The 57,671-nt window shown below is 58.5% G+C and carries 49 protein-coding genes (2 of these 49 running past the window's edge); 30 read left to right on the forward strand and 19 right to left on the reverse strand.

Features of this window, described 5'->3' with window-relative positions:
- A protein-coding gene (gene carB, locus NE637_RS02155; RefSeq protein WP_215647868.1) for a carbamoyl-phosphate synthase large subunit crosses the window boundary here: on the reverse strand, positions 1–690 show its start. The gene continues 2,553 nt to the left of window position 1, outside the view; 690 of the gene's 3,243 nt are visible here — the first part of the coding sequence; the start codon lies at positions 688–690; the stop codon falls past the left edge of the window.
- 278 nt (positions 691–968) lie between these two features.
- Here carB and NE637_RS02160 point away from each other — a divergent pair, with 278 nt between their 5' ends.
- The 6 genes from NE637_RS02160 to NE637_RS02185 all read left to right on the forward strand — a co-directional run bounded on the left by NE637_RS02160 (position 969) and on the right by NE637_RS02185 (position 8,124).
- On the forward strand, positions 969–2,174 hold the full coding sequence (locus tag NE637_RS02160) for an argininosuccinate synthase (RefSeq protein WP_192111948.1): 1,206 nt from the start codon (positions 969–971) through the stop codon (positions 2,172–2,174).
- Positions 2,175–2,392: 218 nt separating this feature from the next.
- On the forward strand, positions 2,393–3,793 hold the full coding sequence (argH, locus tag NE637_RS02165; RefSeq protein ID WP_215647867.1) for an argininosuccinate lyase: 1,401 nt from the start codon (positions 2,393–2,395) through the stop codon (positions 3,791–3,793).
- A gap of 17 nt (positions 3,794–3,810) precedes the next feature.
- Complete coding sequence (locus NE637_RS02170; protein WP_192111950.1) at positions 3,811–4,683, forward strand: hypothetical protein; 873 nt, start codon at positions 3,811–3,813, stop codon at positions 4,681–4,683.
- A 189-nt stretch (positions 4,684–4,872) separates the two neighbouring features.
- Positions 4,873–6,912, forward strand: coding sequence for an elongation factor G (fusA, locus tag NE637_RS02175; RefSeq protein ID WP_227117929.1), 2,040 nt, complete (start codon positions 4,873–4,875; stop codon positions 6,910–6,912).
- Positions 6,913–6,918: 6 nt separating this feature from the next.
- Positions 6,919–7,740 (forward strand): 16S rRNA (adenine(1518)-N(6)/adenine(1519)-N(6))-dimethyltransferase RsmA, encoded by an 822-nt coding sequence (gene rsmA / locus NE637_RS02180; protein ID WP_227117930.1) that lies wholly within the window; start codon positions 6,919–6,921, stop codon positions 7,738–7,740.
- A gap of 111 nt (positions 7,741–7,851) precedes the next feature.
- Positions 7,852–8,124 carry an HU family DNA-binding protein gene (locus NE637_RS02185; RefSeq protein WP_022659306.1) on the forward strand — a complete coding sequence of 91 codons (273 nt, stop codon included), beginning with the start codon at positions 7,852–7,854 and terminating at the stop codon, positions 8,122–8,124.
- 10 nt (positions 8,125–8,134) lie between these two features.
- On the opposite strand, the gene NE637_RS02190 is transcribed toward NE637_RS02185, so the two are convergent.
- Complete coding sequence (locus NE637_RS02190; protein WP_227117931.1) at positions 8,135–8,338, reverse strand: hypothetical protein; 204 nt, start codon at positions 8,336–8,338, stop codon at positions 8,135–8,137.
- 100 nt (positions 8,339–8,438) lie between these two features.
- On the opposite strand from NE637_RS02190, the gene rpsU reads away from it, so the two are divergent.
- The 8 genes from rpsU to NE637_RS02230 all read left to right on the forward strand — a co-directional run bounded on the left by rpsU (position 8,439) and on the right by NE637_RS02230 (position 17,591).
- Positions 8,439–8,642, forward strand: coding sequence for a 30S ribosomal protein S21 (gene rpsU / locus NE637_RS02195; RefSeq protein ID WP_183718206.1), 204 nt, complete (start codon positions 8,439–8,441; stop codon positions 8,640–8,642).
- Positions 8,643–8,798: 156 nt separating this feature from the next.
- On the forward strand, positions 8,799–9,266 hold the full coding sequence (locus tag NE637_RS02200) for a GatB/YqeY domain-containing protein (protein WP_192112096.1): 468 nt from the start codon (positions 8,799–8,801) through the stop codon (positions 9,264–9,266).
- A gap of 283 nt (positions 9,267–9,549) precedes the next feature.
- Positions 9,550–11,949, forward strand: a complete 2,400-nt coding sequence (locus tag NE637_RS02205; protein ID WP_227117932.1) for an endonuclease MutS2 — start codon at positions 9,550–9,552, stop codon at positions 11,947–11,949.
- A gap of 17 nt (positions 11,950–11,966) precedes the next feature.
- Positions 11,967–13,700, forward strand: a complete 1,734-nt coding sequence (dnaG, locus tag NE637_RS02210) for a DNA primase (protein WP_227117933.1) — start codon at positions 11,967–11,969, stop codon at positions 13,698–13,700.
- Complete coding sequence (gene rpoD, locus NE637_RS02215) at positions 13,687–15,456, forward strand: RNA polymerase sigma factor RpoD (protein ID WP_192111956.1); 1,770 nt, start codon at positions 13,687–13,689, stop codon at positions 15,454–15,456. The genes dnaG and rpoD overlap by 14 nt, the downstream gene beginning before the upstream one ends.
- Before the next feature lie 112 nt (positions 15,457–15,568).
- The gene (locus tag NE637_RS02220; protein WP_227117934.1) at positions 15,569–16,291 is read left to right on the forward strand and encodes a thermonuclease family protein; all 723 of its coding nucleotides are present in this window, start codon (positions 15,569–15,571) and stop codon (positions 16,289–16,291) included.
- Complete coding sequence (gene queC, locus NE637_RS02225) at positions 16,288–17,046, forward strand: 7-cyano-7-deazaguanine synthase QueC (RefSeq protein ID WP_215647860.1); 759 nt, start codon at positions 16,288–16,290, stop codon at positions 17,044–17,046. The genes NE637_RS02220 and queC overlap by 4 nt, the downstream gene beginning before the upstream one ends.
- Positions 17,046–17,591 (forward strand): serine/threonine protein kinase, encoded by a 546-nt coding sequence (locus NE637_RS02230; RefSeq protein ID WP_192111959.1) that lies wholly within the window; start codon positions 17,046–17,048, stop codon positions 17,589–17,591. Before queC ends, NE637_RS02230 begins: the two co-directional genes overlap by 1 nt.
- Before the next feature lie 150 nt (positions 17,592–17,741).
- Here NE637_RS02230 and dxs read toward each other — a convergent pair whose 3' ends face one another.
- The 7 genes from dxs to ispG all read right to left on the reverse strand — a co-directional run bounded on the left by dxs (position 17,742) and on the right by ispG (position 26,231).
- Positions 17,742–19,640 carry a 1-deoxy-D-xylulose-5-phosphate synthase gene (gene dxs, locus NE637_RS02235; protein WP_215647859.1) on the reverse strand — a complete coding sequence of 633 codons (1,899 nt, stop codon included), beginning with the start codon at positions 19,638–19,640 and terminating at the stop codon, positions 17,742–17,744.
- A complete protein-coding gene (locus NE637_RS02240; RefSeq protein ID WP_227117935.1) occupies positions 19,641–20,534 on the reverse strand; it encodes a polyprenyl synthetase family protein in 894 nt (297 codons plus the stop codon).
- Positions 20,535–20,537: 3 nt separating this feature from the next.
- The gene (xseB, locus tag NE637_RS02245; RefSeq protein ID WP_192111962.1) at positions 20,538–20,798 is read right to left on the reverse strand and encodes an exodeoxyribonuclease VII small subunit; all 261 of its coding nucleotides are present in this window, start codon (positions 20,796–20,798) and stop codon (positions 20,538–20,540) included.
- Positions 20,795–21,727: a M23 family metallopeptidase gene (locus NE637_RS02250; RefSeq protein ID WP_227117936.1), complete on the reverse strand. Its 933-nt coding sequence runs from the start codon at positions 21,725–21,727 to the stop codon at positions 20,795–20,797. The genes xseB and NE637_RS02250 overlap by 4 nt, the downstream gene beginning before the upstream one ends.
- Positions 21,727–23,256: an exodeoxyribonuclease VII large subunit gene (gene xseA, locus NE637_RS02255; protein WP_227117937.1), complete on the reverse strand. Its 1,530-nt coding sequence runs from the start codon at positions 23,254–23,256 to the stop codon at positions 21,727–21,729. The genes NE637_RS02250 and xseA overlap by 1 nt, the downstream gene beginning before the upstream one ends.
- A 171-nt stretch (positions 23,257–23,427) precedes the next feature.
- Positions 23,428–25,158, reverse strand: coding sequence for a proline--tRNA ligase (locus NE637_RS02260; protein ID WP_192111964.1), 1,731 nt, complete (start codon positions 25,156–25,158; stop codon positions 23,428–23,430).
- The gene (gene ispG / locus NE637_RS02265; protein ID WP_192111965.1) at positions 25,158–26,231 is read right to left on the reverse strand and encodes a flavodoxin-dependent (E)-4-hydroxy-3-methylbut-2-enyl-diphosphate synthase; all 1,074 of its coding nucleotides are present in this window, start codon (positions 26,229–26,231) and stop codon (positions 25,158–25,160) included. The genes NE637_RS02260 and ispG overlap by 1 nt, the downstream gene beginning before the upstream one ends.
- A gap of 440 nt (positions 26,232–26,671) precedes the next feature.
- On the opposite strand from ispG, the gene NE637_RS02270 reads away from it, so the two are divergent.
- The 4 genes from NE637_RS02270 (at position 26,672) to ychF (ending at position 29,647) form a co-directional block, all read left to right on the forward strand.
- On the forward strand, positions 26,672–27,331 hold the full coding sequence (locus tag NE637_RS02270; protein ID WP_227117938.1) for a FlgO family outer membrane protein: 660 nt from the start codon (positions 26,672–26,674) through the stop codon (positions 27,329–27,331).
- A 13-nt stretch (positions 27,332–27,344) separates the two neighbouring features.
- On the forward strand, positions 27,345–27,698 hold the full coding sequence (locus NE637_RS02275) for a hypothetical protein (RefSeq protein WP_227117939.1): 354 nt from the start codon (positions 27,345–27,347) through the stop codon (positions 27,696–27,698).
- Positions 27,699–27,706: 8 nt separating this feature from the next.
- Positions 27,707–28,315: a FlgO family outer membrane protein gene (locus tag NE637_RS02280; protein ID WP_215647853.1), complete on the forward strand. Its 609-nt coding sequence runs from the start codon at positions 27,707–27,709 to the stop codon at positions 28,313–28,315.
- Between the two features lie 231 nt (positions 28,316–28,546).
- A complete protein-coding gene (gene ychF, locus NE637_RS02285) occupies positions 28,547–29,647 on the forward strand; it encodes a redox-regulated ATPase YchF (protein WP_215647852.1) in 1,101 nt (366 codons plus the stop codon).
- A gap of 388 nt (positions 29,648–30,035) precedes the next feature.
- On the opposite strand, the gene NE637_RS02290 is transcribed toward ychF, so the two are convergent.
- On the reverse strand, positions 30,036–31,370 hold the full coding sequence (locus NE637_RS02290; RefSeq protein WP_192111970.1) for a UDP-glucose dehydrogenase family protein: 1,335 nt from the start codon (positions 31,368–31,370) through the stop codon (positions 30,036–30,038).
- Between the two features lie 164 nt (positions 31,371–31,534).
- On the opposite strand from NE637_RS02290, the gene NE637_RS02295 reads away from it, so the two are divergent.
- The 4 genes from NE637_RS02295 (at position 31,535) to NE637_RS02310 (ending at position 35,340) form a co-directional block, all read left to right on the forward strand.
- The gene (locus NE637_RS02295; protein ID WP_192111971.1) at positions 31,535–31,906 is read left to right on the forward strand and encodes a holo-[acyl-carrier-protein] synthase; all 372 of its coding nucleotides are present in this window, start codon (positions 31,535–31,537) and stop codon (positions 31,904–31,906) included.
- A 2-nt stretch (positions 31,907–31,908) separates the two neighbouring features.
- Positions 31,909–33,576 carry an NAD(P)H-hydrate dehydratase gene (locus tag NE637_RS02300; RefSeq protein WP_227117941.1) on the forward strand — a complete coding sequence of 556 codons (1,668 nt, stop codon included), beginning with the start codon at positions 31,909–31,911 and terminating at the stop codon, positions 33,574–33,576.
- Positions 33,564–34,055: a tRNA (adenosine(37)-N6)-threonylcarbamoyltransferase complex ATPase subunit type 1 TsaE gene (locus tag NE637_RS02305; protein WP_227117942.1), complete on the forward strand. Its 492-nt coding sequence runs from the start codon at positions 33,564–33,566 to the stop codon at positions 34,053–34,055. The genes NE637_RS02300 and NE637_RS02305 overlap by 13 nt, the downstream gene beginning before the upstream one ends.
- 61 nt (positions 34,056–34,116) lie before the next feature.
- The gene (locus tag NE637_RS02310) at positions 34,117–35,340 is read left to right on the forward strand and encodes an aspartate kinase (protein WP_027180909.1); all 1,224 of its coding nucleotides are present in this window, start codon (positions 34,117–34,119) and stop codon (positions 35,338–35,340) included.
- Between the two features lie 99 nt (positions 35,341–35,439).
- On the opposite strand, the gene NE637_RS02315 is transcribed toward NE637_RS02310, so the two are convergent.
- Together NE637_RS02315 and NE637_RS02320 are read right to left on the reverse strand one after the other, a co-directional pair.
- A complete protein-coding gene (locus NE637_RS02315; protein WP_215647850.1) occupies positions 35,440–36,084 on the reverse strand; it encodes an HAD-IA family hydrolase in 645 nt (214 codons plus the stop codon).
- A gap of 36 nt (positions 36,085–36,120) precedes the next feature.
- The gene (locus NE637_RS02320; protein ID WP_215647849.1) at positions 36,121–37,179 is read right to left on the reverse strand and encodes a polysaccharide deacetylase family protein; all 1,059 of its coding nucleotides are present in this window, start codon (positions 37,177–37,179) and stop codon (positions 36,121–36,123) included.
- Positions 37,180–37,516: 337 nt separating this feature from the next.
- Here NE637_RS02320 and NE637_RS02325 point away from each other — a divergent pair, with 337 nt between their 5' ends.
- Both NE637_RS02325 and NE637_RS02330 read left to right on the forward strand, forming a co-directional pair.
- Positions 37,517–38,668, forward strand: coding sequence for an HD-GYP domain-containing protein (locus NE637_RS02325; protein WP_192111975.1), 1,152 nt, complete (start codon positions 37,517–37,519; stop codon positions 38,666–38,668).
- Between the two features lie 248 nt (positions 38,669–38,916).
- A complete protein-coding gene (locus NE637_RS02330) occupies positions 38,917–39,138 on the forward strand; it encodes a hypothetical protein (protein WP_022659278.1) in 222 nt (73 codons plus the stop codon).
- Between the two features lie 139 nt (positions 39,139–39,277).
- On the opposite strand, the gene NE637_RS02335 is transcribed toward NE637_RS02330, so the two are convergent.
- The 3 genes from NE637_RS02335 to NE637_RS02345 form a co-directional block, all read right to left on the reverse strand.
- The gene (locus tag NE637_RS02335; RefSeq protein WP_192111976.1) at positions 39,278–41,818 is read right to left on the reverse strand and encodes a glycosyltransferase; all 2,541 of its coding nucleotides are present in this window, start codon (positions 41,816–41,818) and stop codon (positions 39,278–39,280) included.
- A 434-nt stretch (positions 41,819–42,252) separates the two neighbouring features.
- The gene (locus NE637_RS02340) at positions 42,253–43,470 is read right to left on the reverse strand and encodes an MFS transporter (protein ID WP_256267563.1); all 1,218 of its coding nucleotides are present in this window, start codon (positions 43,468–43,470) and stop codon (positions 42,253–42,255) included.
- Between the two features lie 81 nt (positions 43,471–43,551).
- Positions 43,552–44,301, reverse strand: coding sequence for an SDR family oxidoreductase (locus tag NE637_RS02345; RefSeq protein WP_227117944.1), 750 nt, complete (start codon positions 44,299–44,301; stop codon positions 43,552–43,554).
- Positions 44,302–44,399: 98 nt separating this feature from the next.
- Between NE637_RS02345 and NE637_RS02350 the strand changes: the two genes are divergently transcribed.
- A complete protein-coding gene (locus tag NE637_RS02350) occupies positions 44,400–45,359 on the forward strand; it encodes a LysR family transcriptional regulator (RefSeq protein WP_227117945.1) in 960 nt (319 codons plus the stop codon).
- 159 nt (positions 45,360–45,518) lie between these two features.
- Here the strand turns inward: NE637_RS02350 and NE637_RS02355 are convergent, their stop codons facing one another.
- From NE637_RS02355 to upp, 3 genes are all read right to left on the reverse strand, one after another.
- Positions 45,519–46,781 (reverse strand): sensor domain-containing diguanylate cyclase, encoded by a 1,263-nt coding sequence (locus NE637_RS02355; protein WP_227117946.1) that lies wholly within the window; start codon positions 46,779–46,781, stop codon positions 45,519–45,521.
- Between the two features lie 673 nt (positions 46,782–47,454).
- The gene (locus NE637_RS02360) at positions 47,455–48,714 is read right to left on the reverse strand and encodes a uracil-xanthine permease family protein (RefSeq protein WP_192111980.1); all 1,260 of its coding nucleotides are present in this window, start codon (positions 48,712–48,714) and stop codon (positions 47,455–47,457) included.
- Positions 48,715–48,724: 10 nt separating this feature from the next.
- Positions 48,725–49,351: a uracil phosphoribosyltransferase gene (gene upp / locus NE637_RS02365; RefSeq protein ID WP_192111981.1), complete on the reverse strand. Its 627-nt coding sequence runs from the start codon at positions 49,349–49,351 to the stop codon at positions 48,725–48,727.
- A 215-nt stretch (positions 49,352–49,566) separates the two neighbouring features.
- Here upp and NE637_RS02370 point away from each other — a divergent pair, with 215 nt between their 5' ends.
- The 4 genes from NE637_RS02370 to NE637_RS02385 all read left to right on the forward strand — a co-directional run bounded on the left by NE637_RS02370 (position 49,567) and on the right by NE637_RS02385 (position 54,470).
- On the forward strand, positions 49,567–50,649 hold the full coding sequence (locus NE637_RS02370) for a DUF362 domain-containing protein (protein ID WP_227117947.1): 1,083 nt from the start codon (positions 49,567–49,569) through the stop codon (positions 50,647–50,649).
- A 755-nt stretch (positions 50,650–51,404) separates the two neighbouring features.
- Positions 51,405–52,409 (forward strand): TRAP transporter substrate-binding protein, encoded by a 1,005-nt coding sequence (locus NE637_RS02375; protein ID WP_192111983.1) that lies wholly within the window; start codon positions 51,405–51,407, stop codon positions 52,407–52,409.
- 201 nt (positions 52,410–52,610) lie between these two features.
- A complete protein-coding gene (locus NE637_RS02380; protein WP_227117948.1) occupies positions 52,611–53,171 on the forward strand; it encodes a TRAP transporter small permease in 561 nt (186 codons plus the stop codon).
- 9 nt (positions 53,172–53,180) lie between these two features.
- Positions 53,181–54,470, forward strand: coding sequence for a TRAP transporter large permease (locus NE637_RS02385; protein WP_192111985.1), 1,290 nt, complete (start codon positions 53,181–53,183; stop codon positions 54,468–54,470).
- A gap of 115 nt (positions 54,471–54,585) precedes the next feature.
- Here the strand turns inward: NE637_RS02385 and NE637_RS02390 are convergent, their stop codons facing one another.
- The gene (locus NE637_RS02390) at positions 54,586–55,641 is read right to left on the reverse strand and encodes an NAD(P)-dependent alcohol dehydrogenase (RefSeq protein WP_192111986.1); all 1,056 of its coding nucleotides are present in this window, start codon (positions 55,639–55,641) and stop codon (positions 54,586–54,588) included.
- A 509-nt stretch (positions 55,642–56,150) separates the two neighbouring features.
- On the opposite strand from NE637_RS02390, the gene NE637_RS02395 reads away from it, so the two are divergent.
- On the forward strand, positions 56,151–57,671 hold the 5' portion of the coding sequence (locus tag NE637_RS02395) for a methyl-accepting chemotaxis protein (protein WP_192111987.1). 288 nt of this gene lie beyond the right edge of the window; only the first 1,521 of its 1,809 coding nucleotides appear in the window; it begins with the start codon at positions 56,151–56,153; the stop codon falls past the right edge of the window.

Below are 57,671 nucleotides of genomic sequence, written 5' to 3' on the forward strand. Positions count from 1 at the left end.
GATGACACAGTTGTCCTTGGTGTCGCGCATCACTTCCATTTCGATTTCTTTCCAGCCAAGCACGCTCTGTTCAATCATGACTTCAGAGGTGGGGCTGGCCGAAAGGCCGCTGGCGGCAATGGCTTCCAGGTCTTCCATGTTGTAGGCCACACCGCCGCCGGTGCCGCCGAGCGTAAAGGCCGGGCGGATGATCAGCGGGAAGGGCAGCACGTTGCCGAGCTGGCGCGCTTCATCGATGGTGCGGGCAATGCCGCTGGCGGGCATTTTGAGGCCAATCTTTTCCATGGCTTCGCGGAAAAGCTCGCGGCTTTCTGCCTTTTCAATCACGTCGGCGCGCGCGCCGATGAGCTCAACGCCGCATTCCGCCAAAACGCCGCTCTTGGCAAGCCCAAGAGCGGCGTTCAAAGCCGTCTGACCGCCAAGCGTAGGCAAGAGCGCATCGGGGCGTTCTTTTCGGATGATTGCGGCAAGGGTCTCCTGCTCGATGGGTTCCACATAGGTGGCGTCAGCCATATGTGGATCGGTCATGATGGTAGCCGGATTGGAATTGACCAGTACCACCTCATACCCTTCTTCCTTGAGGGCCTTCACGGCCTGGGAACCGGAGTAGTCAAACTCGCAGCCCTGGCCGATGATGATGGGGCCCGCGCCGATGACAAGAATTTTGTGTAAATCCGAACGCTTGGGCATTGAACTTTCCTGCGGATTTTGAGATCAGAGGTAATGACGCGGCACAGGCGCGCCGATTTGCATAAAACGATTGTTTTTATTCCACAGCTGGTATAAAAGTCAAGTTTTTCCTTCGGCCAAATGAATACACACCCTTGCAGGGCTGCCGCCGCGCGCCCGCCAGGCCAGTATCAGAGGGTTTTACCCTGTCCGTGCGGCATGCCGGAGGCACAAAGCCCTTGCCTCGCAGTTTTTTTTGCGCAATAATTTTTCCCTTGAATCCACAAGGGGAGCACCACATGCAGAATGTAAAAAAAGTCGTCCTCGCCTATTCGGGCGGGCTTGATACTTCCGTTATCCTTAAATGGCTCATTGAGACCTACAAGTGTGAAGTCATTGCCGTTACCGCCGATCTGGGCCAGCCCGAAGACCTCACTGGCGTGGAAGAAAAAGCGCTCAAGACTGGCGCTTCCAAGGCATACGTGCTTGATCTGCGCGAAGAAATGGCCAAGGACTTTGTATTCCCCATGATGCGCGGCGCTGCCCGCTATGAAAACCGCTATCTGCTGGGCACCTCCATCGCCCGCCCGCTCATCGCCAAGGCCCTTGTGGACATCGCCCGCAAGGAAGGCGCGGACGCCGTGGCCCACGGCGCAACCGGCAAGGGCAACGATCAGGTGCGTTTTGAATTTGCCGTCAGCGCCCTTGCGCCCGATCTCAAGGTCATCGCCCCCTGGCGCGAATGGGATCTCATGTCGCGCACGGCCCTCACGGCCTTTGCCGCAAAGCACGGCATCCATATCTCCAGCGAAGCCAAGCGCTACAGCATGGACGCCAACATGATGCACACGAGCTTTGAAGGCAGCGAGCTGGAAAATCCCGGCAGCGCGCCCGATGCCTCGTGCCATCAGCGCTGCGTGCCCGTGGAAGAAGCGCCCGACACCCCCGAGATCATCAGTGTGGATTTCGAGCAGGGCAACCCTGTGGCCGTCAACGGTCAGCGCCTCTCCCCCGCCGCCATCATCAAGACCCTCAGCGAAATGGCCGGACGTAACGGCATTGGCCGCGACGACATGGTCGAAAACCGCTTTGTGGGCATGAAGTGCCGCGGCGTGTACGAAAACCCCGCCGGTACCCTGCTGTTTGCCCTGCATCGCGACCTTGAAGGCATCTGCATGGATCGCGAACTGCTCGGCATCCGCGACATGCTGGCCGTGCGCTACTCCCAGTGCGTGTACAATGGCTTCTGGTATTCGCCCGAGCGCGAAACCATGCAGGCTTTTATGGACAAGTCGCAGGAATGCGTCACCGGCACCGTGCGCGCCAAACTCTACAAGGGCGGCGTGTGGCCCCTGGCCCGCACCTCCCCCAATTCGCTCTTCTCCGAAGATCTGGCCACCTTTGAAGGCGGCAACTACGATCACAAGGATGCCGCTGGCTTTATCCGCCTCAACAGCCTGCGCCTGCGCCTGCACGCCGCTGTGCAGAGCAAGCTCGGCAAGTAGACTGAAACGCCCCGCATGCCGCCTTATTCGTGAAGCGGCATGAGGGGTTGTGGAATATCGGGCGCTTTCTCCGGAGCCTGCGCCATCCCGGGCTCGGCCTTTGGCGGCATTGCCGCATGTTTTGCAGAGATTTGACGGGACAGGTTCCGGGGGAAGCGGCGTTAGCCACGAGCAACGCGGCTTCCCCCGATTCATTTTTTACAGAAAACGGACAGACCATGAAGACCAACCAGAGCTGGGGCGGCCGCTTTGCCGAAGGCCCCAAGGAAGCCGTGGCCCAGTATACGGATTCGCAATCCTACGACAGGGCGCTCTACGCCCAGGATATCCGCGCGTCACAGGCGCATGCCCGCATGCTGGGCCGTCAGGGCGTCATCAGCCAGAACGAGGCGCGGATTCTGGTCAACGGTCTGGACCGTGTGCGCGAAGAAATCGAAGCTGGCAACTTTGTGTGGAAGCCCGAGCTGGAAGACGTGCACATGAATATTGAAGCGCGCCTCACCGAGCTTGTGGGCGATGTGGGCAAAAAACTGCACACTGGCCGCAGCCGCAACGATCAGGTGGGCCTGACCTTCCGCCTCTTTGTGGCCGACCGCCTAGAAACCTGGCGTCAGCGCGCGGCCCTGCTGTGCTCTGTGCTGGCCGACAAGGCCGCGGAGCACAAGACGGACATCCTGCCCGGCTGCACCCATCTGCAACCGGCCCAGCCCGTGAGCCTTGCCCACCACCTGCTGGCCTATGCCTGGATGTTCCGCCGCGATGCCATGCGGCTTGAAGACACCCTTGAGCGCGTGCGCATTTCGCCCTTGGGCGCTGCCGCCCTTGCCGGAACTACCTACCCTCTCGACCCCCAGAGCGTTGCGGACGAGGTGGGTTTTGCAGAAATTTACGGCAACTCCATGGACGCCGTTTCTGACCGCGATTTTGTGCTTGAAGCCCTTTTTGACGGCTCGACCATCATGATGCACCTCTCGCGCCTGTGCGAAGAAATCATCCTCTGGGCCAACCCAGCCTTTGGCTTTGTGCGCCTTTCTGACGGCTATTCCACTGGCTCGTCCATCATGCCGCAAAAGAAAAACCCAGACGTGGCCGAACTCATGCGCGGCAAGACCGGGCGCGTCTATGGCGCGCTCACGGGCCTGCTCACGGTCATGAAGGGTCTGCCCCTTGCCTATAACCGCGACATGCAGGAAGACAAGGAAGGCTTTCTTGACGCCGACCGCACTGTTGAAGCATCGCTGCGCCTCATGGCGGGCATGCTGGAAGAACTGACCTTCCGCACCGACCGCATGCGCGAGGCCTGCAAGGCTGGCTTCCTCAACGCCACCGAGCTGGCGGACTACCTCGTGGGCAAGGGTATTCCCTTCCGCGAGGCGCACCACATCACAGGTCAGGCCGTGGCCATGGCCGAAAAGGCTGGCAAAGGCCTTGAAGACCTCACTCTTGGCGAACTCCAGAGCCTTGAACCACGCATTGACGACTCGGTTTTTGCCATTCTGGAGTATGCCGCAGCCGTGAGCCGCCGCGAAACCCCTGGCGGTACCGGGCCCCGCTCTGTGGAAACACAGCTTGAACAGATCCACCAGTGGCTTGGGCAGAATCTTGGCGAGGAAAACTGAGCACGGAGCCGAACGCCATGTCCATTTTTGATATAGACAACCGGCAGGATGTGGAGGCGGAAGCCCCCTCCGCCGTGAGCTGGCCCCAGTGGGCCGAAGACGCGCGGCTTGACGACGACCTCGCCGCAGAGGCCTATGAGGCCACGCCTGCTCCCCTGCGCGCCGCAGTCAAAACAGGGCTGGCTCTGGCCCACATGCACTTTGGCGAGTCCACCACCAGCCAGCGCAACGAGGTGCGCAACGCGCATCTGGGCTTCTGGCGGCGTTCCATCGCGCACCCCGCGCCCTGGGCGGTCATTGCCTTTACGCCCGCATACGCCGCGGCGGCCCGCCTTGCGGCGGCCTGCATGCCCGCCCTGCTTGGCGGCGTGCCCCTTGTGGGGGCAGTGTGCGTGGGCGGCGCACCCAGCAGGAATGCTCTGGTCACGCTGGAGCTGGCTGGCGTGGAAGACATCTTTGTTATGGACAGCGCAAGCCTCTGCACCCTGCTGGAAGAAACCCAGCCAGGGCCGGGGCGGCTGGTGCTGCTGCACAGGGGCGAACTGGACGGCGTGGCCGGAGCAGCACGGGCGCTGGAGCTGCCCTGTTACGAGGAGCGGCGTTCGCCCATCCTGTGCCTGCCCAAGCCCGAAGCCTTTGACCTTGAAGCGCTGGCCTTTGCGCAGGCCGAGGCTCTGGAAACAGCGCTCGACACATCCTTGCGCCTCACTCCTGACGCCACCTATCTTGCGCCCGTGGCCGCCCTTGGGCATTGCCGCGAGCGCCGCACCGGGCCATTCCCCTATAGTGGCGCGCCCGCGTTCACGCCGGGCTGCGAGGGCTTCTGGCTGCACCCCGGCCTCACGCCCGACTTCTTCCGCGTGCAGCGGCAGGCATTCGGGCTGCTGTAACCCGCGCAAATTCACGCCAGGCACTGCGCAAAGCCATCGGGCGTTCTTAATTGAATCTTCGCCAAAGCTTCTTTGCACGCTGACTGCCCAGCCTCCCCGCACAGCATGGGGAAGCTACGGCGGCCAGCCTTGCCCTGCGCCTGAAAAAGCCGTAATCATTCAGAAACACCTCGCCTTGGGAGCAAAGCCATGCCCAGCATCAAGCATATCCGCAACATAGGCATTATTGCCCATATCGACGCGGGCAAAACCACGCTTTCCGAGCGCATGCTGTTCTACAGCCGCAAAATCCACCGCATGGGCGAAGTGCACAACGGCTCGGCCACCATGGACTACATGCCGGAGGAGCAGGAGCGCGGCATCACCATCATGTCGGCCTGCACCACCTGCCAGTGGGGCGAAAATACCATCAACCTCATCGACACGCCCGGCCATGTGGACTTTACCATTGAGGTGGAGCGCGCCCTGCGCGTGCTGGACGGTGCCGTGGGCGTGTTCTGCGCCGTGGGCGGGGTTGAGCCGCAGTCGGAAACCGTGTGGCGGCAGTCGGAAGATTTCAACGTTCCCAAGATCGCCTTTATCAACAAGATAGACCGTCTGGGCGCGGATTTTAAGGCAGTGCTCGAGGCCATGCGCCAGCGCCTGCAAACCAATGCCGTTGCCGTGACCATCCCCCTTGGGCAGGGCGAAGATTTCCGCGCCGTGCTTGACCTTGTGAACGAGCAAAGCCTGACCTTTGACCCGGCGGATCAGGGCCAGACCGTACACCGCGCGCCCTTTACGGAAGAAGAAGCCGCCATCGCCGCCCCCTGGCGCGAAATTCTGCTGGAAAAGCTTGGCGAGGCGGACGATGCTTTTGTGGAACCCTATCTGGAAGGCACCTTCACCCTGGCCGACATCAACGCCGCCCTGCGGCGCGCCACGCTGGCCCGCACGCTCACGCCTGTTTTCTGCGGCTCTGCCCTGCGCAACATGGGTGTGCAGCCCGTGCTTGATGCCGTGTGCGCCCTGCTGCCCTCGCCCGCCGATGTCCCCGCCCCGGTGGGGCATGATGCCGATGGTCGGGAAATCATTGTGGAAGCAACGCCCAATGCCCCCGCTGCGGCGCTGGTTTTTAAAGTGCTCATGGAAAATGGCCGCAAGCTGGCCTTTGTACGCATGTACGCGGGCCGCATCCGCGAGGGCGAAAGCCTGCGCAATACCGCCAGCGGCAAGGATGACCGCCTGGGCCGCATCTACCGCCCCCATGCCGACAGGCGGGAGCAGGTGGAATGCGCCGAGGCGGGCGAAATCGTGGTCGTGGTGGGCCTGCGCGGGCATACGGGCGAAACCTATACTGCCCGCGAGCGACAGCTTGCGCTGGAAAGCATAGATGCCTACGCGCCCGTCATCACCCTTGCGCTGGAACCCCGCAATGCGGACGAAGGCAAGATTCTGGACGAAGCGCTGGCGCGCTATACGGAAGAAGACCCCACCCTGCTGGCGCGGCTGGATGACGACACAGGCTCCCGCATGGTTTCCGGCATGGGCGAGCTGCATCTGGACGTTCTGCTGGAGCGCATGCAGCGCGAATACGGCATCAGCCCCCGCGCGGGCAATCCGCAGGTTGTGCTGCGCGAAACCGTGCGCAAGGAGGCCGAGGCAGCCGCTGTCTTTGACCGTGAAATGGGCAAGGAGCGCCATCAGGGCTCAGCGGCCCTGCGTGTTGCGCCGCGCGCCCGAGGCACTGGCAATGTGGTTGAAGTGGGCGACTTTTTGCCGCAGGATGCCGCCGAAGCCCGCAAAATTCTGCCCAGGGTATACCTGGACGCCGCCCTTGAAGGCGTGCGCGATGCCCTGCAATGCGGCGATCTGACAGGCTACCCCATTGAAGACGTGGCCGTAACCCTCACGGCTGTGGACAGGCAGGAAGGCCTGACAACGGTTCCCGGCTGTCGTATGGCCGCCGGACAAGCCCTGCGCGAGGCGCTGGCAGCGGCAACTCCCGTGGTGCTTGAGCCTGTGATGCGCGTGGAAATTACCGTGCCGGAAGACTTCCTCGGCGCGTCCATCACATTGTTCACCACCTGCGGCGGCAAGGTTGAGGATATGGAAGACCACGGCGGGCGCAAAACCCTGCGCGGCGCCGCCCCCCTGCGCCGCCTGTTCGGCTTTTCCACCTCCCTGCGCTCGGCCACACAGGGCCGCGCCGGGCTGGTAATGACCTTTGACCGCTTTGATCTGCCCTGAGGAACCATGCAGCACCAAGAATCCACACACGGCCAGCCCCGCGCAAAAAAAAGCCTCGGCCAGCACTTTTTGAAGCGCGAGGATATCTGCCGCCGCATCGCCATGCTGCTGCTGCCCAAGCCCGAAGACATGGTGCTTGAGATCGGCCCCGGCCCCGGCGCGCTCACCCGCGCCATCGAGGAGCAGCCCCACGCCCGCCTTTTGCTGCTTGAAAAAGACCGCCACTGGGCGGCTGAGCGCCAGCGCCTTGGCGAGGCCCGCACCCAGGCGGTGCTGACCGATGCCCTGCGTTTTGACTGGCGGCGCATCACGCCTGAAAAACCGTGGAAGATCATAGGCAACCTACCCTACAACGTAGCCTCGCCCCTCATATGGGACATTGTTTCGCGCGCAACGGGCTGGCAGCGCGCTGCCTTTATGGTGCAAAAAGAGGTGGGCCAGCGGCTGGCTGCCCAGCCCAACACCAACCACTACGGCGCGCTTTCTGTCTGGGTGCAAAGCTACGCCCGCCCGCGCATGGAATTTATTGTGGGGCCGGGGGCTTTCAGCCCGCCGCCCAAGGTGGATTCTGCAGTGCTTTCTTTTGATCCCCTGCCGCCGGAGCGCAGGCCGGCCCACCCCGAAGTGCTGGCGCGGCTCTTGCGCGTGTGCTTTCAGCAGCGCCGCAAACAGCTTGGCGGCGTTTTCAGGCGCAGCGGTCAGCCCGGGCTTGAGGCCGCGCTGGAAAAAACTGGCATCGACCCAAGCCTGCGGCCTGAAGCCCTTGCCAACAAAGATTTTCAGGCTCTAGCCGCTTTTTGGGCCGAGCAGCTTGACAATAATGCATAAAAAGTTTTGAGTTTACGCACTGTCTTTTAAAACGTAACGCTTGGCGGCATTTGCCGCCTGAGCTTGCTGGCAGAACAACTCAAGCCGGGGAATTTTCAGGAGGATGTGCTGATGACTAAAGCTGATCTGGTTGAAAAAATCGCCGCCAAGGCAAACCTGACCAAGGCTGCCGCCGAGCGTGCCCTCAATGCTTTTCTTGCTTCTGTGGAAGACGCTCTTGTAAAAGAGTCCAAACTGACCCTCACGGGTTTTGGCACCTTTGCGGTAGAAACCCGCAAGGCTCGCCAGGGGCGCAACCCGCGCACCGGCGATACGCTGACCATTCCCGCCTGCAAAATTCTCAAATTCCGTCCCGGCAAAATGCTTAAGGACTCCCTGAATTAAGCTTGAGCCGTTATGCCTCTGGCATAGCGGCTTTTTGATTTGCGTCAGCAGCCGCAAGGCTGTTGCCGAATGCTTTTGCCCAACGGCAAGGCAAAGAACCACCTCGCCAGCGATGCACCCGATGCACCCCTGCAAGATGCCCCTTTGCCTTGCCGCTGGGATCAGCAATTTGAAAAGCTGCCACCTTTTGCGGAAAATATTCATTTTCCCGCACTTGAGGCTTGCCTTTTTCTAAAGTGCGGGCTAAAAGAGCAGTTCATATTTTGCGGGCCATGGTCTAGAGCTGTGCCCCACCGCCGAAGGGGGTGATTTTCTTGCCCGGAGTTTTTCTTAACGACGACGACTATAACTTCGACATCGCACTGCGCCGCTTTAAGAAGCAGGTAGAAAAGGCGGGCGTTCTTTCTGAAATGAAGAAGCGCCAGCACTACGAAAAGCCCAGCGTTATGCGTAAAAAGAAGAAGGCCGCCGCCCGGAAGCGGCTGATGAAAAAGATCAGGAAGATGAACATGGCCTAGGCAGCAATGCCTTGCGCCGCTTTGCAGGGCATTGCCCGGCAGACGGCAGGCCGGGCGATGCAAAGCCATCGCTCCGTTCATTCGGCCAGTTATGCGGGAGGCCCCTCGGGCTTCCCGCGTTTTCTGCTTTTCTCCACCCTCCACCCCACCACCGCCATGACTGTCACCACCACGCTTTTTGAGCAGATCGACGTTGACTATATCAAAGCCTACAAAGCCAAGGACAGTGTGCGCCTTACCGTGCTGCGCCTTCTCAAGACGGCGGTGAAGAATCGCCTGGTGGAACTCAAGCGCCCCGGCGGCAGCCTTGCCGACGAAGAAATGCTTGATATCATCATCAAGGAAGGCAAGCAGCGGCAGGATTCCATCGACCAGTTCACGGCAGCAGGCCGCACCGATCTGGCCGACAAGGAAGCGGCGGAGCTTGTCATTCTCAAGGAATACCTGCCCAAGCCCCTCTCGGCAGAAGAACTTGCAGCCCTTATTGACGCCACCGTGGCCGAAGTGGGCGCAACTTCCCCCAAGGACATGGGCAAGGTCATTTCTGCCATCATGGCGGGCCACAAAGGCCGTGTAGACGGCAAGGCTCTTTCGGAAGCCGTCAAAAAACGCCTCCAGCCGTAGCTTCAGGCGCATTTCCACCTGGGGGAAAACCCCGTTTCAGTGTCCCGTTTTGAGTTGGCATGCAATCTTGCGGGAGTCGCCACGTTTTGGAGCAAAAAGCCTTGAGCAGCTCACTTTCGCCCCTTGGGCGACAGCCCGAAAGCGCCGCAGCTACAGCTGCGCTTGCCGGGTAGCTTTGCTGCTGCGCAAGGGCATGCTGCCCAACGGCTCACGATGTTTTTTCCGCACCACGGGCAAGCGCCGTTTTTTGCGCGCAAACCCAATGCTTTAAGGCAGTTCACGCATGATTCACGCCCGCACGCTCAACGCCCTAGAATTTCACCGCATTGCAGATCACCTTTCGGAATTGTGCCTTTCCGGCGTTGGCCGGGAACGCGCCAGGGCCATTGCCCCCCTTGACGATGCAGAGGCGGTAACGCTTGCCGCACGCATCTATGAGGAAGCCGCCGACTGGGCCAGCCGCCCTGCCGCAGGCGGCGCGGTTTTCTGCGTATGCTCCTTCCCCGATGTCAGCGGCATGCTGCGCGCTGCGGCCACCAGCCGCGCCCACACTTTTCAGCCCGATGTAGACGCCTTTTGGGCGCTGCGCGAGGTGCTGCGCCTTGCCAGAGACGCCCACGCATCCATTGCCCAGCCTGAGGCCGCCACCCGCTGGCCGCACCTGCTGGCCATGGCCGATGGCTCTCCCCTGCCAGTTCAGCTCACCGCGGCCCTCTTGCGCTGCATTTCCGACGATGGCCTGCTGCGCGATGAAAGCTCGCCCGAGTTGTACCGCCTGCGCGGCGAACTGCGCCGCCTGCACCAGAGCTGCATGCGCAAGGTCAAGGATTTTGCCCAGCAGTACAACATGCTGGCCTATCTGCAAGACGAGTTCATGACCCTCTCGTCCGACCGTTACGTGCTCCCCCTCAAGGCCAACTTCAAGGGCCGCATGCAGGGCATCATCCACGACTGGTCGCAAACGGGCGAGACCTGCTACTTTGAGCCCATGTTTCTGGTGGAGATCAACAACCGCCTTCAGGAACTGAAGCGCGAAGAACGCGAAGAAGAACGTAAGGTTCTGGTCTATCTGCGCAGCCTGCTTGAGGCGGAGCTGCCCGGCGCGCGCGCAGCCCTTGAGCTGCTGGCCCAGCTTGATGTTTTGCAGGCCAAGCGCAGGCTTGCCGCCCTTTTTGACGGCCGCCCGCTGCCCCTCACCCCTGTGGCGGAGGGCATTCAGCTTCTTGATGCCCGCCACCCCCTGCTCATGCTCAACCGCGTGGCCGAATCCGGCAAGGACGGCTCCAAGGCCGCCGCCGCTGCCCACAGCAAGGTGCGGCCTCTGGATATCGTGTTGCGCCCCGGCGAGCGCGCCCTGGTCATCACCGGCGGCAATGCGGGCGGCAAAACCGTATGCCTCAAGACGCTTGGCCTCATTGCGGCCATGACCCTGAGCGGCCTGCCCGTGCCTGTGGGCGCTGGTTCGCACATGCCCTGGTTCAGCAGGCTGGATGCCTTTATCGGCGACGAGCAGAGCCTTGCGGACAATGTTTCTACCTTCACCGCACAGATCGAGCACCTCGCCAAGGCCTGGAAGCACCTGGACGCCAGCAGCCTTGTGCTGCTTGACGAATTTGGCGCAGGCACCGACCCGGCCCAGGGCGCTGCCCTTGCTCAGGCCGTACTTGACGAATTGCTGGACAAACATACCTTTGTTCTGTCGGCAACGCATTTCCCCGCGCTCAAAAGCTATGCCCTCACGCGCGAAGGCGCACGGGCGGCCTCCATGCTCTTTGATCCCCAAAGCAAAAAGCCTTTGTTCCGGCTTGCTTACGATCAGGTCGGGGCCAGTCAGGCGCTGGATGTGGCGCGCGAGCACGGCCTTGCCGAAAGCATTGTACGCAGGGCGGAGCATTACCTTTTGCAGGACGGGCAGGACGCAACGGCCCTGCTTGGCAGGCTCAATGATCTGGCCGCAAAGCGGGAGGAAGAGCTGGCGGAACTCAAGCGCGAGCAGGATAAAACCCGCCGCCAGACGCAGGATCTGCGCGAAAAGCTTGAGAAGGAGCGCCTCCGCCTGCACGACGAGGTTCGCGCACAGGCTGGCGACCTCATGCGCGCCTGGAAGGAAGGCCGCGCCACCCACAAGCAGGCGCTCAAGGAAATGTCGCGTCTGCGGGCCTCGCTGGCTCCCGCGCAGGATGAAACTGCGGAAGGCGCGTCCGTGCTGCCCCAGCCCCAAACCTTTACGGCCGGGCAGGAAGTGCTGCACACCGTATTCAACAAACGCGGCGTCATCACCGATGTGGACGAACGGCGCGGGCGTGTGCGGCTGGAAATGAACGGCGTGAACCTCTGGGCAGAAATGAAGGCCCTGCGCGTGCCGGGCCAGACAGCGCCAAGCCCCTCCAAAAGCGCCCTCAGGGGCGTTGTGGGCCGCACATCCGCCAGTGACGAGGCAGCATCCCTGCGCCTTGATATGCGCGGTATGCGCGCGGATGTGGCGCTGGCCGAGCTGGAACGCTTTATGGACAAGGCCTTGCTGGCAGGATTTTCAGAGGTGGAAGTGGTACACGGCAGGGGTACGGGCGCGCTGCGCCGTCAGGTGCATGATTTTTTGCGGAGTTTTCCGGCTGTGGGGCAGTTTGCCCTTGCGCCGGAAGACCGGGGCGGCGATGGCATGACCATAGTAACCTTTCGCTAATTACGGGCGTGTGACCCATGCAGTCCAAGGACGCAATCCGCGTCATTAAAGAGCGCCTGAATATCGTTGACGTGGTGCGCCGCTATGTTGAGCTGAAGCGCAACGGGCCGCGCTGGGTAGCGCCCTGCCCATTCCATCAGGAAACCAAGCCGTCCTTTTCCGTCAACGAAGATCAGGGGCTTTTTTACTGTTTCGGCTGCCACGCCTCGGGCGATGTTTTTGATTTTTACAGCCGCATCAACGGGCTGGAGTTTAAGGAAACGCTTGAACAACTGGCGGCGGAAGCTGGCATTACCATTGACCGCGGCCCGCGTGATCCCCAGCGGGACGGGCAGGAACGCAAGCAGCGCTCGGCGCGGCAGCAGATGCTGCGCATGTACGAGCTTGCGGCAGGCCATTTTGCCTCGGCCCTGCAAAGCCCCGAGGCGGAAGAATGCAGGCGGTATATAGAAAAACGCGGTTTGAGCGATGAGATAGTACAGCGCTTTGGCCTTGGCTGGGCCAGACGCGAATGGCAGTCGCTGGCTGATGCCCTGCGCCGTGCGGGCTTTGACATGCGCATGGCCGCAGAAGCCGGCCTTGTAGGACAGGCAAGCAGCGGGCGGCCCTACGACAGGTTTCGCGGGCGGCTCATTTTTCCCATCAAGAGTCTTTCCAACCAGATAATCGCCTTTGGCGGGCGCATTATCGCCGATGAGGAAGAAGCCAAGTATATCAACAGCGCCGACACGCCCCTCTACAAGAAGGGCGAGCACCTTTACGGGCTGGCGCAGGCGCGGCGCGGCATTGTGACCAAGGGACGCGCCATGTTGACAGAAGGCTACATGGACGTGCTCACCCTGCACCAGTTCGGCTACGACAATGCCGTTGGCGTGCTGGGCACGGCCCTGACGCCTGAACAGATAAAACGCCTTTCGGGCTTTGCATCGCAAATGACCCTGCTGTTTGACGGCGACCGCGCCGGACGCAAGGCAGCTTTGCGCTCGTGCGAAATGCTGCTCACGCGCGGCCTTTCGTGCAGCGTGGTGATCATGCCCGAAGGTGAAGACATAGACAGTTTGCTGCGCGGCGCTGGCCCCGAGGCTTTTGAGGCCTTGCAGGCACAGGCCCCGGACGGTCTGCGCTTTTGCGTGGACGTGCTCAAGGCCCTGGCCCCGCGCGAAACAGTGGAATGGGCGCGCAATTTTTTGCGCCAGCTGGATATTCCAGAGCTGATCAGTCCCTACATTTCACGGCTGGCGGCTCATTTGCAGCTTTCGGAAGCCGACCTGCGCGAGGGCATTGCCGGGGCGCGGGGGCAACGCAAAGACGGCCAGCCACAGGGGGTCTCCGCCTCGCGGACGCGCCAGAACATACGCGACCGCGAAATAATGATGTTTGCCGTGCGGTATCCCCACCGCCTGCGCGATATGCAGGAAATGGGGGCTGACCTTGCCTTGAGGTCTGACATCGCCCGGCGGCTGTGGGACAAGATTGAAACCCACGGCCCGGAAGAAGTGTTCCATCAGCTTGATGAACGGGAAAAAAACTTCTGGTGTAAATGTCGCGGCCCGGAAGCCGCGCCATGCGACAGCGGCGAAAAAGAACTTGAATTATTGCGACAGTCGCTAGATCAATACTACGCCTCAGCTCAGGCCTCCTCCCTGTCCGCTGCCATGCGGGCCAATACAGGCATAGGTGACTTTGAAGCTGATTTGGATTATCTTCGCGCACTTAAGGAAACCTTGGAGAAAGGGCATGAGCAATCTTAAAGATATCCAGCAGATACAATCCCTTATTGCCAAAGGCAAGGGCGCGGGCTTTCTGACCTTTGAAGAGGTCAACAAGGCTCTGCCTGTTGAAATGAGCACGCCGGAGCAATTTGAGGAAATCATCGGCATCTTTGAACAGCTCGAAATCGTCATTGTGGACTCGGAAAAGGACGGGAAAAAGATTTCCGCCGCCGCCACCGAGACTGACGAAGACATTACCGAAGGTTCGCTGGATCTGTCCGAAGACGAAGACACTGCAGACTATTCCTCGCGCAGCACCGACCCCGTGCGCATGTACCTGCGCGAAATGGGCGCCGTGCCCCTGCTCGACCGCGATGGCGAAGTTGTCATCGCCAAAAAGATCGAGATGGGCGAGCAGGACGTGCTCTACGCCCTGGTTGAAGTGCCTGTGGCCGTTGAAGAACTCATCAATGTGGGCGAAGACCTGCGCCAGAACCGCGTCAAACTGAAGGACGTGGTCAAAACCATTGAAGAAGACGACCCCAGCGAAGACGAAATGAACCAGCGCACCCGCGTTATTCTGCTGCTGGACGAAATCAAGCAGACTTTCAAGAAGAAGCGCAAGATTTACAAAAAGCTGGACGCCTGCGCCTGCATGGACCGCCGCGTTACCGCAGTGCAGAAAGAAATCATCAGCTTCAAGGATGAGATCGTCACCCGCCTGCGCGACATCAAGCTGGAAAAAACGCTCATCGACCGCATCATTGAAACGGTCGAGGACTATGTGCGCCAGATGCACAACTGCCAGCGCGACCTCTCGGCCTACATCCTTTCCACCGGGCGCACCCAGGCGGAAATTCAGGCCATGTTTGATGGCCTTGAAAAACGCGAGGTCAACCCCAACGATGCGGCCCGCGACCTCAAGCTGAGCGTGGACGAGCTGTTTTCATTCAAGGAAATGATCATCGGCAAGATCGAAATTCTCAGCCGCCTCCAGGAAAAGTGCTGCCATAACGTCACTGATCTTGAAGAAGTGCTGTGGCGCATCAAGCGCGGCAACACCGCCGCCATGCGCGCCAAGCAGGAGCTGATCCGCTCCAACCTGCGTCTGGTTGTTTCCATTGCCAAAAAATACACCAACCGCGGCCTTCAGTTCCTTGACCTCATTCAGGAAGGCAACATCGGCCTGATGAAGGCCGTGGACAAGTTTGAATACCAGCGCGGTTACAAGTTTTCGACCTATGCCACGTGGTGGATCCGTCAGGCCATTACCCGCGCTATCGCGGATCAGGCCCGCACCATCCGCATTCCCGTGCACATGATCGAAACCATCAACAAGCTTATCCGCACCTCGCGTTACCTTGTGCAGGAACTGGGGCGCGACCCCACACCCGAGGAAATCGCCGAGCGTATGGAATACCCGGTGGAAAAGGTCAAAAAAGTGCTCAAGATCGCCAAGGAGCCCATCTCGCTTGAGACGCCCATTGGTGATGAAGAAGATTCGAGCCTTGGCGACTTTATTGAAGACAAAAAGGCCGTTGCACCGGCTGAAGAAGTCATCAATACCAAGCTGTCCGAGCAGCTTGCCGCCGTGCTGGCCGACCTTACCCCGCGCGAAGAACAGGTGCTGCGCAAGCGCTTTGGCATTGCAGAAAAGAGCGACCACACCCTTGAAGAAGTGGGCAAGCTCTTCAACGTCACGCGCGAACGCATCCGGCAGATCGAGGCAAAGGCCCTGCGCAAGCTCCGCCACCCCGTTCGCAGCCAACCCCTGCGTTCCTACTACGAAAACTGATTCATTGTGCAAGCCCGGCAGGTTGACCTGTCGGGCTTGCACGGTCATTATCCCATTGACCTTTCCGCCACTCTGACAGCAACGGACGAGCACCGCACCTATGCTGAGCCACATGCAACAGCTTTTCCGCTGGCCCCATTTTTCGGGCGGCAAAAATCATACTACAGCGCATGTCTTTGCGCTGATTCTTCTGTGTCTGCTGGCATTGACCAATGTTGCTGGCGCTGCGCCTGCGGCCGAGCCCCTGCCCAATCCGCAGGGCAAGGTCGCCAAATGTTTTGACGGCGACACGTTAAAGCTCACTGATCGCCGCACAGTGCGCCTTGCGGGCATTGACGCCCCTGAAATGGACCGGGGCAAACATAAGCCCCAGTACTACGCCCGCGAAGCCTTTGACCAGCTTACCAAATTGGCTCAGGGCAAGGATGTGCGCCTGGTGGCCGTGGATGCCAAGGGCAAGGATCATTACGGCCGCGTGGTGGCCGATGTTATCCTGCCTGACGGGCACTCCCTGTCCGACACCATGGTTCGCAACGGCGCGGCCTTTGTGTATCCGCACAGCGACCTCAATCCCCATTTTCAGGAAAGGCTGCGCAAGCTCCAGCACGAAGCCATTGCCGCCCGGCGCGGCATGTGGGCGCATTTGCTCACCCTGCCTGCCGCCAAAAAGACCTATCTGGGCAACCGCGAATCCATGCGCTTTTTCCCCACAGACAGCGCTGAAGTACAGCACATAAAGCCCCGCAACCGCGTGTTTTTCGGCACGCTCATGGATGCCTTTATGGCTGGCTACGCCCCGGCGCGTCCCTGCAACTTCTGGCCGCAAGTAAAATGAACACCACTTCTCCCCTGCTTGAACAACAGGCTCTTGTCATATTTTCCGGCGGGCAGGATTCCGCCACTTGCCTCGCATGGGCGCTCAGCCGCTTCAAGCGGGTGCTGACGCTGGGTTTTGACTATGGGCAGCGTCACTCTGTGGAGCTTGACTGCCGCAAGCGCGTGCGCGAGGGCATTGCCGCCCTCAACCCGCAATGGGCGCAGCGCATGGGGCCGGATGCCCTGCTTAATCTCGATATTTTCCGCCAGCTTGCAGACACGGCTCTGACCTCTGACGCGCCAATAGAAGAGCACTGCGCCAACGGCCTGCCCAACACCTTTGTGCCGGGGCGCAACCTCATATTTATTCTGCACGCCGCTGCCTGGGCCTATGCCAAGGAAATCCGCCACATGGTGCTGGGCGTCTGCCAGAGCGATTACTCCGGCTATCCCGACTGCCGGGACGACAGCATCAAGGCCATGCAGGTTGCCATTAACAGCGGCATGGACGCCAATTTTACGCTGCACACGCCGCTCATGTGGCGCAGCAAAAAGGACGCCTGGATGCTGGCCCGCAGCCTTGGCGGCGATGCGCTGGTGAACCTGATTGTGGAAGAAAGCCACACCTGCTACATGGGCCAGCGCGGGCAGCGCTACCCCTGGGGCTATGGATGCGGCGACTGCCCAGCCTGCCGCCTGCGCGCTGCGGGTTACGCCGCCTATGCCGAGGCGCAGGCAGCCTGCGCGCAAAACCCGCTAGAGGAACAGGCCTGATGTCCAAAAAACTGCTCAGCGCGGCTCAGGGTGTGGAAGCGGCCTGCATTCTGTTTCAGCTCAACAGCAAGACCGCCGACATCATCAATATGGCCAGCGGCGCTCAGATGCCCGATGAATATCTGTCAGGCCCGGGTGCGGATATGTTCTGCGCGGAGTGGCGGGCCTTTGTGCACGCGGTGGTTACGGCCGCCATCATGCACCACGCGCCCAATACCGTATTTTTGGCCTATCTGCGCCAGACGGGCAATCTGCTGGCCGCAGCCAGCAATAATTTTGACAGCGCGGACGAAAAAGCGGTCAACGCTGCCCTCAACGCCTTTGTGGACGGCCCCTTTGCCGAATACATGCCCCTGCTTGCGCAGGAACAGCAGGTTCGCTGCCCGGAACTGTTCTGTCAGCGCCTTGCGGTGCAGGCCGCCAACCTGCGCGGTCAGGCCACCCCGCCGGACGATCACGCCAAGGCCCGCCTCGCTGCTGTTATGGCCCTGATTATCAGCGCAGTGTGGGACAAGCTGGAGCAATACGATATTCAGCCAGACTAGAACGCGTAGGGCGGAATACTTCCATTCTGATCCAGCAAGCATAGGACGCACTGCCGCAAATTAGTTTTTCTCCCACACAATACAAAACTGCCGGGATTTTGATGCATCAAAATCCCGGCAGTTTTATTTTCAAGAACTTCTATTGCCCTATTACTTTCCCAAAAGTTCCAGCATGGCCTCGGCAATATTGTTGGTGCGCAGGCCCACAAGTTCGCGCAGACGCAACTGGCTGCCGTGCTCCACAAAATGGTCGGGCAGACCAAGGCGTTTGATGCGCTGGCCGCGCATGAGGCCACGATCATTCCAGAATTCCAGCACTGCGGATGAAAAACCGCCAGCCAACACGCCTTCTTCCACCATAAGAATACGGTCAAAGTTTTGGGCGATTTCGGCCAGTTGTTCTTCCGGCAAGGGTTTGATCCAGACCGGGTCGAACACAAGGGGCTTCACACCTGTTTGCCGCTCCACCATGGCCGCAGCTTCCAGCGCAGGATGCGCGCGGTTGCCCACGGCTATCACCGCAAGGCCTTCGCCCTGTTGCAGCACTTCGCCCCGGCCGGGGGTCAACAGCCGCGGCGCGCCGTCAGGGGCAACGCCAAAGGCGCTGCCGCGCGGATACCGCAGGGCGCACGGGCCGGGATGGCACAAAGCCGTGTGCAGGCTATGACGCAGCAAATTTTCATCGCGCGGGGCCAGCATGGAGATATTGGGAATATGCCGCAGATAGGCGATATCAAAGGCCCCGTGGTGGGTCGCTCCATCCTCGCCCACAAGGCCTGCGCGGTCTACGCAGAAGGTAACGGGCAGATTTTGCAGACATACATCGTGCACAACCTGATCGTACGAGCGCTGCAAAAAGGTGGAATACACGGCCAGCGCGGGCCGATAGCCCTGGCTGGCAAGGCCCGCCGCAAAGGTCACGGCGTGCTGCTCGCAAATGCCCACATCCACAAAGCGGTCGGGGAAACGCGCGCGGAACTTGTCCGTGCCTGTGCCTTCGGGCATGGCCGCCGTGATAGCAATGATCTTGTCGTTATGCTCGGCAAGCTCTGTCAGCGTATTGCTGAACACCGTGGTGAACGAGGGCAGCTTGGCTGTGGAAGCCACAGGCTGCCCGGTTTCGGGCGTGAACAGGCCGATGCCGTGGTACAGTGTGGGATTTTTCTCCGCCGGGCCGTAGCCCTTGCCCTTCTGGGTGCGCACGTGCAGCAGCACCGGGCCGTCCTCAATGGCGGCGGCCATTTCCAGATGGCGGCGCAGGCTTGTGATGTCGTGCCCGTCCACCGGGCCGATGTAGTTGAAGCGAAACGCCTCAAACAGCATGCCCGGCGTAAAGAACGACTTGAAGCTCCATTCGCCGCGCATGGCGTATACGGCCAGCTTTTGGCCGATGCGCGGAATGGAGCGCAGGAAATTAAGCACTTCCTTGCGGGTTTGCCGCACCCAGCGCTGCGAAAGCGTGCGGCTCAAAAACAGCGAAAGCGCGCCCACATTGGGCGAAATGGACATTTCATTGTCGTTGAGCACCACAATGAGCCGCCGCCCCATGTGCCCGGCAAGGTTCAGGCCCTCAAAGGCCTCGCCCGCCGTCAGCGAGCCATCGCCGATAACGGCCAGCACGTGATGCTTGAGACAGGAAAGATCGCGGGCCAAAGCCATGCCCAGAGCCGCAGAAATGGACGTGGAAGAATGCCCCACGCCAAAATGGTCGTACGGGCTTTCTGCCATGCGCGGAAAGCCAGAAATGCCGCCAAAAGACCGCAGGGTGTGAAAATTCTTGGCGCGCCCGGTCAGCAATTTGTAGGCGTAGGCCTGATGCCCCACGTCCCAGATGAGCTTGTCGTGCTCCACATTAAAGGTCGCCAGCAGGGCCAGCGTCAGCTCAACCACGCCCAGAGAGGGCGCAAGATGCCCGCCGTTGCGGGAGACGGTTTCAATGATGCGGCTGCGCACCTCGCCAGCCAGTTGGGCAAGCTGCGCGTCAGAAAATTTGTTCAGTTGCGCCGGGCTGCTCACAGCATCCAGCAATGGGCTTTCTGTGGTGTCCATTTAGGCCGCCCTCGTTACCGTGTAGTCGGCCAATGCCCGCAGAAAATCCGCTTCCTGCCCGTCAAACGGGGCCAGCGCGGCCTGCGCGGCCTGAGCCTGCGCACGCGCCAGTTCCCGGCTTTTTTCAAGCCCCAGCAGGGCGGGATAGGTGCTCTTGCCCTGCTCCTCGTCGCTGCCCGCAGGTTTGCCCAGAGTTTCAGTGTCGGAAACCACATCAAGGATGTCGTCCGCAATCTGAAATGCCACGCCAAGCGCAGCGCCGTAGGCGGCAATGGCCTCGCGCGCGGGCGTTTCCGCACCGGCAAGAATGGCCCCGCATACGCATGATGCCCGCAGCAGCGCCCCAGTTTTCATGGCGTGCACGGCGCGCATCTGCTCAAGCGTGATGGAAGACGCGCCCGTATAGATCATGTCCCATTCCTGCCCGCCCACCATGCCGGAAGACCCCGCCGCAAACGAAAGCTCGGCAACGGCGTCCAGCACACGATCAGGGGATTCCGCAGTGCGGCACATGACCATGAATGCGTCCGTCAGCAGGCCATCGCCCGCCAGTATGGCCGTGGCTTCATCAAAAGCTTTGTGGTTCGAGGGCTTGCCCCGGCGCAGATCATCGTTATCCATGGCGGGGAGGTCGTCATGGATGAGCGAATAGGTGTGGATCATCTCGATAGCGGCAGCAAAGGGCATGCTGCGCTGGGGCGAAAGACCGCACAGGGCGGCAGTGCTCAGGCACAAAACAGGGCGCAAACGCTTGCCCCCGGCTTGCAGGCTGTACAGCATGGAATCCTTGAGCCTCTGCGGCACATCGCGGCCGTCAAGACAGGTGGCCAGATAGGCTTCCACATCCTTGCCCCGCGCGTGCAGCAGGGCCTTCATGTCAGCAACGCTCATCATCGCCTATTCCGCCTCCTCTTCTGCGTTCAGCCCGCTTGCCGCCACAGGGCGTGACTCAAGGGGACGAGCCTGACCATCCTGCCAGATTTCAAGCTCGTGCCGGGCTTTGTCGAGCTGCTCGCGGCAATAGCGCGAGCACGCCGCTCCTTCCTTATACAGGGCCATGCCCTTTTCCAGGGGCAGGTCGCCGCTTTCAAGCGCCGCCACGATCTCCTGAAGCCGGGCCATCTTTTTTTCAAAAGTATTGTCTGTCTTGGCGCTCATGGATTGTTTCCCCTGGCGTTCCCGGTTGTCAAAAAGGGCTGCGGGTCAACCGACTCGCCCTGAACCAGAAGCGAAAGATGCAGATGCGGCCCGGTAACGCGACCCGTGGCCCCTACCAGCCCGATAACCTGCCCCTTGCGCACCCGATCGCCATTTTGCACCAGTATTTCAGAGAGGTGCAGATACGCGGTGAACACCCCTTCGCCGTGATTGATGTACACTACATTACCAGAGAAGTACAAATTCCCCGTAAGGCCCACCTGACCATCGGCGCAGGCAAGCACAGGCTGCCCCTGCTGGCCGCGCAGATCAAGGCCCTTGTGCACCCCGCGCGGCTGCCCGTTGAACACGCGTTTGAGGCCGTACAGGCTTGAAACATCGCCGGGCACAGGCCGCACAAAGGGCAGCACCCAGAAGCGTTCGGGCAGACGCTGGGCCAGGGCCTGGCGCACAAGTTCCCTGTCGGCCTTGATGCGCGCCATTTCCGCCGCCGGGGGATCAACGTATTTTTTATCAACGTTCAGTTTCTGCACCGGGCGGTCTTTGTCAAAAAAAGCGATCTTGCGCACTACTGCGGGGGCATCCTTGCCGTTGCCCGTGGAGACGGCAAGATCACGCGCGGATTCCTTTTCTTCCAGCGGCACGGGCAGCAACATGACGGCCTGCCAGCGCGTTGCAGCGCCCGCAGCGGTATTGGCGCTCACCTGCTCCGCCCTGGCCTCGTAGGTTTTGCCCAGCCAGCGGAACGTAAAGGACTTTGCGGGCGCGTCGCTCACCGCCAGGGCGGGAAAGGCATCCCCCCTGGCTACGGATTCAGGCGCGTCAAGCGCGAGGGCTGGCGTGGGGGATGGCGCAGCCAGAACGGCTGTAGGAACAAAAATAAAAGCCCCCGCCAACAGAACCACGAGCATGCGCGTGAGCACAGACATCAGCTATTCCGTCCTTGTTTTTTGGCAACCGGCAACGCGCCTGTATCAGAGTCGGGCGAAGCGTCTGGCGCAACGTCTGGCAGCACCTTGTTGACCACGGCGGCAAGGCTGCCATCCGCCAGCCGCACCGTGATGGCGCTGCCCGCAGGAGCCTCCGTCACCGTGCGCAGCAGGCCGCCATCCACGCCATGCACAAGGGCATAGCCGCGCTTGAGGGGCGCGAGGGGGTTGGCGGCTGCCAGAGCAAATTCGCATTTATCCAGTTCGCGCCCGGTGCGGGCAAGCATTTCCTGCCCTGCCGCCTGCAAGCGCTGCCGCGCGGCATCATACCGTTGTTCCTGCGCGGCCAGCATGCGCGGCATGGCCGCAGCCAGACTGGCGGAAAGAGCCTCTACCCTGCTGCCCAGCACATCCAGCCGCGAAGGGCTGAAGGCGTTCTGCAGGGCGCGCTCAAGCCTGTCGCGCCGGGCCTCTGTGGTGTCGAGCCACTGGCGCGCGGCCCTGTGCAAGGAACGGTGCAGACCGTCAAGCTGCTCCGCCAGGCGGGCCTGATGCCGCATGGGCGAAAACCAGCGCAGGGCGTTTTCAAACTGCGCGAGGCTCTGTCCCGCTGTTTCCAGCCGCCGCCGCGCCGCCCGCACAAGGGCCGCCTCCGCCTCGTCAACCTTTTGCATCAGCTCGGCCCGCGCGGGCCAGAGCAGTTGCGCCGCATGCGAGGGCGTTGCCGCGCGCAGGTCTGCCGTCATGTCGGCAAGGGTAACGTCCACCTCATGCCCGATGCCCGCCAGCACCGGCAGGCGCGACTCAAACACTGCCTCGGCCACGGCTTCTTCATTAAAGGCCCACAAATCTTCCAGCGAGCCCCCGCCGCGCACCAGCACAACGGCCTGCGCCCAGCCCTGCGCATTGGCCTCGTGCAGCGCCCGTACAATGGAGGGGGCAGCATCCGCCCCCTGCACCAGAGCCGGGAACAGACGAATGCGCGCCCCGCTGCCCCGGCTGGCCGCAAGCTCCATAAAATCATGGATAGCCGCGCCCGTTGGGGAGGTGATAAGGGCCACGCGCTGCGGATCATACGGCAGGGGCCGTTTGCGCTCTTGGCTGAAATAGCCCAGAGCTGCCAGCTTGCGCTTGCTGGCCTCAAAGGCCTGCGCAAGCAACCCCTCGCCCGCTGGCTGCACCAGCTCCACGGCAAGCTGATACTGGCCGCGCGGCGCATACAGGGTGATGCGCCCTGCGCACAGCACATCCAGCCCGTTGCGCAAAAGCTCCAGCGGCGAAGGACGCGGCGCGTCAAAAACCTCGCCTGTCAGGGGATCAAACCCCTGACTGTTCTGCCGCTGCATGTGCCTGAACCACACGCACTGCAACTGCGCATCGGCATCCTTGAGGGTAAAATAGACGTGCCCGGAGCCGGGACGGGTCAGGTTGGTCACCTCGCCCCGCACCCAGACAAAGGGGAAACGTCCCTCAAGGGTTTTGCGCAGCTGTTCCGTGAGTTCACGGACAGACAGTATGGCTTCCTGCATGGTGCTCCGCGTGCGGCAGTATATCAGAAAACGTCGTTGAGATTTTGTTGCTGAAGGGGCGCTAAAAGCGCCCCTTCTACCAAAACCAGCAGCTCTCCCCCTACTGCGTGCGTCATGTTCTGCATCACGCCCAATACAAAGGGGAAGGCTTGTTTTTCGTCAGTACAGCCCCTAGGCCTGCTGCTGCGCCCACCCCTCGCGAACCTTGGCGGCCCAGTCAGAAAAAGCTTCAGCCATTGCATCGGCGGGCAGTTCGCCCTTTTCGCCGCTGCGGCGATCCTTACATTCCACAATGCCCTTGGCCAGACCCTTGCCGCCCACCACGAGCTGCATGGGAATACCCAACAAATCCGCATCCTTGAACTTGACGCCGGGGCGTTCGTCACGGTCGTCCATGAGTACATCCACGCCCATATCCTTGAGCATGGCGTAAATCTGCTCGACCTTGGCGTTGACCTCTTCATTGCGCGGGTCAAGGTTCAGCAGGATGCAGTCGTAAGGAGCCAGCGGCGGCGGGAACACAATGCCGTGCTCGTCGTTGTTCTGCTCGATAGCGGCTGCGGCCACGCGGGAAACGCCGATGCCGTAACAGCCCATGATCATGATCTGTTCCTTGCCGTTTTCGTCAAGGAAGGCGGCATGCATGGCATCGCTGTATTTGCGGCCAAGCATGAACACGTGGCCCACTTCGATGCCGCGCGTAAGCTCAATGCGGCCACCGCAGCGGGGGCATGTGTCTTCTGGCGTGATGGCGCGCAGATCGGCCCAGGCGGTCACCGTGGCGTCGCGCTTGAGGTCAACGTGCACAAGGTGGGCATCGCCGGCGTTGGCGCCTACCACATAATCTGTAGCGCCTTGCAGTTCGGCATCGGCGTAGACCGGAATTTCCAGCCCCACAGGCCCGGCAAAGCCCACAGGGGCCTTGGTGATCTGCTGCACGGTGGCGGCGTCGGCCATGACCACATCCTGCGCGTTGAGCAGGTTCTTGAGCTTGATGTCGTTCACTTCGCGGTCGCCGCGCACCAGCACGGCCACGGGCTTACCGTCCACCTTGAAGAGCATGGTCTTGACCACGGAGGAGGCGGGCACGCCCAGCAGGGCCGCCACTTCTTCCACCGTGTGGGCATTGGGGGTGGCAACCTTCTCTGCCGGAGCGCAGGTCTCCGTGCAGGGTTTGCCGTTCCAGGCCACTTCGGCGCGCTCCACGTTGGCCGCGTAGTCGCAGTGATGGCAGAAAGCGATGGTGTCTTCGCCCGTTTCAGCCAGCACCATGAATTCGTGCGAGAAGTTGCCGCCGATGGAGCCGGAGTCGGCCTCCACAGGGCGAAACTTGAGGCCAAGGCGCTGGAAAATACGCTTGTAGGCCGCGTGGCAGGCCCAGTAGTTCTGCTGTGCGCCTTCTTCCGTGGCGTCAAAGGAATAGCCGTCCTTCATGATAAATTCGCGCCCGCGCATAAGGCCGAAACGGGGGCGGATTTCATCGCGGAACTTGGTCTGAATCTGGTACAGACGCACAGGAAGCTGACGGTAGGAGCGCACTTCGCCGCGCACGAGGTCGGTGATGACTTCTTCGTGCGTGGGGCCGAGGCAGTATTCGCGCTCGTTGCGATCCTTGAAGCGCAGCAGTTCCTTGCCGTAATGCTCCCATCGGCCCGATTCTTTCCACAGGTCGGCGGGCTGCACCATGGGCATGAGCAGTTCTTCAAAGTAGGCGACGGCCATTTCTTCGCGCACGACGCGGCTTATTTTTTCAATCACCTTCAGGCCCAGCGGCAGATAGGTGTACATGCCCGAAGTAAGCCTGCGCACCATACCGGCGCGCAGCAAAAGCTTGTGGCTGATTACCTCGGCATCCGCCGGAGATTCCTTGAGGGTGGGAATATAGCAGTTGCTGAAACGCATTACTGTGATTCCTTTTCGTTGAGCAGTTGTTGCAGTTCTTCCATAAAAGCCGCCAGCAGGGCCTCCTGCCCTTTGACCGAGCGGATGACCTCGCCCTTGCGAAATATGATGCCCTTGTCGCGCCCGCCCGCAACGCCCAGATCGGCCTCGCGGGCCTCGCCCGGCCCGTTGACCACGCAGCCCATGACCGCCACCTTGATGTCGGCCTTGGAGGTAGCTAAGCGGTCTTCCACCGCGCGGGCCAGCGAAAACAGGTCAATCTCCGTGCGCCCGCAGGTGGGGCACGAGATGATTTCCGGCCCGCGCGAGCGCAGCCCAAGGGCGCGCAGTATTTCCCACGCCACGGTTACTTCTTCCACCGGGTCGGCGGTGAGCGAAACGCGCAGGGTGTCGCCAATGCCCTCGTGCAGCAGGATACCAAGCCCCACGGCAGATTTTACCGTGCCGCGCATGAGGCCCCCGGCCTCGGTAACGCCGATGTGCAGGGGGTAGTCGCAAGCTTCGGCAAGCTTGCGGTAGGAGGCAATGGTATCAAGCACAGAGGAGGACTTGAGCGAAATTTTGGTATCGTAAAAACCGCGCGCCTCAAGCATGCGCACATGGGTGAGAGCGCTTTCCACCAGCGCCTCGGGGCAGGGGCCGCCGTACTGCTGGAGCAGGCGCTTTTCCACCGAGCCGGAGTTGACTCCAACGCGAATGACCGCCCCGTGGGCCTTGGCGGCATCCACCACGCGGTCCACGTGTTCCTTGGGGCCGATATTGCCGGGGTTGATGCGCAGGCCTTCAAGCCCGGCCTCCAGCGAGGCCACGGCAAGGCGGTAATCAAAATGTATGTCCGCAATGAGCGGCAGGCGTGTACCCGCGCGGATGGCGGGCAGGGCCGCAACGGCAGCCTCGTCCGGCACAGCCACGCGCACGGCCTCGCAGCCGCGCGCCTCAAGCCGCGCAATCTGCGCAAGCGTTGCCTCGGCATCGCGTGTGTCGGTATTGGTCATGCTCTGCACCATAACAGGCGCACCGCCGCCAATGGAAAGCCCGCCCAGACGGATGGCGCGGGTCGTGTGCTTTTGCATGCTTCCCTCACAAAAACAAGTGGAGCCACGGCGCAAAGCCACGGCACTCCGTAAACGAGTCTTCTATGCTATTTCCCCCTGCAAGCCAAGTGCGCGCAGCACGGGCCGCCCTACGGGCTTTGCGGCAAGCCTTGCCGCATGCACCGTGATTCTGAACCGCATAAACCCCATTTGGACAACCTGAGAGTAAGCGACCGTGGGGCAAATGCGATATCTGGAACGTGTCTTGCAAAGTTTAAAAAAAAGGTCGCAGGCTGACGTTTTTTCCGTCAGCACTCAAGTTGACGGCCATTGTGACGATAAGACTATGGTAAGAGCAGTTCCGCCGGGCTGTGGGCAATAGCCCCGGCAAAAGAGGAATTATCCCGCCAGGGATCCATCGGGATCAAGGCGCGAGGGGCTGCATCAGAGCAATTTCACTCGGGGTTTGTATGCATATAATGCCGCGTCTTCTTATGCTTTGCGCACTTTTGCTGCCGCTCTTTTCCGGCTGCGCCAAAAGTGGGCCTTCCGCGCTTTCGCCCGGCTATACGGACGCCGTGGAGCTGAAGCTCAAAAGCCGCGAACTGGCCGAGCAGATGCTTGCCACCATGCCCAACGACGCCATTCAGGGCTTTGTGGCCATGCCCACGGCCTTTGTGAACCAGAACAATACCTCGCAAAGCTCGCCCATGGGCAGGCTGATGGCTGAATCGCTGTTTTATGAATTCAACCAGCGTGGCTTTCCCACGCGTGAATACAGGCTGAACGGAACCATCAACGTTCAGGGCGGGCGCGATGACCTTGCCCTTGCCGCCAACCAGATGGTTTCAACCACCGGGCAAAAATGGGCCGCCCTTGTTGTGGGCACCTATTATGTGGATAAGGACGCAACCTTTATCAACGCCCGTCTGGTGCGCGCCAGCGATGGCCTTGTGATGCGCACGGGCCAGCTTGTGCTGGTGAATACCCCCATTGTGACGCGCATGGCCGAGGCCGATGTGCCGCCGCCGGTAAAGGCCACGGCCAGCAGCGCCCCAGCCAAACCGGCCCCAACTTCGCTCTATACGCCTGCCAGCAGCATCAGCAGCGGCACGCTTGTAATCAAACAAGGCCGGTAATGCCGGAATTGCCATGAAAAAAACGTTGAACAACATCTGCGCACTTTGCCTTATGGCCTCATGCGCCCTGCCCCTTGCGGCACTGCCAGCCAGCGCACTGGCCGACAGCATGTCGTCCTACAGCGGGCAGGCCAATGATGCCCAGGCAAAGCGCGAGGCAAAGGAACGGGCCAACTATCTTTCTGATGCCAACGAGCACAGCCTGGTCTATCTTGGTCAGGCCCGTCAGTTCCGCGAACAGGGGCGCTATGAGCTTGCGCGGCAGCGCTATCTTCAGGCCCTTTCCATCTGTGCCGATGACCAGACCCTTGGTATCATAAAAAGAGAACTGAACGGCGTTGAACTGCTTTTGCGCACCATGCGCTGAGGATCACCATGAACCGCTTTTTCATTACCATTCTTGTGCTTGCGGCCCTGCTCTTTCCGCTCACGGCGGCGGCAGCCGGAAACGTGCCCACTGCTGCCGTAAGCATTGCCAAGCAGCTTGACGAACAGATCATGATGCGCTTTTCGGGCGACAGCCAGGACATGAGCCGCAAAGACCGCGAAGCTCTGGCCCGCGCCCGCATCATGATCATGGGCACCACCCCGGTCAACATCAACAATCTGGACGAAGCCTCGCCCTTGGCGCGCCAGATGACGGAAGAAATCTCCCGCTGGCTCATCAATGCGGGTTACCGTTTTCAGGAACTGCGCAAGGGGCGCGACATCCGCTTTGACAAGCTCAAGGGCGAATTTATCCTGACGCGCGACGTGCGCCAGCTTGCCAGCCCCAGCGGCACCAGTCAGGCCATACTGGCGGGCACCTATGTGACTACCAGCGAACAGGTGCGCTTCAGCATCCGGCTTATCCACACCTCAAGCAATGAGGTGCTGGCCATGGGCACGGCCACTGTGCCCATTACGGACGACCTGCGGCCCCTCGTGCGCGAGGCCCGGCCCGGCGACGGGCTTGCGCCCTCGGTGAGCACACGGCTTCAGTAGCGTCCTTGCCTCATACGCGCTTTGCGTCTATAACATGCCCGCGCCTGTCTGCTTGACGGCGCGGGTTGCCTTTGGGGCTGCCGCTGTTTTCAACAATTCCGTCTTGCCCACAGGGGCAATAGCGTAAACGATCCGTGAACCCGGGCCGCTGATTTTGCTGGCGGCCAATCCCGCGCGGGCACGCCGCCCACTGCGGGCTATACGCCTTTTTGCGCGCAGCAAGGAGACAACATGTCGCTCAGTATTGGTATTGTGGGCCTGCCCAACGTTGGCAAATCCACCCTTTTCAACGCCCTGACCAAGGCTCAGAACGCTCAGGCCGCCAACTACCCCTTCTGCACCATTGAACCCAACAAGGCCACGGTGGCGGTGCCGGACAAGCGGGTGGACGCCCTGACAGCCAAGGCCAAGCCCAAGAAGACCATTTACGCCAGTGTGGATTTTATCGACATTGCAGGCCTGGTACGCGGCGCAAGCAAGGGTGAAGGGCTGGGCAACCAGTTTTTGGGCAACATTCGCGAATGCGCGGCCATTGTGCATGTAGTGCGCTGCTTTGAGGATGAAAATATCACCCACGTGGACGGCGGCGTTGATCCCCTGCGGGATGTGGACACCATTGAAACCGAACTGCTGCTGGCCGACCTGCAAAGCGTTGAAAAGCGCTTGGACAAGCTGCAAAAGCTTGCCAAGTTTGACAAAAACGCCAAGGCATCCGCAGAAATCATGCAGACCCTGCTGGCCCAGCTCAACGACGGCAAGCCCGCGCGGGGATTTGACCTGCCTGATAACGAGAGCTTTTTGACCACATGGCGCGAACTTGGCCTGCTCACGGCCAAGCCCGTTATCTACTGCGCCAATGTGGATGAAGCCGCTGTTGCCGAAGGCAATGAATTTTCCGCCAAACTTGAAGCCTTTGCCAAGGAACGCCAGTCCGGCTTTGCGCGCATTTGCGCCAAGCTTGAAGAAGAACTGCAAGGCCTGCCCGATGAGGAACAGGCGGAACTGCTCTCCTCCTACGGCATTGATGAAAGCGGCCTTGTACGCATCATCCACACCGGCTACGCCACCCTTGGCCTGTACAGCTACTTTACCGCCGGGCCGGACGAAGTCCGCGCCTGGACCATCCACAAGGGCTGGAAGGCCCCGCAGGCCGCTGGCGTCATCCATACAGACTTTGAGCGCGGCTTTATCCGGGCCGAAGTTATCTCCTACGCCGACTACATGAGCCACGAAAGCGAAGCGGCTTGCCGCGCTGATGGCGTCTTGCGCGTGGAAGGCAAGGAATATGTGGTCAACGACGGCGACGTCATGCATTTCCTGTTCAACGTGTAGGGGCTGTTTCTAAATAATTCTTTTGGCCGATCACTGCGTCATCCAACATTTTTTACTCCAGTCATGGACAGAAGAGTCCACTCCTGTCGTAAAAAATACTGTTTTCCTTGTCCTCGGCGCAAAATCTTTTATTTAGAAACAGCCCCTAGAGCAGATTAACTTTGAACTACTTCTCATTTCAAAGTGTTCATTATATAATGCCAAAAGGCTCTGTTCCACAGGAACAGAGCCTTTTTTATGACAAAAGCCGCCCGGGAGCATCGGCTCCGGGCGGCTTCAACCATTTCAAATCATCTACTGAGCATTTTTACAAGGGGCTGTTAACACCAGGAGTAATTTTGCTCCCTGACGCAGGCAGGGGGCAAAAGGGTCATCGTGTTAACAGGCTCTAGTCGGCGCGGCGGCCAATGCAGAAATACGCAAACCCGCGCTGCGCCATGAAGTTGGGCGAGTACAGGTTGCGGCCGTCAAACAGCAGGGGGGCTGTCAGCAGGCCCTTGATCTTGTCGAAATCGGGGTTGCGGAACTGGTTCCATTCCGTAACCACCAGCAGGCCCTGAGCGCCTTCGCACGCGCCGTACTGGCTGTCCACAATTTCAACAAGCTTATTATCTTTAAAGATTTCGCGGGCATTATCGGCGGCAACCGGGTCAAAGGCGCGAACCTTCATACCAGCGGCGGTAAGCTCGTTGACAATGCTGATGGCAGCGGCTTCGCGCATGTCGTCGGTATTGGCCTTGAAGGCCAGCCCCCACAGCGCAAGGGTTTTGCCCTTCACGCCGCCCTGGGGAGCAAAATATTCCATGATGCGGCCAGCCATGTGCTTTTTCTGCCGGGCGTTGACGTCTTCCACAGCGTTGAGCAGCTTGGGTTCCACGCCAGCCTTTTCAGCGGTGTGGATGAGCGCCTTCACGTCCTTGGGGAAGCACGAACCGCCGTAACCCACGCCGGGGTAGATGAACTGGTAGCCAATGCGGGTGTCGGAGCCGATGCCGGTGCGCACGTCGCGCACGTCCGCGCCCACTTTTTCGCAAATGGTGGCGATTTCGTTGATAAAGGAAATCTTGGTGGCAAGCATGCAGTTAGCAGCATACTTGGTCATTTCTGCGCTTCGCACGCCCATGACGATGATCTTGTCGCGGGTGCGGGCAAAGGGCGAATACAGTTCGCGCATCAGCGAAGCGGCGCGTTCGGAATCCGTACCAAGCACAACGCGGTCGGGCTTCATGAAGTCGGAGATGGCGTCGCCTTCCTTGAGGAACTCGGGGTTGGAAACCACGTCCACCTTGTAGGACACGCCGCGCGCGGCAAGCTCTTTTTCCACGAGCGCGCGCACTTCGTCAGCGGTGCCCACGGGAACCGTGGACTTGTCCACAACCACGAGGTCGTTCTGCATGTGGCGGCCAATTTCGCCAGCCACCTGACGCACATAGCTCAGATCGCACGAGCCGTCGGGCTGGGGCGGGGTGCCAACGCAGATAAAGGCGCAGTCGGCATCCGCAATGCCATCTTCAAGACGGGTAGTAAACTTGAGGCGGCCATCAGTGCGGCTGTGGCGAACCATGGGTTCAAGACCGGGTTCAAAAATATGCACGGAACCGGCATTGAGCTTTTCCACCACAGCCGGGTTAACATCCACGCAGGTCACGGTATTACCCATTTCAGCAAAGCACGCGGCGCTGACCAAGCCAACATAGCCGGTCCCGATAATGCACAACTTCATACAAAATTTCTCCGTACGTTCCCACAGCCAGCGCGCTTGACGTTACAGCGGGGAACGGGTCAGAATAGTTTAGGTTGAAAGGCAAGCAATACGCTAATTTTTTTTAATGGGCAACAGCCCTATTTGCAGTACATTTTGCCCGTACTGCATATGGTGGATAACTGATGATCGTAGGCATTGGGACTGACATTACGGAACTAGCACGCATTAAGGCAAGTTACGACAGGTTTGGAGAGCGCTTTTTGCAAAAGATCCTTACCCCCGATGAACTGAAACTCGTGCCGGAGAATCCTATTGCCTACATTTCCGGTCGGTTTGCCGCCAAAGAGGCTGCGGTCAAGGCGCTCGGCACTGGCTTTAACGAGGGGATTGGCCCTCACCATATTGAGGTGCTGCGCGGCCCTGCGGGGCAACCCCTGCTCCATTTGCACGGCCCTGCGCTTGCGCGGGCTGAGGCTCTGGGCATGCGTGCCGCCCACATTTCCATAAGTCATGACCGCAATGCCGCCGTGGCGGTTGTGGTGCTGGAGGCATAAACATGCCCACTTCATTTGACGACCTGTTCCCTCCCCTGCCCCTGCCCGCTGAAATGCGCCAGTGGGATGCGGAAGCCATGGCCCTTGGCCTGCCCGAAGAGCTGCTGATGGAAAATGCCGCCAGAGCGGCCTTTGACGTCTTGCGAGAATACCAGCCACAGCTAACGGGGCTGCGCGTATGGCTGCTTATGGGCAGCGGCAACAACGGCGGCGATGCCGCATGCCTTGCGCGGCATTTGCTGGACGCGGGCGCGGAACCGCTGGTGCTGCACACGCGGCCTCTTGCCGCCTGCAAGGGGGCCTGCGGCAAACATGTACGCATTGCCAGAGCCGCAGGCGTTACCTTTGAACGCTGGCGCCCGGCGGTCTTTCAAAGGGCGGAGCTACCCCATATTCTTGTGGATGGTCTGTTGGGTACAGGTTTCAGCGGTCAACTGCGACCGGATGCGCTGGAGCTTGTGCGTTCGGTCAATTCCCTGCAAAGTCGTCCCTTTGTGCTGGCACTGGATATTCCATCTGGCCTCGACGGACGCACCGGCCTGCCCATGCCGGAAGCAGTGCGCGCCACGGCCACAGTCAGCTTTGCGGCCGCCAAGCCGGGGCTGGCCTTGCCCGAGGCGCGCCCCTGGACGGGCGCGCTGCACGTGCGCAGCATTGGCATTCCCCTTGCCGCACGGCGCAAGGCTCCCTGCTCTTTTTACGTTGCTGACGGGCATTGCCTCGCCCCGCTTGCGAAGATTCAGCCCGGAGGCTTCAAAAACTCCTACGGGCATGTGCTGGTGGTTGGTGGCGCGCCCGGTCTTGGCGGAGCAGCGCATCTTGCTGCCCGTGCGGCCCTGCGCGCAGGTGCAGGCCTTGTAACCGCCGCCGCGCCCGGTGCTGGCATTGCGGATATCAAGAACGGCTGGCCCGAAATAATGACCCTGCCGCTGGGCGAGAGCGAACGCCAGTGGCCCGCCCGCCTGCCGCAAAATTTTGTGGAACTGGCCCAACGCTGCGCTGCCCTTGTGGTCGGCCCCGGCATGGGCCGGGGGCAGGACGCTGCGGCCTTTGTTGAAGCTCTTTTGGCACTGGGCCACAGACCGCCCACGGTATTTGACGCCGATGCCCTGGTGCTGCTGGCCGGGCGACAAGGCCTGCTCGACCGCATAACCGCAGATGATATTCTGACGCCCCACCCCGGCGAAGCGGCAACCCTGTTGGGCTGTTCCGCAGCGGATGTTCAGGCCGACCGGCAAGGCGCGCTTGAGCGCCTGCGCAATCTCTGCCGTGGCGTGATTATTCTCAAAGGAGCGGCAAGCCTCATAGGGCAGGCTGATGCCCCAACACTGCTTTGCCCCTACGATGTGCCGCAGCTTGCGGTAGGAGGCTCGGGCGATGTGCTGGCGGGCTGCGCTGGCGGGCTGCTTGCCCGGCTGCTGCCCGGCATGCAGACCGCAAAAGAGCAAGCGCAAGTGCACAACAATACCGCAAATCAGACTTTAACCCCATCCCACATGCTGGCCGGGCAGGCAGCGGCCCTGCACGCCCTTGCGGGCAAAAGCATTGCCGAACAATGGCCCCTCAGGGGCAATACGCCCTCGGCAGTGGCGGATGCATTGCCGCAAACCCTCTCTGCCTGCATGGCAGCCAGTGAATCAAAGGACGACATCCTGCCATGGCCCAGATAATCCTGCACAATCTTTCTGATACCAACCGCCTAGGGCATATGCTTGCCGAGGCTGTCGCCACCTGCGGCATTGCGGCATTGTTGCTGCGTGGCCCGCTTGGCAGCGGCAAAACCACGCTTACCCGCGCCCTGGTGGAGGCCATGCCCGGCGGCGATCAGGCCGAGGTGGGCAGCCCTTCGTTCACGCTCTGCAACTATTACCCTACCCAACCGCCTGTCATACACAGCGATCTGTACCGCAGCCCCGGCAGTCTGCCTGATGAAATTGCCGAGGGTCTGGATAATCCGCAAATCCTGTCTGTGCTGGAATGGTCGGAATACCTGCCCGAGGCGGAAATGCCGCAAGATTATCTGGACATCTCAGTGCAACCGTGCGAAGAAAGTCGCCTACTGACGCTGCAAGCTCATGGCCATATTGCCACTGAACTTTTGCGCCACCTGCGCCGAAATTGGCCTGTGGACAGTCCTGACCACGGGTAACCAGTTCCGGGGTGGGCTGACCTGTTGTACCCATCAAGGATTGAGGACAATGGATACAGGCATGAAAATTTTGGTCCAGAAATTTGGCGGCACTTCCGTTGCCAAGCTGGAGTGCATGAAGCAGGTGCGAGAGAAAGTGCTGGGAGGCCTTGCCAAGGGGTATAAGGTCATTGCGGTGCTTTCGGCTCGGGCTGGCGACACCAACAAGCTGCTTGCCCTTGCTGATGAATGGTCTTCCACGCCTGACCGCGCGGAAGTTGATTCGCTCGTTTCCACTGGCGAACAGGTTTCCATCAGCCTGTTCACCATGCTGCTCAAAGATGCGGGCATCCGCGCCCGCTCGCTGCTCGGCTGGCAGATTCCCATCACCACGGACAACGATTTTGGCCGTGCGCGCATTCGCTCCATCGACAGCAATTCCCTGCGCAAATACCTTAACGACTACGATGTGCTTGTGGTCGCCGGGTTTCAGGGTTGCACCGAAGATGGCCGCATCACCACGCTCGGACGCGGCGGTTCGGACACCTCGGCGGTGGCGCTGGCCGCTTCCCTCGGCTCTGTGGAATGCGACATTTACACCGACGTTGACGGTGTTTACACCACCGACCCCAACATCTGCTCCACGGCCCGCAAAATGGACCGCGTTGCCTATGAAGAAATGCTTGAAATGGCAAGCATGGGGGCCAAGGTGCTGCACATCCGTTCGGTAGAATTTGCCAAAAAATACAAGGTTCCCGTGCGCGTGCGCTCTACGTTCAGCGATGATCCAGGCACGCTTGTCACTCAGGAGGACTCCACCATGGAAGCCGTACTCGTTTCCGGCATTGCATATGACAAAGATCAGGCCCGCGTGACCCTGCGCGACCTTCCCGACGTGCCCGGTACGGCTGCGGCGGTGTTTGGCCCTCTTTCCGAAAAGGGCATTCTGGTCGATATGATCGTGCAGAACACCAGCCAGGACGGCCATACCGACATGACCTTCACCATCTCGCGCAAGGATCTCAAGCAGACCTTGCAGATGATGGAAGAAGTCGCCCAGAAGACCGGCGCGCGCGAAGTGCTGCACGATGTGAGCGTTGCCAAGGTTTCCGCCATCGGCGTGGGCATGCGCAACCATTCTGGAGTAGCAGCGCGGGCCTTTGCCGCACTGACTCAGGAAGGCATCAATATCCTTATGATCAGCACCTCTGAAATCAAGATCACCATCCTGATTCAGGAAAAATACGTTGAGCTTGCCGTGCGCATTCTGCACGACACCTTCGGGCTGGACTGGGATCTGGGCTAAACGCCTGCCATACAGCTTACCGACATATTGAACAAAAAAACTCCCCGCTTGCGGGGAGTTTTTTTGTTGTCTGAGGCTCCTGCCAGACCGTGGCGACAATCAGGCAAGGAGCAGTTGCCGCAAGGCGGGAACGTCTTCGCACAACTTGTCCGCCCCGGCTTCTTCAAGCTCGCCGCGCGAACCATAGCCATAGAGTACGCCCACACCGTCCATACCCACAGCATGCGCGCCAAGAATGTCATATTTCCGGTCGCCCACCATCAGGCATTGCGCCATATCCGCAACACCGCAAAGGCCGCAGGCATGCCGCAGCACGGATGTTTTGCTGTTGCGCGGGCCGGTCAGCTCCGCTCCCGCCACATGGTCAAACAGGCTGGCAATGCCAAAATGCTCCAGAATACGCTGGGCAAAGGGTTCCGGCTTGGATGTAGCCAGCGACAACACCCGGCCCTGACGCCGCAGATCGGCCAGCATGTCTGCCACGCCGTCATAAAGCGCATTTTCAAATATACCCGTGACCGAATAATACTCACGGTATTTCTGCACGGCCAGATCAGCCTTGGCCGCATCGCCCCCAAAAAGCTTACCGAACGAATCCTTCAGCGGGGGACCGATAAAATACAGCAGTTCATCGTCAGCGCGGGCAATATCAAAATACTTCAGGGCATGCTGCACAGAGCGGATGATGCCGGTTTTGGAGTCTGTTACTGTGCCGTCAAGATCAAAAAAAAGGTATTGCTTCACGAAGGGATTTCCTTGCTTCCGGTTTCAGGCGAAGGGCTACTCGCCGTTAAAGGGCGTATGCCGCCCAGTGCCGTCAACACCGAATTTGCTGTCCAGCGCCTTGTTGTCGCCCGGCGATGTAAAATAGCCGTTCATGGTGCGCTGCGGAACCCCCATGCCCAGCAGGGTACTCACAGAAACGAAATTGTAGCCTCTGCGGCGCAGTTCCGTCACAGTCTCGCGCAACAGTTGCGCCGAGCCCTTGGGCACCAGATTGGCGTGGAACAGCAGTATGGAACCCGGTTTGACCTGCGAGGCAACCAGATGGGCCTCGCGCCGCGCATGCTCGATATTGGTATTGTCCGCGCCGGATTCCGCCACCACATCCCACTGCACCACCTGCATGCCCAGCTTTGCCAGCGCCTGTAAAGACTGGTCGCTGCAACGCCCGTAAGGCAGACGGAACAGTGTAGGCACAGGCTGAATGACAGGCTCCGGGCGGTCCTGCGCCCTGGCTTCGCGCAAGGCCTCCTCGCGCAGCAGCTCATACTGGGCCTGCGTCCACAAAACCTGGGCGCGCAGACCAGCCGGGGAAAGCAGGGCAAAATTGCCGTGCGACCACGCATGGTTGGCTATTTCAAACTGCGGCTCGGTCATGATTTGCAGCACCCGGCGGGAATGGGTGCGCATCCACTTGCCGCCCATAAAAAGCGTGGCCGGGATATGCTCGGCCCGCAAAAAACCGAGAATATCCATATCGCAGCCGGTAGTGACGGTATCCAGCTCGCAAAGATCAAAGGTAAGAGCAACCACCTTGGCCCCATCGGCCAGCGCAACCCGCCGGATGGTGCCCACCGCGTCAGGTCCGAGCGGTGGAAGCATCACTGAAGGTTCGCGTTTGGCGGGCGGGGTTGCATCGTTGCGCAAAGCCTTGCGGGCATCCTGCGCATCGGGCGCCCATGAGGGGGCCGGAGCTGACGAAGCAATAGCCGGGGCAGTAGATGCCGCATCTGCAGCAATCGACGCAACGCTTATGCCCGCTAAAATGCAAAACACGCCTGCCGAAACAGCAACGGTATGCCGCAACCGCAAAACCAAGCTGACTGAGCTGAACATAGAGGGGAACTCCTGCGCCGCACTACGGCGTCAAACAGCAACTTTTGGGAACCATAGCATACAGATTAGTGCGCTGCACACATGGTGAGGCCTTTTTCTGCCAAGCAGGTCTATATCCTTTACACAATCGGCCCACAAGCGTGACGAGTGACATCGATACTCACCTGTAATCATAAGAATTAATTCCCAGCAAATTGCGTGTTGAATTTATTTTTCAAATATCGCATAATTTCAAAATCTATTTGCGGCGGCGTGTTGGCCTTGCGTGGGCATTACTGCGGGGTTTGCTATCTGCGAAGATCAAGGCAAAAACTTATATCCAGGCGATCAAGACCACATGTCCCACATCAAAATACCCGTTTCAACCCTACGCCCGGGGATGTATATTGTTGACCCCGGGATATCATGGCTGAAAGCCCCTCTGCTGTATATGCAGGAGGGAATTCTGGCGTCGGACGACGAAATCAACGGCATAATCCTTCAAGGATTTGCCGAAGCATACTACGACCCGGAACGCTCACGCGACGAAAATTCTGCGGCTCCCCAGCCAAATATTCCACTTGCCATAGAACTTCAGGCCGCCAACAGGATTTATGAAGACGCCTACGAGAATGTGAAAAACTTTCTCGAATCCGCCAGAGGCGGCGCGCTTGATCTTACCTTTGCGCGCCCGCTGGTGGGCGACATTATCAAAAGCCTTTCGCGCAACGTTGACGCGCTGGTGACGCTTTCTCTGCTCAAAAAAACAGACGAATACACCTACGCCCACAGCGTCAACGTAACCATTTTTGCCGTGGCCTTTGCCAATTTTCTGGGCATGCCCGACGACCGGCTGCACAACGTCGGGTTGGCCGGGCTGCTGCACGATTACGGCAAGGCGCTGATTCCCAACGAAATTCTCACCGCGCCCCGCTCCCTGACGTTTCAGGAATTTGAGGTCATGCGGTCGCATGTGCTGCTTGGTGTTGAAAAAATCAAGCAGTTTTCAAGCGTTGAGCAAGAAGCCATTGAAGGCATTGCGCAGCACCACGAAAAGCACAACGGCACGGGCTACCCCAACCGGCTATCCGGCAAGCAGATTGGCGTTTTTGGCCGTATTCTTTCGCTCAGCGACGTGTATGACGCCCTTTCGTCCAAGCGTGTTTACAAAGGGGCATTGGCCCCCAACAAGGCGCTGGGCATGATGTACAAAATGCGTGGTCAGGCATGGGCACCCGGCTATGTGGAACGCTTCATCAAAATGGTGGGCATTTTCCCCGTGGGTACTGCTGTGGAGCTTTCAAACGAGCACCAGGGCATTGTGTGCCGCTCCAACCCCAATTTTCCCGCCCAACCCTGCGTTCTTGTGGCGCGAGACCCTGACGGACGCACCATTCAGCCGCAGTTTGTTGACCTCACGCGCTACATTGGCCTGCGCATCACGCGCTCGCTATCTGCTGCCGAATCCGCTCATTTTGACATACCATTGTTACTGGGCGGCCCTGCGTAGGTCAGATTACTGGTCGTGCAGACAAACACTTTTTAGCCGCTCAGCCAGCAACCCCCGGCATTTTCTGCTACAAATACGCAATGTTCACATTTCTTTCACACATCCGGGCTTGCCCGCAGGTGCTGTAAACGCTATACACCGGGCAAGGGATAAACCTGCTATTTCAGTATGTTCACCATCTGGGATGCAGCAACGCCCTGCCCCGAAATTTGAAATGTCAAAACGCATCAGGCTTAAGGATAATTTTCATGCGCAGAGTTGATGTTTTGATTGGTGCCCTCAGCCAGTTGACTGGCCGTGATGAGGAAGCTGTGGCCCAGACCTTTGAAGCCATTATTTCCAGCAATCCGGATAAAGGCAAAGACCTGCTTGCGGAAATTACCTTCAGCGAGGCTTCGGCCATGCGCGAAAGGCTCCTCAAGGACGGCCCCGATGTGCTGGCCCGCCTTGTGAACAGAATCAGCGACTGAAAACCGCCCCAAGCATTCTGCCAAGGGCGGTCAGGTTGACATCAAACCCCGTCTTCCGGCGGTATGCTGTTCAAACGGTTGGTTACAGCACCTGCGTTGTACAGGACTTGCCAGATTGACCCTGCGTGCTGTCGCAAGGCTACCAGCAGGCTTGCGGCGTCAGGGTCTCAATGAGCTTCCACTGGGCAGCAAAGGCCTTTTGCGAGCTGCGCGATTCTGCATAGCAGCGGGCCTCGCGCTTCATGGCAAACAGCATGGCCTCATCGCTTGCCAGAGCCACCATGGCCGAGGCATAGGCCTCTGCCGTTTCCTGCCGCACCACTATGCCGCTTTTATCCGGCACCACGTTCTCTCTGGGGCCGCCCTGTCCGCTCACCACCACTGCCAGCCCCGCGGCCTGCGCTTCCAGCACAACCTTTCCATATGTATCTGTGGTTGAGGGGAAAACAAAGATGTCGGCTTCTTCATAGGCCTGCACAAGCGCTGCCCCGCTCAGATAGCCCGTAAAGGTCACGGGCATGTCCGCAGCCTGCACCTGAAGTTCCCCAGCCTGCGGGCCGTCGCCCACAATGGTCAGCTGCGCGCCGGGGATATGCCCCAGCACCATCCGGAAGGCATCCACAAGACGGCTGACGCTTTTTTCTCTGGAGAGCCGCCCCACATACAAAAAACGTGTACCCTGAGCGCTCTCCCGCCCGCTGTTGCGCCAGGCTGGCGTATAGCGCGAAGCGTCCACCCCACGGGGGTAGAGGCGGATTTTTTCCTCTGGCAAACCGTGGGCGATCAGTTCCTTCATGGTGGCAGCCGAGGGCGCAAAAACCACATCCATCTGGTTATAGTACCAGTACACATACCGCCAGGTGGCTTCTTCCAGCGATGTGTCGCCCGTCAGCTCCAGAATATACTGCGGAAATGCCGTGTGATAGGTGGCATGGATGGGCAGCTTGAGCATTTTTGCCGTCAGCAGGGCCGCAAGCCCCATTGGGCCGGGCGTTGCGGAATGCAGCAGGGTATAGCCGCTTTCATAGCAGTGCTGCACAATTTTAAGCGCTGGCGGATAGTGCAGCGTCAGCTCTGGATACTCAGGAATGGAAAAACTGCCCGTGGGGCTGAAATTTATGGGGCCAAGGCCGTCGGTGTGGCTGCCTTCCACATTTTCTGGCCGAACGCAGGTCAGGATATCCATTTTCTTGCCCTGCTCACGCGCCAAAGGCAGCATGGATTGCAGGGTTTTGGCAACGCCGTTCACTTCAAGATAGGTATCCGTAAAATGGGCAATGGCGGCCTTGTCCCCAGCCGTGTCGGATCTGGCACCCCTTGGGCGAAAACGACGCAGGCATTCGCGCGTAAACATTTTATCCTGCGCAAAGAGCGAATAGCCGATGCCATAAGGGGCAAGCATGGCGTAGAGCGACCCCATGGCTCCCACCAGCTTGAACACATTGAAAAAATTGCCTTTAAGCACATCGGACAAAACTGAATTGGCGCAGGCAAGCTGCACGTTTTCCGCAACATCGCCCACAAAACGGGCCAGCAGCGCCTCACGCCGGGGCATGCGCTCTTGCGGCACAATGACGTTGACGCTGTCCGCCGCCACGGCAAGCTCCGGCGATTGGGCAATGGCCCTGCCAGCCGCCTCAAGCATGTTTTCCTGCATGCTTTTTTCAGAGCGGGACACCCATCTGCCGCAGTTGAGCAAAAATCCGCCAATGGACATGACACGCGTCTTGATGGTGCGGGTACGCGTATCTGGCTTGCCCGTGAGCATGTTTTCGGCAAAGCGCAGCACGGTGCTGTTGTTGATATCCTGCGCGAGTCCTGTGGAATTTTTATAGAACTGGTAACCGATGGCATACAGATTATGGGCAAAGCCCAGCGGCGTTGCAGGGATGACCCGGGGCGTGGTGCCCCCTGACATGACCGCCCGCAGCAGGGCCGAAGCCGGGGCGTGGCCCGAGCAGCCCAGTTCCGCGCGGGGAACTTCTATCACGGTGGAACTTCTGGCGATATTGCAGGAGGAATGGTCGTCAGACCCGGCCACAAAGCTCTTGCGCCAGGGCTGGGCGACAAGCGCGTCAAGGCCATGTTTTTCTTCCATTCTGGCTGTGGATTCCGGGGTCAGGTCGGCCACAATCTGACGCAGCGCGTCATTCTGCACATTATTACGCGCCCCGTTGAGCTCAAAGACTGAAAACATCAATATGAGCTGCTCCACATGGCCCAGGGTCAACCGGTTATTGGCCGCGCACAGGGGGTGCGCGCAGGCATGGGCAATGCCCTGCCCCATCAGGTAGGGAACAAGCTCAAAGATGTTGCCCCTGAGCTGGGTTATCTCCCGGTGCTGCGCTTCCGTGATGTCCCAGGCGAGCACATGAATCTCGCACTTGTCCTCAGGAAAGTAGGCCGAAATTTCTTCGCTGATGAAGGTCTGCGGCAAATGGGCGATTTCCAGCGCGCCAGCAATGGTGTCGTGATCTGTAATCGTAACGTAGTCCATGCCCCTTGCTCGGGCAATGTCGTAAATCTTGCGGGGAGGGGTGTAACTTTCGCCGCAGCCGATCTTTTGCAAAATCCACTGCGAGGGGCAGGTTGAATGGCGGGAATGGACGTGCAGATCTACGCAGAACGAGGCATTGAACGGGCTGGATTCACTCTGCTTTCCGTCTGGGCTTGGGAACATGCGGCTTCCTCCTGAATGTGCTGTGGCCATTCGCGATTCCGCCATCATCACGCCGTCAGCAACTACGTTGCCGTAACGGCGCGACACATCCGCCGTTTACAGCGTTGCCTGAAATGATGCGGATGCGTACTGGGTATTGCATGGTCTGCACTATAGAAAAAATCCAGAGGGATTGTGTGCTGGCAGCGTGAAGGTTATTGGGCTTTTGTGCGATGCCGTAACAAGGCTAACACGCCGATATAAAAAATTTAAACTGGCCTGCACCACTTAACTGTAACAATCCGCGCCCAAACGACGGCGCTTTGCGGCTGCTGTAAGCAAAATATCCTTGCAAACGCAAAAAGGGAGGCTAAAGCCTCCCTTTTTGCGCCAGCCCGGCTATAATTCCGGGTAAAAAAGACCGGCGGGCTGAACTGCAGGCGCAACAGCCGGATTTAACAGCACTCCTGAGCCGAGGGGCGGTCCGAGACACGCGTCTTTGGGCAGGTGCAGCGTCTTTCCAGCAGATGAAAAAACAAACCAGCCAGGGCAAAAGCTCCGCCCGTGAGCATGACGCCGGGCCAGCGATATGCCGCCCAGGCCTGACTGGCCGCAGCCGAACCCAGCGAACCACCCAGAAAAAATACCGTCATGTATATGGTGTTCACCCTGCCGCGCGCTGACTCGGACAAGCCCAGAATGAGCGACTGGTTGGATACCTGCGCAATGGACACGCCGAAATCAAGCACAATAACCCCCAGCACAAGGGCAGTCATGCCGCTGAAGCTCATGATGCCAAAGGCCGCGATGCTTGTGAGCGCGCCGATCAACACGCCGCACCTGACGCCAAAGCGGTCTGTCAGCCTGCCCCCGGCCTGCGCGGCCAGCACGCCCACCAGCCCAACGATGCCGAACGAACCAGCCACGCTTGCACCAAGCCCGTAAGCCGGGCCTTGCAGATACAGCGCAAGCACTGACCAGAAGGCGCTGAACGCACCGAACACGCAAGCCTGAATAATGGAGGCATAGCGCAGGGCACGGTAATCCCGCAAAAGTTGCAGCATGGAGACCAGCAACCGACCATAGGACAGGCTGGATTTGCTCGGCAGATCAGGCAAGCGCCAGGCCAGCAAGGCGCTCAGCAGCACGGCAAAGGCGCAAGCCAGCCAGAAGGCCTCGCGCCAGCCGAGCCACTGACCCACCGCGCCAGATACCACACGGGGCAGCAATATACCGCACAAAACACCGCTGAAGGCAATGCCGACGGCCTTGCCGCGCTCGCCTTCCCTGGCAAGGTCAGCGGCCATGGGAACAACCATCTGCGTAATGGTGGCGGCCACACCCATGCCTGCCGAGGCCATCATGAGCACCGCCATGCCCGGCGCCAGAGCCGCAAGAGCTGCGGAAATTACCAGCAGCGCGCAGAGAATCAGAACCAGTTTTTTTCTGTTCAGCGTGTCGCACAGGGGCACAAGAAACAGAAGCCCAAGGGTGTAGCCCATCTGGGTGATGGTGGCCACAAGGCCCACATGGTCGCCGCCCTTGAGTTCCCCGGCGATCAGCCCCAGCACGGGCTGGTTATAATAGATGTTGGCCACGGCCAATCCTGCGGCCAGAGCCAGCAGGTATATAAGCGACCAGTTCTGCTGCGGGTCTGTATTTTCCGTCTTCATAACATGTTCCTTTATGTCTGCTTGCGAAAGTTGCGCGCAATATGCACGGCACTGCACGCGATATGAAATTTGCCTCAGGCCCTAGACCATGCCGCCATTGGCCCGGATAGTCTGCCCGTTGATCCAGCCGCCGTCCCTGCCTGCCAGAAAGGCAACGACAGAGGCTATATCTTCCGGTTGGGCAAGGCGCTCCAGCGGCGGCAGCTTTGCCATTGCCTCCACCTGCCCTTCTGTTTTGCCCTCAAAAAACAGATCCGTAGCCGTAGGGCCCGGGCCCACAGCATTGACCGTGATGTCGCGGCCCCGAAGTTCTTTGGAAAAAATGCCGGTCATGGTTTCCACTGCGGATTTTGTGGCCGCGTAGATGGCGTACCCCGGCAGGGCAAGACGGTTGACGCTGGTGGAAAGATTGATGATGCGCCCGCCTTCCTGCATGCGGGCGGCAGCCAGCCGCAGCATGTTGAACACGCCCTTGATATTGGTGCTCACGATGCGGTCAAACAGCGTATCGTCCGTTTGCGCCAGCGGCACCATGCCGGGCTGCATAAGCCCGGCGTTGTTTACAAGCACTCGCACAGTGCCGAACGCGCCTTCGCAGGCAGAAAACAAGTCAGCCGCCTGCTCTGGAACCGTTACATCGGCCTTGACGGCAAGGGCGCGGCCTCCCTGGGCACATATATCAGCCGCGAGAGCCTCGGCCTTGCCCGCACTGCTGGCGTAGTTGACGATAACGGCCAGGCCGTCCCCAGCCAGCCGCCGAACAATGGCCGCGCCAATGCCGCGCGCGGCTCCGGTAACAATGGCCGCATTGGATGATGTATGCATGGTCATGTGCGCCTCCATTTGGTTTGCTTTGTTGAAAGCACAATGCTGCTTGGGGCGGATAATTGGTAGACGCATGGCGTTCATATTGGTTATACGGATTGCGTATGACAATATTTTCAAATCTTGCCCTGCTGCGTAACTTTGTAAGCATTGCCGAAAGCGGCAGCATCTCGGCGGCGGCCCGCAACCTGGGCCTTACCCAGCCGACCCTCAGCCGCCAGCTTGCGCAGATTGAGGCGGAATGCGGCACAGCGCTGCTGCGGCGCGATACACACCGTATGCACCTGACAGACATGGGCGCAAAGGTGCTGGCTGATGCCCGCGCCATGCTGAACATGGCTGAAGAATGCGAGCGCCGCCTGCGCGTGGATCAGACCGCCCTCATGGGGCATATCCGCTTTTTCTCCACCATCGACTTTGGGCAGAGCGTGGTCAGCAAGTTTCTGGCTCGGTTCATGCTGCAAAATCCGGCCATTACCGTTGATCTGGTGTACTCAAACAGGCCCTTGCGCATGCTTGAAGAAGGTTGCGATGCCGGCGTGGTAGCCGGGAGCGTTGCCGATGAAACAGTTATCGCCAGACCATTGGGCATGATACGCAGGTATCCCGTTGCCGCGCCATTATTTCTTGAGGGCAGGCAAATGCCTGTAACACCAGCCGACATTGCGGCCTGGCCCTGGCTCACGCTCGGCACAGAAGTTTTTGGCGGCGCGCGCAACATCACCCTTTTTAATGAATCAGGCGAGGAGCAAACCCTGCACGTGAGCCCTGTGCTCACGGCAGAGGGCGTCACGGCCCTGCGTGAAGCGGCCTTGCTGGGGCTTGGGGTGTCGCCCTTGCCGGGCTGGCTGGTGACGGAAGACCTCTCCGCCGGGCGGCTGGTGCGCCTGTTGCCTCAATGGCGCGCGCGTGAGCTGCCCGCCCATGTGGTTTACCCGGTGCAAAAAGGTTTGCCCCTGCGTGTGCGGACCCTTGTGGATTTTATGACAGAACACGTTAAGGAGCTGCTGGCGCGACCCTGCGTATGCCCCGGCGCAGGCAGCAATAAACAGGGCAAGAGCTAGGCGCAGGCATTGCAGGCGACAGCCACGAAATACAAAAGCAGATGCTGAATGGAAGGGTCGGGGAAATGGTAGCCTGACGCCACAACGCCGTAAAAAAAATCCTGCCCTCCCAAAGCGGGATGCGGCAGGAAAACATAAAGGCAGTGCCAGATAAAGGTTTTATACTGTGCTGGCCTTGACCCTGTTGCGCCCGGAATTTTTGGCCTCGTAAAGCGCCTTATCGGCGGCTTCAAGGATTCTGGCCGCAAGCTGGGAAGGCGACACCTTTTCAAACCGACTCTGCACCGTGGCCACCCCGGCGCTTATGGTCACATAGTTGCGATCGCTGCCCGCGTGGGGCGCTTTGAGATCACACACCGCTGCCCGCAAAGTTTCGCAAACCTCATGGGCGTTGCGGTCATCGCATTCAGGCAGCACCACGGCAAACTCCTCGCCGCCATAGCGGAACAGCTCGCCCCCCATATCTTCCAGAGAATCCTTCATGGTTCTGGCGACCTGGGCCAGACATTCATCGCCTGCCAGATGCCCGTACTTGTCGTTATAAAACTTGAAGAAGTCGATATCTATGAGGATCACAGAGAGGTTGCCCGCGCGGCGGTTGCACACGGCAGCCTCCCTGCGCAGGATGGCGTCAAAAAATCTTCTGTTATACGCGCCCGTGAGATGGTCGTGAATGGACATATGGCGCAGGCGCTCGTTGGCTTCCTTGAGTTTGCGTTCCAGCGATTTGCGCTCTGTAATATCAAAGTACGCCAGCGACAGCGCTGTGATGCCACCGGAGGCATTGCGAACCGGCGTGACAGAAACAGCGTAATCCCTGTTGTCGATTCTTACTTCATGGTCAGAAACCCGCCCCCCGGCATCAAGATTGCAAAAGTCACTCTGGATGTTTGCTTCCAGTTCCGGGTGCAACAAAGAAATATGCACGCCGCTTGTGTCAAACAATGACCGCCCGGAGAGTTGCACATGGTGCTCGTTGGCAGAAATAAGCACGCCGTTGCGGTCAACGACGCACATGGCAATGGGGGCGGTGGCGTAGATGGTATCGAGGTCAATGGCTGTGGAAATTCCCGCAGAATACAGGGCAATGTTGGCAATAACCCGCTCTACGCCTTTAAATCCCATCAGGCCGTAACCATCATCAAACAGAGGCTCTCCACTCATTTCAAGCAGAAACAGAACCCCATCGCTTTTCCGCACATAGTGGCCGATCACGTTTGAAAAGGCGCGCGGCTCGCCATATTCATCCATGAGAGTTTCCATGGCCATCTGCTGGTCAGCGGCATCCATACCAAAAAACAGGGACTGCCCTTTTACCGTTGGAATGCCAAGAATTGCGGACTTGAAGGGGACATCGTCGCAATAACACAAATCTGGCCCGGCTACCCATTCCCAGGACTGATGATTACTACTACGCTGCATTGGCGACTCGGGATTTACCCAAAAAAGAAAAGGGATTTTGACAATGGTCTGCTGGTTGGCAGGCCCATCCAAACTTGGGGGATATCTCTATACCGATTTTTTCTGCTCAGGTACAGATGTTTTAAGCCACACTTTAATTATACGGTTTCATATATATTCAATGTGTTTTTATTAAAAAAATAATATTTATAAAAAAAATCACTGCACTTTTTTCATTAATACAGATATATACTGACAAAAGAAGAACTTTCTACGCAGTATTTATTTAAAAATATACTATTTCATTTAATATCTAGACACAATTATCATAATTACGTGTGATGATAAATTATTATTGCAGTATATTATCTACAGCGCTTGCCCAATCGGTAAAGATATAATACCTGGCACATCTATCAACCCCGTATAGTATTGATACCAACGTACGGCAATCCCTGAAAATTTCACCCCCCCCGTGAATGCACTGTGCGGCCGCATGCCTCATTGCCTTTGCCCCCTGCCGCCCAATGACTTTGCCCAAAAGCAGGGCGGCACGGCGAAGAACGCCATGCCGCCCGCAAACAGACAAAACCCATCAGCCGAATCGCATAGAAAAGGGATCAGGCAAGATCAGCCATATGCCGCGCCTGATCAGCGCGAACCTCACAAAAATCCGCGCCGAAAAGCTCTGTATCTAGGTGCGGCTTCTGGGCAACAGCAGGTTGAGCAATACGCCCGTAACCGCGGCAAGGCCAATGCCGCCAAGCTTGAACGAACCAATGCTGAACTGCATGCCGCCCACGCCAAAGATGATGATAAGCGCAACAATGATCATGTTGCGCGGCTCCATCAGATCCTTGCCAGCCCGCACCAGCGTGTTCAGGCCCACAACCATGATCGCGCCGAACAGCAGAATCATGATGCCGCCCATGACAGGTACGGGAATGGAACCAAGAAACGCGCCGATTTTTGCCACAAACGACAGCAAGATTGAACACATGGCCGCCCAGGTCATCACGGCGGGGTTGAACACCCGCGTAAGACTCACCGCACCGATAACTTCGGCATAGGTGGTGCAGGGCGGGCCACCCACAAAACCGGCAGCCATGGTGGCAACGCCATCGCCAAACATGGTGGCGTGAACGCCGGGATCTTTCAGGTAATCGCGCCCGGTAATGGAGCTGATGGCGACAACATCGCCAAAATGCTCAATGGCCGGGGCAAGCGTAATGGGCATGATAAACAGTATGGGCTCCCAGGCAAACTCTGGGAAGGTGAACGAGGGCATCTGCAACCAGGGGGTTGCGGCAACCTTTGTCCAGTCGCCCACGCCGAAAAACATCGAAACAATAAAGCCCGCCGCAATGCCGCACAAAATGGGCATGAGGCGCAAAAAGCCCTTGCCCAGGAGCGACACCAGCACGGTAACGGCCAGCGAAGTCATGGAAATCCACAGAGCCGTGTTCTCAGGCACCAGCACAACCGCGCCGTCGCCTGTTTTGCCCAGGGCCATATGCACTGCCACCGGGGCCAGGATAAGGCCGATAACCATAATAACCGGGCCGGTCACAATGGGCGGCAGCACACGCAGCACCACATCTGTGCCGCGCCAGCGGATAAGCCCGCTCAAAAGAAAATACACCAGACCGGAGCACACAAGCCCGCCAAGGGTTTGCGCCATGCCCCAGGTCTGAACGCCGTAAATGATGGGCGCAATAAAGGCAAAGGACGAAGCAAGAAAAATGGGTACCTTGCCCCGAGTGCAGACCTGAAACAGCAAAGTGCCCACACCAGCGGTGAAAAGAGCCACGTTGCTGTCAAGCCCGGTCAACAGGGGAACAAGAACCAGAGCGCCAAAGGCCACAAAGAGCATCTGCGCGCCTATAAGACAATCCCTGAAGCGAAAATTATAGTCAGTGGGTGCAATCTCGCGCCGCGTACTGGCTGTGCTCATGGGGCCCTCGCTACTTGGTTCCGAAGATACGGTCGCCGGCATCGCCGAGACCAGGAATGATATAGCCGTTTTCGTTCAGATGGTCGTCAATGGCGGCGGTGTAGATGTCCACATCCGGATGGGCGGCCTTGACCTTGGCAATCCCTTCGGGCGCGCACACAAGGTTGAGGCTGCAAATCTGCTTGCAACCGTGGCGCTTCAGCAGACTGATGGCGGCAATAAGCGAGCCGCCGGTTGCCAGCATGGGGTCAAGGATGATGGCAAGCCGCTGATCCATATCGGTAGCAAGCTTTACGTAATATTCAACGGGTTCAAGGGTTTCTTCGTTGCGGTACAGGCCCACAACGCTGATCTTTGCGCCGGGGATCATGTCCAGCACGCCGTCCATGAGGCCAAGGCCAGCACGAAGGATGGGAACAACAGTTACCATCTTGCCGGAAATGGCCTCAATTTCCACCGGACCGGCCCAGCCCTCAACAGTGTGCTTTTCTGTACGAAAGCCCTTGGTGGCTTCGTAAATGAGCAGACGCGCAATCTCGTTGGAAACAGAACGGAATTCGCGCGTGGAGGTGGCCCCCATGCGCAAAATGCCCAACTTGTGGCGCACAAGAGGATGATCAACGACATAAACGGCCATAAAGCCTCCTTAGCTATGCATAACTGACTGAGTGGAAAAAATTAAAACCGGAATACGCTATTCTTAATGGCGACTCGTGTCAACGATACTTGCGAACAGCCTTATTGCCTTGGCTGCGCGGCATGAGCTAGTGTTTTAAAGCTTTGCACAGGGCAGAACCATGCCGGATTCCCTGCCCTGCCGCACCCTAAACATCCTCACATGGAGGCCACGCCATGCCCGCCACAGTTTATTATGCAGATATGCACTGCCGGTCGCACGAGGACAGCAAAATCGCCAAGGTAGCGCGCCTCTGCGATGCGCTCAATCTGAAAAAAATCATCAAGAAAAAAGAACTTGCCGCCATCAAGCTGCATTTTGGCGAATACGGCAACGACACGCACCTCAACCCCACTCTGGTGCGCCAGGTTGTAAACAAGATCATGGAAGCAGGCGGCAAACCATTTCTGACGGATACAACAACCCTGTATTCCGCCGTTGACCACATGCAAACGGCATACGCCCACGGCTTTGCGCCTTCGGTGGTGCATGCCCCCATCATTCTGGCCGATGGCCTGTATGGCGAAAATGACGTGCCCGTGCGCATCAACGGCAAGCATTTCAAAGACGTGCATATCGCCACAGAGATACGCCGCGCCCCGGCAATGGTGGTGCTGTCGCACTTTAAGGGGCATGAAATGGCGGGATTTGGCGGCGCGATCAAGAATCTCGCCATGGGCGGCGCTGCCGTGCGCGGCAAAAAGGAACAGCACGCCACCCACGTATCTGTCAGCGAAAAAAAATGTGTTGGCTGCGCCAAGTGCGTCAAGGTGTGTCCTCAGCACGCGCTCAGCATGAAAAGCAAAAAAAGCGTTGTGGACATTGAAAAATGCATAGGCTGCTTTGAATGCATTACTGTTTGCCCCGAAAAAGCAATTAGCATAGACTGGGAAACAGAGATGCAGCCATTTATTGAGCGCATGACAGAATATGCATATGGGGCAATAAAAGGCCGCAAAAAGAGTGTTTGCTACATCAACTTTGTACTCAACGTAACACCCGACTGCGACTGCGCCCCCTGGAGCGACATGCCGCTGGTGCCGGATGTGGGCATTCTGGCCTCTACCGACCCGGTAGCGCTGGATCAAGCCTGTTTTGACCTTGTTTCAAAAGCCCCTTCGCTTGGGCAGGAGGCCTCGCCCCAAACGGTTGCAGACAAATTTTCCGCCCGCTGGCCGCATACCTGCGGACAGGTGCAACTGAGCTATGGCGAATCGCTGGGCCTTGGAAATCGCGAATACAAACTCAAAAAAATCTAGCACGCTGCGCATTGCAACATCAGGGCACATGGCTCCCCGGTCAGAGGCCTTGGTGTTGCGATGCGTAGTTGCTGACCAGTTTTCTCACTGCCTGCCCTGCTGCCAGTTGTGAACATGAACAGATGGCGGGGAACCATCCGAAAAGCTACCCTCGCAAAATTGTCACAAACTTGTAATATATTTGTCACAATAATCACGATTAAATATGATATATTTAAAAATTTTATTTATTACTTGTACTTTAACAACATTTTTAAATTTATTTTTAAAAATAAAAATAAATTTTTTCCGCTAAAAAAAAGTAGGACAGGAATTTTTCTCAAAAACTAGATCATGATTTTTTATTTTACAATTATTACTTTTAATATTTAATAAATTTCAAATAATATTTTTATGCACTATCTAACTTTTCTTTTAAAAAAAATTTCATACTTACAAATCAACTGTAGTAGTCGCCATATTTTCAGCAAAAGCGGCAAGATTTCATCTTTCTACATTTTTGTTGAAAACAATCATTTCGGCGTGGATTCAGGGTATAAGGGCTTCTTCAACTTTTTTTTGCAAATAACAGTTGAATTTTAGGTAGATCGTCACTTAAGTTTGCCTCAGCTTTTGACCCGTCAGAGTCTGACGCACCAGAACGTATTGGGAAACGTGGGCGCGTCGGCTGGTCATAATTGCCCCCCTGCTGTGGACAGGGATAAGTTTTCATTGTCAAACGGCATCTAAGTTTTACTAGCGAGGAGGTTTACAGGATGAAACGTATCGTAGCTCTGCTTGTTGCTCTGGGCCTTGTTTGCGGCATGACCCTTGGTTTTGCCCAGGCCGCTGAAGCCAAGACCATTATCAAGATGGCGGGCATGAAGCCCGAAGGCGAGCCGGAAACCATCGGCATGCATCTTTTCGGCAAGTATCTTGCCGAACTTTCCAATGGCAAATATGAAGTGCAGGTTTTCCCCAACAGCCAGCTTGGCAAGGAAGACGCCTACATTGCCGCCACACGCAAGGGCATCATTCAGATGTGCGCCACCGGTACGCAGACCTCTGCCCTGCACCCTGCCATGGCCATGCTTGAAACGCCCATGCTCTTCGACGATCTGGATCACGCCCGCCGCGCCATGGAAGGCAAGACTTTTGACCTCATCAACGAAGGCTTCACCGAAAAGTCCGGCCTGCGCACCATGAACGCCTTCCCCCTGGGCTTCCGCCACTTCTACACCAAGAAGCCCATCGTCACGGTGGAAGATGTAAAGGGCCTGCGCATGCGCGTGCCCAACATCCCCCTGTACACCAACTTTGCCAAGGAATGCGGCATCAGCGGCCAGCCCATGCCCTTTGCCGAAGTGCCCGGCGCGCTTGATCAGGGCGTCATCGACGGCGGCGACAGCCCCCTGGCCGACATCGTCAGCCTCAAGATGTATGAAATCACCCCCCAGATCACCCTTACCGGCCACATTCTCGTGATCCATTCCCTCTACATCAACGACAAGTTCTATCAGTCGTTGCCCGCCGAGGACAAAAAGTGGTTTGACGAAGCCGCCAAGCGCTCCGCCGATGACGTGTGGGTCATGGTTAAGGAAGGCGACGAAAAAGCCAAGGCGACCATCCTTGCCAACAAGGGCAGCATCAATACCCCCAGCAAGGAATTCCACGACTACATGGCTGAAGCCGGCAAGCGCAGCTGGAAGCTCTTTTACGATACGGTGCCCAACTGCCAGGCCATTCTGGACAGCGCCGCCAGCTACCGCGAATCCAAATAATTGTTCCCCGCTTTACAGGCCGGAAAAGTATAGGCTTTTCCGGCCTGTGCAGTTCATGGACAAAACCCCCGCGGCCTTTTGGGGTAGCGGGGGTTGCAACAATTCTTCACGCAGCCATCTGCGGCGGCACAAACAGTCTTGCTAGCATCAGCACGGCACTGCGTAGCCAGCGATTGGGGCAGCGTTTTCCAGAGGTTCGTTATGAGCGACGACATTTCCAAAAATTTCCCGCCGGACCATGCGCCGGGCGTGCATGCCTTGCTTGAGCCGGAACAGGAACCCAAGCACGAAACCACGGGGCAATTGCTGTTTGAAGTATTTTGCGCCGTCATCTTTCTGGGCATGATCGGTCTTGTGTTTTATAATGCCCTGCTGCGCTACATCTTTTCTTCCAGCTACCCGCCGAGCGAAGAATGGGCGCGCTTTCTCTTTATGTACATTACGTTTTTCGGCGCCATTGAGGCCTTTATCTGCAAGAAACACATTGCAGTTGACCTGCTTGTAACCACGCTGGAAGGCGCAAAGCGCAAGGCTGTGGATATTCTGGCATCGGTATGCAGCCTTTTTGCCCTGGGCCTGCTGCTATACGGCGGCGTGGTCAACGTGCTGCAAACGCTCGATACCTACTCTGTGGCGACCAACGTCAACATGGCCTTTATCAACGGCACCCTGCCCATCATGGCCCTTGTTGGTTTTGTTGTAGAGCTGCGCTCTCTCGTGAGCCTGGTTCGCAGACCTGCATCCACCTTCCAAAAGGGCTAGGAGAGAAGAATGGAACTCTTTATTTTCCTCGGCTCCCTCTTCTTCTTCATGCTCATTGGCGTTCCGTTGGCCATTGTGCTTGTGTTGTGCTCCATTGTGCTCATGTGGCACTCGGGCATGTGGGATGCCATGATTATTCCCGGCAGCATGCTGGACGGCGCCAACAACTACCCCTTGATGGCCATTCCCTTCTTTGTGTTCGCCGGTGAAATCATGGCGGAGGGCGGCCTTTCGAAACGCGTGGTGCAGCTTGCCCAGCTCATGATTGGCCGGGTGCGCGGCGGCCTTGGCTATGCGGCCATTATCGCCAGTATCATCTTTGCGGGCCTTATGGGCAGCTCGGTGGGTGAAGCCGCCGCTCTTGGCGGCCTGCTGCTGCCCATGATGAAACAGGTGGGTTACCACCCTGGCCGTGCGGGCGCTGTCATCGCCTCCGGCGCTATTCTTGGCCCCATCATTCCGCCCAGCACCAACTTTATTCTGCTTGGCGCTACGGTCAGCGGTCTTTCCATCACCAAGCTGTTCATGATCGGCCTGGTGCCCGGTATCATGATCGGTCTTGCCCTCATGGTGGTGTGGTTCTTTGTGGTGCGCAAGGATGGCTATAACGAAACCATCCGCTTCACAAAGAAAGAAGCCATCAAGATTCTTATTGACTCCACGCCTGCCTTCATGATGCCTGTGCTGCTGCTTGGCGGCATTCGCTTTGGCATTTTCACCCCCACGGAGGGCGGCGCGTTTGCAGCCATTTACGCCATCTTGGTGTGTGTGCTGTATTACCGTGAGCTTTCTTTCCGCGATCTGCTGCGGGTGAGCGCCCGCGCGGCCCGCACCACCTCGGTGGTTATGCTGATTGTGGCCACGGCGACGGCCGTTGGCTGGTTCATCACCATTGCGCAGATTCCCAACCAGATGACCGCGCTCTTCTCGCCGCTTATTGACAGCCCCATATTGCTGCTCATCAGCATCAATATCTTCCTGTTCCTTATCGGCATGGTCATGGACCTCACGCCCAACATCCTGATTTTTGCGCCGGTGTTCTACCCGCTGATCCAGCAGGCAGGCATTGACCCGTATTATTTCGGCCTGCTCTTTGTGCTTAACCTGGGCATCGGCGTTATTACGCCCCCGGTGGGCACGGTGCTGTATGTGGTGTGCGGCATCGGGCACATCAAGTTTGCCGACCTCATCGTCAAGCTTGTGCCGTTCATTCTAGTGGAAGTGGTCATGCTCTTCCTGCTGCTGTTCTTCCCCAGCCTTTCGATTGTTCCCATGAACTGGCTGATGGGCGGCAACTAGCAACTCATTGCACATAAATAAAAAACTCCCGGCATACCTGTGGCATGCCGGGAGTTTTTTATTTGGCGACTGCCGGGGCTTATTGTTTACCCGGCAAGATGCATCACAGTTGAGGCTAGACCACCACAACGGGCTTGATCAGGTCGCGCGGCTTGTCCTTCATCATCAACAGGGCGCTTTCAATATTTTCAAAACCCTTGAATCTGTGGGTCAGCAGGGGCGCAACGCTCAACCGCCCGTGAACCAGCAGGCTTGCCAGCTTTTCCATGCGCAGCCTGCCGCCGGGCATCAGACCGCCCGCCACGATCTTGTGCCCCATGCCGCAACCCCACTCGATGCGCGGAATTTTAACGGCATCGCCAGAGCCCAGATAGTTCACGTTGCCGATGCGGCCGCCGGGTTTGAGCACGCGTATAACCTCCGCAAAGGTATCCACATCGCCCCCGGCGATGATGGCCTTGTCCACGCCCTTGCCCTTGGTGCGGTCCATAACCTGGCTGACAATGTCGCCATCGCGGTAATTGATGATAGCCGTTGCGCCGTATTCACGGGCAACATCTGCGCACAAGGGCCTGGAGCCGACAGCAAAAATTTCGCCAGCACCACGCAATGCCGCGCCCGCAACAGCCATCAGGCCCACAGGGCCAATGCCCACCACAAGCACGGAATCGCCGTACTGCACATCGGCCAGTTCCGCACCATGAAAGCCGGTAGGCACCATATCGCTCAACATCACGGCTTCGGCAGGGTCAATGGAGGGCGGCAGCAGGGCCAGGTTGCCGTCCGCATCGTTAACGTGAAAAAGCTCGCCGAACACGCCGTCCTTGAAATTGGAAAATTTCCAGCCCGCGAGCATGCCGCCGGAATGCATGGAATACCCGGCCTGCGCCTCAAGAGAATTCCAGTCTGGCGTAATTGCGGGCACGATGACCTTGTCCCCAGGTTTAAAGCAACGCACCAAGGAACCAACTTCCACAACTTTGCCAACCGCCTCGTGTCCCAGAATCATGTCGTGCCGGTCACCCAGCGCGCCCTCCCAAACCGTGTGGACATCTGAAGTGCAAGGAGCTACCGCCACGGGTTGAACAAGGGCATCCAGCGGGCCGCACTGGGGCTTTTCTTTTTCTATCCAGCCGATCTTGTTCAGGCCAAGCATTGCAAAACCTTTCATTTCTCTTCTCCTGTCTTTTGGGTAACTGCGACAGCCAGCACAACTGGTTGTGCATTCATACTAGTTTGTGCCGGAGCAGGAGTAAAGTGATTTTTTTCACAAAATAATATTATACAAATATAGCTTACTTACTCCACAATACGGCCTGTCATCGCCCATGCTTTCAGGCCAACAGCGCCGATATTGCCGTTAACTGAAAAAACCACCCAGCAAAGACAATATTTCTTCCAAATTAACGCATAGTTATCACATTTGCCACTCTGCCTCCATTTTTTTGAACGGTTCAATAGGCATGCATCAAAATACTGCCAGGCGATAAAAAATTGTCGGTTTCTGGTAACAAAGGATTTTTATTCAAAGCATAAAGTTATATATACAACGAACGATACGGTAATTGGTATCAATGTGAAAATTCAGCAGGAATTTTTATCTGCAGACTGAACCATTAGGCTAATCCAAGGGTTGGCGCAGCTGATTTGCTTCAACAGTAAATGGTACTGGAGGTATGCATGTTCAGGATGTTTACGATCTCGCATCGTATGTTCATGATCTTGATTTTTACCCTGATTATTGTTGGCGGGCTGGTATACTCCCTGATCCACATCTCCAACTCAGCCACCGAACTTTCCGCCCAGAAAGTGGGCGAAATGTTTTATGAAGGCCAAAAACAACGCATCCGCGATCTCTCAACCACCATGGCAAACAGCATTGGCGAGCAGATCAGCGGCATCACAGACATAACCAAGCGCAATGCCATAATTGCCAGCGCCATAAAAAAAGCCCGGTACGAAAAAGACAGCTCCGGCTACTTCTTTGTATATGATGGCGGCATTGTTGTTGCCCACGTTTTCCCTGATCTGGTGGGCAAGGATCTTGGCAATTCCGTTGATAAAAACGGCGTCCGCTTTAACGCGGAGCTTGCCAAAAAGGCGGCGGAAGGCGGCGGTTTTGTGACCTTTGTCTTCAACAAGCCCGGCGGCGGCACCCAGTCCAAAATCGCCTATGGCTCGCAGGTGCCCGGCACGAGCCTGTGGGTCGGCGCGGGCGTTTACATCGACAACGTGGAGCAGGTCAAAAATGAAATCGCGGGCCAGATCAGCGATGCCATTTTTGCCAATCTCAAAAAGATCCTTATTGGGGTGGTCTGCTGCATCGTGCTTTTGTACATACCGCTCATGCTGCTGATTACCCGCTCCATCCTGACGCCTATCAAGGCCGCGCGCGAGGCTGCGCAGCGCATATCCAACGGCGATATGGACGTACAGATCGTTGCCTCGGGCAAGGACGAAGTTACGGTTCTGGAGCGCTGCATGTCGGAAATGACAGCCAACGTAAAAAAATCGCTGGCAATTTCTGAAGAAAAAACCCGCGAGGCCGAACAGAGCGCGGCAAAGGCGCTTGAAGCCGTTGCCGAGGCCGAACGCCTGACGGAAGAAGCGCGAAGCGCCCGCAGCGAAGGCATGTTGAGCGCGGCAAAGCATCTGGAACAGGTGGTAACGGCCATAACCAGCATTTCTGCCGAAATTTCCGGCAATATCGAGCAGGCCGAGCAAGGGGCCACCACGCAGGCCGCGCGCACCACAGAAGCCGCCACTGCGGTTGAACAGATGAACTGCACGGTCATTGAAGTCGCCAAAAACGCCTCGGCCACAGCGGACCTTTCCACCAACATGCGCCAGCGCGCTGCGGAAGGCGCGGAGGTTGTGTTCCAGTCCGTTCAGGCCATTGGCAACGTGCAAAAGGACGCCCTTGTGCTGAAAGAGGAAATGACCAAGCTTGCCGAGCATGCGGGGGCCATTTCGCAGATCATGGGCGTTATTTCGGACATTGCAGACCAGACCAACCTGCTGGCCCTCAACGCTGCCATTGAAGCGGCGCGCGCCGGAGAAGCCGGACGCGGCTTTGCCGTTGTGGCCGATGAAGTGCGCAAACTGGCAGAAAAAACCATGAGTTCCACCAGCGATGTGGGCAATGCCATTGGCGCAATCCAGAAGAGCGTGGATTCCAGCATCCGTCAGGTTGACGTGACT

It is taken from the genome of Desulfovibrio desulfuricans (genome assembly GCF_024460775.1).
Lineage (GTDB): Bacteria > Desulfobacterota > Desulfovibrionia > Desulfovibrionales > Desulfovibrionaceae > Desulfovibrio > Desulfovibrio desulfuricans_E.

Coding starts and splice junctions, on each gene's coding strand:
- NE637_RS02160 (WP_192111948.1), top strand. CDS start 969: ATGCAGAATGTAAAAAAAGTCGTCCTCGCCTATTCGGGCGGGCTTGAT.
- argH (WP_215647867.1), top strand. CDS start 2,393: ATGAAGACCAACCAGAGCTGGGGCGGCCGCTTTGCCGAAGGCCCCAAG.
- NE637_RS02170 (WP_192111950.1), top strand. CDS start 3,811: ATGTCCATTTTTGATATAGACAACCGGCAGGATGTGGAGGCGGAAGCC.
- fusA (WP_227117929.1), top strand. CDS start 4,873: ATGCCCAGCATCAAGCATATCCGCAACATAGGCATTATTGCCCATATC.
- rsmA (WP_227117930.1), top strand. CDS start 6,919: ATGCAGCACCAAGAATCCACACACGGCCAGCCCCGCGCAAAAAAAAGC.
- NE637_RS02185 (WP_022659306.1), top strand. CDS start 7,852: ATGACTAAAGCTGATCTGGTTGAAAAAATCGCCGCCAAGGCAAACCTG.
- NE637_RS02200 (WP_192112096.1), top strand. CDS start 8,799: ATGACTGTCACCACCACGCTTTTTGAGCAGATCGACGTTGACTATATC.
- NE637_RS02205 (WP_227117932.1), top strand. CDS start 9,550: ATGATTCACGCCCGCACGCTCAACGCCCTAGAATTTCACCGCATTGCA.
- dnaG (WP_227117933.1), top strand. CDS start 11,967: ATGCAGTCCAAGGACGCAATCCGCGTCATTAAAGAGCGCCTGAATATC.
- rpoD (WP_192111956.1), top strand. CDS start 13,687: ATGAGCAATCTTAAAGATATCCAGCAGATACAATCCCTTATTGCCAAA.
- NE637_RS02220 (WP_227117934.1), top strand. CDS start 15,569: ATGCAACAGCTTTTCCGCTGGCCCCATTTTTCGGGCGGCAAAAATCAT.
- queC (WP_215647860.1), top strand. CDS start 16,288: ATGAACACCACTTCTCCCCTGCTTGAACAACAGGCTCTTGTCATATTT.
- NE637_RS02230 (WP_192111959.1), top strand. CDS start 17,046: ATGTCCAAAAAACTGCTCAGCGCGGCTCAGGGTGTGGAAGCGGCCTGC.
- dxs (WP_215647859.1), bottom strand. CDS start 19,640: ATGGACACCACAGAAAGCCCATTGCTGGATGCTGTGAGCAGCCCGGCG.
- NE637_RS02240 (WP_227117935.1), bottom strand. CDS start 20,534: ATGATGAGCGTTGCTGACATGAAGGCCCTGCTGCACGCGCGGGGCAAG.
- xseB (WP_192111962.1), bottom strand. CDS start 20,798: ATGAGCGCCAAGACAGACAATACTTTTGAAAAAAAGATGGCCCGGCTT.
- NE637_RS02250 (WP_227117936.1), bottom strand. CDS start 21,727: ATGTCTGTGCTCACGCGCATGCTCGTGGTTCTGTTGGCGGGGGCTTTT.
- xseA (WP_227117937.1), bottom strand. CDS start 23,256: ATGCAGGAAGCCATACTGTCTGTCCGTGAACTCACGGAACAGCTGCGC.
- NE637_RS02260 (WP_192111964.1), bottom strand. CDS start 25,158: ATGCGTTTCAGCAACTGCTATATTCCCACCCTCAAGGAATCTCCGGCG.
- ispG (WP_192111965.1), bottom strand. CDS start 26,231: ATGCAAAAGCACACGACCCGCGCCATCCGTCTGGGCGGGCTTTCCATT.
- NE637_RS02270 (WP_227117938.1), top strand. CDS start 26,672: ATGCCGCGTCTTCTTATGCTTTGCGCACTTTTGCTGCCGCTCTTTTCC.
- NE637_RS02275 (WP_227117939.1), top strand. CDS start 27,345: ATGAAAAAAACGTTGAACAACATCTGCGCACTTTGCCTTATGGCCTCA.
- NE637_RS02280 (WP_215647853.1), top strand. CDS start 27,707: ATGAACCGCTTTTTCATTACCATTCTTGTGCTTGCGGCCCTGCTCTTT.
- ychF (WP_215647852.1), top strand. CDS start 28,547: ATGTCGCTCAGTATTGGTATTGTGGGCCTGCCCAACGTTGGCAAATCC.
- NE637_RS02290 (WP_192111970.1), bottom strand. CDS start 31,370: ATGAAGTTGTGCATTATCGGGACCGGCTATGTTGGCTTGGTCAGCGCC.
- NE637_RS02295 (WP_192111971.1), top strand. CDS start 31,535: ATGATCGTAGGCATTGGGACTGACATTACGGAACTAGCACGCATTAAG.
- NE637_RS02300 (WP_227117941.1), top strand. CDS start 31,909: ATGCCCACTTCATTTGACGACCTGTTCCCTCCCCTGCCCCTGCCCGCT.
- NE637_RS02305 (WP_227117942.1), top strand. CDS start 33,564: ATGGCCCAGATAATCCTGCACAATCTTTCTGATACCAACCGCCTAGGG.
- NE637_RS02310 (WP_027180909.1), top strand. CDS start 34,117: ATGAAAATTTTGGTCCAGAAATTTGGCGGCACTTCCGTTGCCAAGCTG.
- NE637_RS02320 (WP_215647849.1), bottom strand. CDS start 37,179: ATGTTCAGCTCAGTCAGCTTGGTTTTGCGGTTGCGGCATACCGTTGCT.
- NE637_RS02325 (WP_192111975.1), top strand. CDS start 37,517: ATGTCCCACATCAAAATACCCGTTTCAACCCTACGCCCGGGGATGTAT.
- NE637_RS02330 (WP_022659278.1), top strand. CDS start 38,917: ATGCGCAGAGTTGATGTTTTGATTGGTGCCCTCAGCCAGTTGACTGGC.
- NE637_RS02335 (WP_192111976.1), bottom strand. CDS start 41,818: ATGTTCCCAAGCCCAGACGGAAAGCAGAGTGAATCCAGCCCGTTCAAT.
- NE637_RS02340 (WP_256267563.1), bottom strand. CDS start 43,470: ATGAAGACGGAAAATACAGACCCGCAGCAGAACTGGTCGCTTATATAC.
- NE637_RS02345 (WP_227117944.1), bottom strand. CDS start 44,301: ATGACCATGCATACATCATCCAATGCGGCCATTGTTACCGGAGCCGCG.
- NE637_RS02350 (WP_227117945.1), top strand. CDS start 44,400: ATGACAATATTTTCAAATCTTGCCCTGCTGCGTAACTTTGTAAGCATT.
- NE637_RS02355 (WP_227117946.1), bottom strand. CDS start 46,781: ATGCAGCGTAGTAGTAATCATCAGTCCTGGGAATGGGTAGCCGGGCCA.
- NE637_RS02360 (WP_192111980.1), bottom strand. CDS start 48,714: ATGAGCACAGCCAGTACGCGGCGCGAGATTGCACCCACTGACTATAAT.
- upp (WP_192111981.1), bottom strand. CDS start 49,351: ATGGCCGTTTATGTCGTTGATCATCCTCTTGTGCGCCACAAGTTGGGC.
- NE637_RS02370 (WP_227117947.1), top strand. CDS start 49,567: ATGCCCGCCACAGTTTATTATGCAGATATGCACTGCCGGTCGCACGAG.
- NE637_RS02375 (WP_192111983.1), top strand. CDS start 51,405: ATGAAACGTATCGTAGCTCTGCTTGTTGCTCTGGGCCTTGTTTGCGGC.
- NE637_RS02380 (WP_227117948.1), top strand. CDS start 52,611: ATGAGCGACGACATTTCCAAAAATTTCCCGCCGGACCATGCGCCGGGC.
- NE637_RS02385 (WP_192111985.1), top strand. CDS start 53,181: ATGGAACTCTTTATTTTCCTCGGCTCCCTCTTCTTCTTCATGCTCATT.
- NE637_RS02390 (WP_192111986.1), bottom strand. CDS start 55,641: ATGAAAGGTTTTGCAATGCTTGGCCTGAACAAGATCGGCTGGATAGAA.